Below are 54,933 nucleotides of genomic sequence, written 5' to 3'. Positions count from 1 at the left end.
CGCCGTCGCTGTCGCGTTTCGTGATGTCGGCCAGCAGCGTGGCCGGCAGGCTTTCGGGCTCGCTGACGTCCTTGCCGCGTTTCTTGATGATGCCTTCGTCCGCCAACTCGCGCAGCAATTGCTTCAGCGCGACGCGGTCGGCGTTTTTGAGACCGAACTCGCGAGCGATTTCGCGAGTCCCGATCTTGCCGGGATAGGCGCGGACGAAGGCGACGATGGCCTCGGTTGACGGAAAGCCGCTGTCGCGTTGCCGGGTCACTCTATCCGTTTGCCTTATCCGCTTGCCTTGCCCGCACTCTTCTTGGCGGCGGGTTTGGCAGCCTTTGAAGCCGAGGTCTTTGAAACCGAAGTCTTGGCCGTCACCGGCGCGCGCGCCTTGGAGGTCGCTTCCGATTTTGGCTTGGCGGTGGTTTTCTTCGCGGCGGCCTTTTTCGCGGGCTTGGCTGTGGCCGTATCCGCCCCAGACTTTTCAGCCTCAGGCTTCTCGACCTTGGGCTTTGCAGTCTTCTCTGGCTTCGCTGCTTTGGCCGGCTTAGCCGCTTTCCTGGCGCCGCGCTTGGAGCCGCCGCCTTTGGCTGCGCGCTCGTCGATCAGCGCGATCGCTTCAGGGAGCGTGATGGTGTCCACTGTCTTGTCGCTCGGGATGGTCGCATTGATGCCGCCGGCCGTGACATAGGCGCCGTAGCGGCCGTTCTTCACCGCGACTGCGCCGAGCGAAGGGTGATCGCCCAACGGCTTGCCGGGATCGGCGCCGAACCTTCGACCGCTCGGACCTTTGGCTACCTTCTCGGCGATCAGCGTCACGGCGCGGTTGAGCCCAACGTCGAACACCTCGTCGCCGGCCTCGAGGCTGGCATAGGTCTTCTCGTGTTTCACGAACGGCCCGAAGCGGCCGAGGCCTGCCGTAATCGGCTGGCCGCTCTCCGGATGCAAGCCGATCTCGCGCGGCAGCGACAACAGTTTGAGCGCCAGGTCGAGCTCGATGTCGGACGGCGAGATGTTCTTCGGAATTCCGGCGCGTTTGGGCTTTTCGCCTTCCGCATAGTCTTTCTGTTCGCCGAGCTGAATGTAGGGACCGAAGCGCCCAGCCTTCACGATCACGTCGCGGCCGGTCTCAGGATCCTGACCGAGCACGCGATCGGCGCTGGCTTCGCTGTCGGCGGCGAGCGGCCTTGTGTAACGGCACTCCGGATAGTTGGTGCAGCCGACAAAGGCGCCGAATTTTCCGGCCTTGAGGTTGAGTTTGCCGGTGCCGCAGGTCGGGCACTGCCGCGGGTCGCCGCCATCGGCGCGCGGCGCGTAGATGTGCGGGCCCAGCATGTCGTCGAGCGCATCGAGCACCTCGGCGACGCGCAGGTCTTTGATGTCGTTGACCGCGCCGATGAAGCCGCGCCAGAAATCGTGCAGCACCTGCTGCCAGGAAATCTCATTGTTAGAGACACGGTCGAGCTGTTCTTCCAGCGCCGCCGTGAAATCATATTCGACATAGCGGGCGAAGAAGTTTTCCAGGAACGCGACCACGACGCGGCCCTTGTCCTCGCCATGCAGGCGCTTCTTCTCCAGCCGCACATAGCCGCGGTCCTTGAGCACCTGAAGGATCGAGGCATAGGTCGAGGGACGGCCGATGCCGAGTTCTTCCATACGCTTGACAAGCGAAGCTTCCGAAAAGCGCGGCGGCGGCTCGGTGAAATGCTGGGTGACGGCGAGATCGTTCTTCTTCAGCCCTTCGCCCTCGCTCATCGCGGGCAGGCGGCGGCTGTCCTCGTCGTCGCCATCATCGTCGCGGCCTTCCTGATAGAGCGCGAGGAAGCCGTCGAATTTGATGACTTGGCCGGTGGCGCGAAGGTCGAGCGCGCGGGCACCCGCTTTGGCCGTGATATCGACCGTGGTGCGTTCGAGTTCGGCGGATTCCATCTGGCTTGCGATGGTACGGGTCCAGATCAACTCATATAGCTTGGCCTGTTCCGGATCGAGCCGGCGGCGCATGTCGGCCGGCCGCCGCGACAGGTCGGTGGGGCGGATCGCTTCGTGGGCTTCCTGCGCGTTCTTGGCCTTGGCCTGATACTGGCGCGGCGCTTCCGGTACATAAGCGTTGCCGTAATCCTCGCCGATCACCTTGCGGGCTTGCGTGATGGCGGAGCCATCGATCTGCACGCCGTCGGTTCGCATATAAGTAATGAGACCGGTGGTTTCGCCGCCGATATCGATGCCTTCATAAAGCCGCTGTGCGATCCGCATCGTGTGCGCGGGCGCAAAGCCGAGCTTGCGGCTGGCTTCCTGTTGCAGCGTCGAGGTGGTGAAGGGCGCTTGCGGATTGCGTCGCGCCGGCTTGGCTTCGACCGACGTCACCGTGAAGGTTGCGGCTTCAAGCGACTTCTTGAAAGCTTCGGCTTCCGCGCCGGTGCCGATATCGAGGCGCTGGATCTTCTTGCCGTCGGCGCCGACGAGACGCGCCTCGAACGTGTCGCCGCGCGCGGTCGCAAGCGTCGCCACCAGCGACCAGTATTCACGGGCAACGAACTTCTCGATCTCGAGCTCGCGGTCGCAGACCAGCCGCAGCGCCACGGACTGCACGCGGCCGGCCGAGCGGGCGCCCGGCAGCTTGCGCCACAGCACGGGCGAGAGCGTGAAGCCGACGAGATAGTCCAGCGCCCGGCGCGCCATATAGGCGTCGACCAGCGCGCCATCGATTTGGCGCGGATTCTTCATCGCCTCCGAGACCGCCTGCTTGGTGATGGCGTTGAACACCACGCGCTCGATCGTATGATCTTTTATCGCGCGCTTTTCCTTCATCACCTCCAGGACGTGCCAGGAGATCGCTTCACCCTCGCGATCAGGGTCGGTCGCGAGAATGAGCTTGTCGGCGCCCTTCAGCGCCTTGGCGATATCGTTCAGCCGGCCAGCCGCCTTGGGATCGACTTCCCAGATCATCTGGAAGTTGGCGTCCGGATCGACTGATCCGTTCTTGGCGGGGAGGTCGCGGACATGGCCGAAAGACGCCAGCACCTCGTAGGAGGAGCCCAGATACTTGTTGATCGTCTTGGCCTTGGCCGGAGACTCCACAATGACGATATTCATGTCATTCCAATAGCTTACGGGGAAAATAAAGGCCGGTTCCGCGGGACTCGCGCCAGCCGTTTCGTCCCGAACATGGGTGGTGAGGGCGTCCCTGTCAAATCGACAGGAGTTGAGGGTACCGCCTTAGGTACCCCAGAAACGCCCTGAAAATTGTAAAATACTATCCAAAAGTTGTGTTATTTAGGCGCGAAGGCCGCCCGCTCGGACCTGTATTGGTCGCCGCAAGACGTGGTGCGTTCACGCCGTCGCTCGCCGCGCGCGTTTAGCGGCGGGCCGTGGCTTCAAGGTGACGTCGCCGAGTCCAAGCGACCGGCCGTCGCGGGCGTGCAGCTCGAACTTTTTGACCGGCCGGCCGCTCTCGCGATCGACCAGGATGGTCGCGATCTCCTCCGGCGTCTCGTCGAACTCCTCGCTCCATTGCCGGAGTGCGACGATGATCGGGAAAATCCCGCGTCCCTTCGGCGTCAGTACATATTCCTGGTAGGCGCTGCCGTCAGAAGCAGGCGCCAGTTCGAGGATGCCGCGCTCGACCAGCGCGCGCAGCCGCACCGTCAGGATGTTCTTGGCAAGCCCCAGGCTTTTCTGAAACTCGCCGAAGCGGCGGTAGCCCTGAATCGCATCGCGAATGATCAGAAGCGACCACCAGTCGCCGATTGCGTCAAGCGAACGGGCGATCGGACAGTCTGAGTGGGCGAGGTTTGTGCGTTTCACCATGGCTCTGATCTTTGGACCGCAACCCGCCGGCAAAGAGGCGGTCACAGCCTTTTGTAGTTGCAATATTAAACCAGGCGCCCTAGCTAGGCAACATAGTTTAATAATGCAACCAGATTAGGAGATGGCCATGGCTAACAGACTCGCAAACAAGACGGCGTTAATCACCGGCGGCAACAGCGGCATCGGGCTTGCGACGGCGAAGCTGTTCGTGGCCGAGGGCGCCCGCGTCATTATTACCGGCCGCAACAAGGAGACGCTCGAGGCCGCCGCCAAAGAACTGGGGCCGAATGCGTTTGCGGTCGTCGCCGACGCCACGGATGTCGCGGCGACGGAAGCGGCGATCAAGAAGGGTGTCGAGAAGTTCGGCAAGCTCGACATTGTCTTTGCCAATGCCGGGATTCCCGGCGGCACGCCGATCGGCGGCACCACCTTGGCTGCTTTCGAAAACGTCATCCGGACCAATCTCACCGCCGTGTTTTTTACGGTGCAGGCGGCGGTTGCGCAGATAAATGACGGCGGCTCGATCATCCTCAACGGTTCGGTGATCTCGGTGCTCGGAAATCCTGGCTGGTCCGCCTATGCCGCGACCAAGGCCGGCGTCACCGCGATGGCGCGGGTCATGGTGTCGGAACTGTCGCCGCGGGGGATTCGCGTGAACGTGGTGGCGCCGGGCGCTGTACGGACGCCGATCTGGAATGGCCTGGCGCCGACCGCCGACGCCTTTGCTGCACTCGAAAAACGCCTCGCGGGTACAACCCCGTTGGGGCGGATCGCCGAGCCCGATCATATCGCCAAGACGGTGCTGTTTCTGGCGTCTGATGATGCTGCCCATGTCCAGGGCCAGGAAATCTTCGTCGACGGCGGCGCGACCAGTTCGCCGGCAGGCGCGCCGGTCTTCCGCGCCTAATTCATCGAGATGGCTTCTTGGAAAGAGCCCGCTGGCACGATGGCAGCGGGCTCTTTCGTATTCTCAAGCCGCGTGCAGGCTGGTCACGGCCTGGAGCGCACTGCTGAGTGCCTTTTCGCGATGCTCGTGACCGGCCTGGATGCCGTCCGCGAAAATGAATTCGAGCTTGGTCACGCCGATAAAGCCGAAGATGCCGCGCAAGTAGGATTCAAGGTGCTCGAGCGCGGCAGCCGGCGTGCCCGGGCCATAAAACCCGCCGCGCGAGATCGCCACGACCACGCGCTTGTCGCCGGCCAATCCCTTTGGTCCCTGCGCATCGTATTTAAACGTCTTGCCGGCCACGACGATGCGGTCGATCCAGGCCTTGAGCTGGCTGGGAAGCGTGAAGTTGTACATCGGCGCGCCCAACACCACGGTGTCGGCCGCCAGGAACTCGTCCATGACGGATTGGCCGGCGGCGAGTTCCTGCGCCAGCGCCGCATCCGGACTGGCAGCGCCTTGCGCGGCCGCGAGATCCGCACCGGAAAGATGGGTAAGCGGTGTCGCGCTCAGATCACGGTAGGTGATCTGGATGTCGGGCGTCGTCTGACACAGCCGGTCGACAATCGCCGCCGACAATTGCCGGCTGACGGAATGGGGGCCGAGGACGCTGGAATCGATGTGGAGCAGTTTTTTCATAGGGGTCACCTTGGTATTGGTTTGTAACTGACGCTATATGAGTGACCGTCTGCCAAGCCCACAAGAACGCACTTTTTTGAGCCCAAAGCACATCTTTGAAACCGAAGGCACATTCTTGAAACCAGAGCACACGAGAGTTCCTGCCCTTCCGCCCCTCCCGCTGTCGCCGGACGCGCACGCCGACTGCCGCGGCGTCGCCTCGGTGCTGGCGCGGGTCGGCGACAAATGGAGCGTCTTCGTCATTATGATGCTGTTCGACGGGCCCAAGCGCTTCAACGAGATCAAGCGCCTGGTCGCGGGTATCTCGCAACGCATGCTGACGCTGACCTTGCGCGGGCTGGAGCGCGACGGGCTGGTCACGCGCACGGTTTTCCCGACCATTCCTCCGCGGGTCGATTACGAACTCACCGATCTCGGACGGGGTTTAAGCGAACCCGTCATCGCACTCGGCGAATGGGCCAAGTCGCATCAGGTGGAGATCGAAGCCGCGCGGTCGCGTTTCGATGGGCGCAGCGAAGCTGCAGAATAAAGGCTAAACGCGTAAAGGCTAGATCAGCGAAATCAATCCGCCGCCGTGACGCTCTAAGCGTCCGGCGAGTTCGAGTTCGAGCAGCACGGTCCGCACCACCGCCGGTGAAGCGCCGGACAGGCGGATCAGGTCGTCGAGCAGGATCGGCGTCGGTCCCAACAGGTCGACGATGCGTTCGCGCTCGGGTGCGCCGGGATCGGGCGCCAGCGGCTCGCTGTCGTCTTCGCGCAAGGCAAGCGGCCGGCCCATGATCGGCTCGACAGCCTGGATCACGTCGGAGGCTTCCGTAATCAAGGTCGCGCCCTGCTTGATCAAGCCATTGGTGCTGGCGGCGCGCGGATCGAGCGGCGACCCCGGCACGGCGAATACTTCGCGGCCCTGTTCGTTGGCCAACCGCGCGGTGATCAGCGAACCCGACCGCACCGCCGCCTCGATCACGACCACGCCGAGCGAGGCGCCGGAGACGAGGCGATTGCGCCGGGGAAAATCATGGGCGCGCGCCACATGGCCGAGCGGCATTTCGGAAATCGCGGCGCCATGGTCAAGGAGAGCAGAAAGCAAATCCGTATGTTCGGGCGGATAGATCCTGTCGTGGCCGCCGGCGAGCACAGCCACCGTGCCGCCTTCGATCGAGGCGCGATGCGCCGCCTGGTCGATGCCGCGCGCCAATCCGGAAGCGATGACAAAGCCGGCGTCAGCGAGATCGCGCGCCAGCATTGCTGCGAATTTCAGCCCGGCAGCCGACGCATTGCGCGAGCCGACGATCGCGATCATTGGCCTCATCAGGACATCGCGGATGCCACGCACGCCAAGCAGCGGCGGCGCATCGTCAAGTTCGGAGAGCCGCGGTGGATAGCCGTCTTCATCCAGCGCGATCAGGCGGACGCCGAGTTTTTCGGATGCGGTGAGTTCGGCGCGGGCGTCTTGCTCGCTGCAAATCCGTTGTGGCCTGGACGCGCCGCCGCGCCGGGCAAGAGCGGGCAACTGCTCAAGGGCTGCCCGCGCGCTGCCGAAATGACGGAGCAGCGAACGAAGTCGGAACGGATCAGCCGCAAGCGCTCGATGCGCTCGGCGTCGGTGAGGCTGACGTTTTGGTTGATGTCGTCCACGCGGGCTCCTCAGGCAGGGGAGAATGGATCAACCTGAGCGCGTGGGGAAGGGGTAATTGGGGACGGCTTAAGCACGAGATAGCCACGAAGCTCAAACGCGGGACGACTACGGCAATATTTGCAACAGGTGGTGTTGGAGGAGATCTAGTTTAATTCGCAATTCATGCCCGAGACTTTGGTGGTGATTATCTCGTATGGCTTCCCATCATAAGGCGTTAGCTGACAAAGCCCGTCGATCATTGTGCCGGGTCTCAACGAGAGAATCCTATCGGCCCACTTTTTGCTTTCGAAGACAAAAAAGCGAGCCGCAATTCTTGCACTTTTACTACGAGATATTCTTTCTTATCTTTTTCTACAAAACGCTGCAGGCTATCAAACTTGTTGTGAATTTTAATCCATTGTCCGACGTATGCTTGAGTGCCGTCTGGTCCCTTCATGTAGTTCATCATGCTTATTTCTTCTGGGCTGAATGGGATCAAGAATTTACCCGCCCTTTTTGCAACCTGAAAATCCTCGGCACTAACCCATGGCACGGAAGGTGGGCTTGGCGCGGGCGGAGGTACAAGCGCAACGGGCAAAGTCTGCGGACAAGGTACAAATCGCCAAATAGAAATAACAAGAACGGCGTATAAAAATAAAATCCCATCGTCAAGAAATGGATTTTTAGTCGTTCCGAAGTCGGATTCTTTCGATGCTCCTTAAGAGCCGGAAGTGTGAAAATGACGAATGAGTAAAGTACGGAAAGCGCCATTGAGGCGACGATTACTCGATTGTCCGAGGCTGGATTTGCTAGCCATCGAGACAAGCTTTCGAACCCAAGCGTATGAGCCCAAGCTCCAATATTGGAAATTGCGTCGTCTGGTTTCACGGAAGCCGCTCCGATAACCAGCGGAAGCAGTAAGCCAAACGGCAATATTTTAACAATTTCGCGCATGGGAATCCCCCCGGAAGTGTACCCGAAGGGCAACAACCTTTGAATGTACCTATTTAGGTTGTACCCGGGCCACTTTTCGGACTCGGTGGGATCACGTCATATGGCCGGATGGCCCACATTGTGTGAGCGGATCAACCGCACACCCCCGCAACCCAGCCATCGTCAGGCCGCCCCTTGTCCCGGCTATTCCCCTATTGCTAGGTGTCGGACCGAACACGGGCTGTCCGGCATGACGCGGACATGACGAAGGAAAACGCCGATGATCTCGCTCGCCGACCAAATGCGCCGCATCGAACAAGGTACGCTCACGCCAGAGGCCGCCTTGGCGGAGTCGCTGGCCGCGATCGAGGCGCATGAGGGGACGATCAAGGCGTTTGTGAACCGCACCAAAAATCCGAAGGCACAGACAAAAGGCCCATTGCGCGGCATTGCGGTCGGCATCAAGGACATCATCGATACGGCGGATCTGCCGACCGAAATGGGCGCGGCCATCTACAAAGGCAACCAGCCGCGCGCCGATGCGCCGGTCGTGATGCAACTCAAGCAGGCCGGCGCCACCGTGGTCGGCAAGACCACAACCACGGCCTTTGCCGCGAACGATCCGACGCCGACGCTCAACCCGCGCAATCTCGGCCACACCCCGGGCGGATCGTCGTCCGGTTCGGCCGCGGCGGTCGCCGCCGGCATGATCCCGCTCGCGGTCGGTACGCAAACCGGCGGCTCGGTGATCCGCCCGGCGTCGTTCTGCGGCGTCGCCGCGATCAAGCCGTCCTACCGGCTGCTGCCGCCGGTCGGCGTGAAGATCTTTTCCTGGACGCTCGATACGGTCGGTCTGTTCGCCGCTGGAGTAGAGGATGTCGCGATGGCGCTTGCGGCGGTCACTGGCCGCAGCGAATTGAACGCGCCTGAGATGAAATCGCCGCGCATCGGTGTCGTCACGCAGGATTTTGCCGGTCCGCCGGAAACCGGCGGTGCCGAAGCGCAGCAACACGCCGCACGCGCCGCGGCGAAGGCGGGAGCCTCAGTGCGCGAATTGAAAATGCCTGTGATCGTCGCGGAAGCCTGGCGCATCCACATCATCGTGCAGCAGTTCGAAGCGCATCAGGCGTTTGCCTGGGAGTACGGCGAGAATTACGACGCGATGCCGCCGCTGCTCCGAAAGCGGCTCGACGACAGCCGCCATTACACGCCGGCCGATTACGACGCGGCACGCAACGTGGCGGTCAAGGCGCGCGCCGCCTTGAATGAGATTTTCAAGGACGTTGACGTGCTGCTGGCGCTATCGGCGCCGGGCATCGCGCCGAAGGGGTTGGATTCGACGGGTGACGCCCGCTACAACCAGCTCTGGACACTGATGGGGACGCCTTGCGTCAATGTGCCGGCCTATGTGGCCGACGGAAATTTGCCGGTCGGCGTGCAGACGATCGCCGATTACGGTGACGACGCCAAGGCGATTGCGGCGGCGCGCTTCATGGAGCGCGCGCTCAGATGATGGAGTTCACCTCTCCCCGAGGGGGAGAGGTCGGATCGCGTAGCGATCCGGGTGAGGGGGCGTCGGTCTCACGATAGACCGTAACCCCTCACCCCAACCCTCTCCCAATGGGAGAGGGAGCACACCTTCGCTGCGGGAATAGCCCGCTACTTCTTCCCGATCTTGCCTTCGGTTCCCGCCAGCAGGCGGTTGATATTGGCGCGATGCATGTAGAACAAGAGCACCGTGAGCAGTGCAAACAGCGCGGCAAGCGCCGGATGGCCGTACCACCACAGGAAAATCGGCGTGATGAAACTTGCGACGAGCGCCGAGAGCGAGGAGTAGCGCGAGATCACGGCGATGATGAGCCATAGCGCGCAAAACACGATCGCCGCCGGCCAGAACAGACCGACCAGGATGCCGATATAAACGGCGACGCCTTTGCCGCCTTTGAACTTCAGCCACACCGGAAACAGATGGCCGAGAAAAGCGCCGAGGCCGGCCAGCATCGCGGCTTCTGCGCCGGCGACATAGCCCGCGATGATGACGGCAACCGTGCCCTTGAGCGCATCGAGCAACAGCGTCGCGGCGGCGAGACCTTTTCGCCCCGTGCGCAACACGTTGGTGGCGCCGATATTGCCGGAGCCGATCGAGCGCAGATCTTCCGTGCCGGCAAGACGGGTCAGGACCAGGCCAAAGGGGATCGAGCCGAGAAGGTAGCCGAGCACAAAAGCCAGCGGCAGCCACGCATTTGCGGACATCACAGCCTCCCCATTACCAACCGCGCCTTCAAGTCTATCTCTTTTTGAGGCGTTTTATGCGACGTGTTCGTAGACCGTGCGCCCGTCGACGATGGTGCGCACGACGCGGCCCGAGAAGCGGGCCTCGTCGAAGGGCGTGTTCTTGCATGGCGATTTGAGATCGTCGGGATCGAGCACCCACGGCGTATCAGTATCGATCACGATCACATCCGCCGGCGACCCCGGACGCAACGATCCGCCGGGCAGGCCCAGCAACTCGGCGGGCCGGGTCGACATCGCGCGGATCAGCGTCTTGAAGTCCATCTCGCCCTGGTGGATCAGCCGCAGTGCTGCCGGCAGCATGGTCTCGAGCCCGATCGCGCCGGGCGCTGCTTCGGCAAACGGCAGCCGCTTGACCTCGACGTCCTGCGGATTGTGGTCGGACATGATCACGTCGATCAGGCCCGAGGCGACGGCGTCAACCAGCGCGCGGCGGTCTTCCTCGGTGCGCAATGGCGGCGTCAGTTTCAGGAAGGTGCGGTAGGGGCCGATGTCGTTTTCGTTCAGCGTCACGTGATTGATCGAGACCGACGCGGAGACGTCGAGGCCCGCATCGCGCGCCCGCTTCAGGATTTCGAGCGACTCCGCGCAGGAGAGCGAGCCCGCGTGATAGCGGCCGCCGGTGAGCGCGACGAGGCGCATGTCGCGTTCCAGCATCACCGCTTCGGCGGCATTGGGAATGCCGATCAGTCCGAGGCGCGTGGCGAACTCGCCTTCGTTCATGACGCCTTCGCCGACCAGATGCGGGTCTTCGGTGTGATGGACGATCAGCGCGTCGAAATCCCGCGCATAGGTCAGCGCGCGGCGCATCACCTGCGCATTGGTGACGCTCTTGTCGCCGTCGGTGAAAGCAACCGCGCCTGCGGCCTTCAACAATCCGATCTCGGTCATCTCCTGGCCGAGCAGACCCTTGGTCAGCGCCGCCATCGGATGGATGTTGACGATCGCCGTGTCGCGGGCACGCCGCAGCACGAAGTCGACGGTGGCGGAATTGTCGATCACCGGCGAGGTCGACGGCTGGCAGACGATGGTGGTGATGCCGCCGGTCGCGGCCGCCTGACTGGCAGACGCAAACGTTTCGCGGTGGCTGGCGCCGGGCTCGCCGACAAAGGCGCGCATATCGACCAGACCGGGGGCGACGATCTTGCCGGCGCAATTGACGATGTCGGTGCCTTCGGGCACGCCGGCGGCCCCAATGCCGCGTTTGGAATCTCTGATCACGCCGTCGGCGATCAGGACATCGCCGGGGCCGTCGAAATCGCGCGAGGGATCGATCACGCGGGCGTTCGCAAGCAGGATGGGACGGCGATCGGTCAACATAAGGTCACGCGTTCGGCAGGTTGCGGGCGAGTGCTTCCAGCACCGCCATGCGCACCGCCACTCCCATTTCCACCTGTTCGCGGATCAGCGATTGCGCGCCGTCGGCGACGATGGAGTCGATTTCGACACCCCGGTTCATCGGGCCGGGATGCATCACCAGCGCGTCGGGCTTGGCGTAAGCGAGCTTTTTCTGGTCGAGCCCGAAATAATGAAAGTACTCGCCGGTCGACGGTACGAAAGAGCCGTTCATCCGTTCGCGTTGCAGCCGCAGCATCATCACGATGTCGGCACCTTGAAGTCCCTCGCGCATGTCGCGGGCGACTTCGACGCCCATCCGCTCGATGCCGTGCGGCAACAGCGTGGAGGGCGCCACCACCCGAACCCGCGCGCCCATGGTGTTGAGCAGGATGATGTTGGAGCGGGCGACACGCGAATGCATGACGTCGCCGCAGATCGCGACCGTCAGCCCCTCGAGCTGGCCCTTGTTGCGGCGGATGGTCAAAGCGTCGAGCAGCGCCTGCGTTGGATGTTCATGAGCGCCGTCGCCGGCATTGATCACGGAACCGTCGACTTTGCGCGCCAGCAGTTCCACCGCGCCCGAGGCGTGATGGCGGACCACGAGAATATCCGGGTGCATGGCGTTCAGCGTGACGGCGGTGTCCATCAGCGTCTCGCCCTTGCGGATCGAAGACGAGGACACCGACATGTTCATGACATCGGCGCCCAACCGTTTGCCGGCGAGTTCGAACGAGGACTGGGTGCGGGTCGAGGCCTCGAAGAACAGGTTGACCTGGGTGCGGCCGCGCAGCGAGGTGCGTTTCTTGTCGACCTGACGGTTCAACTCGACATATTCCTCGGAGAGATCGAGGAGGCCGGTGATTTCGTCGGCGGAAAGGCCCTCTATGCCCAGCAAATGCCGGTGACCGAGGACGAAGGTCGATTTCGATGCTGTAGTCATTAAAGCGAGAGCTATAGGCGTGGGGCGGGCATCGGGCAAGGGCGAAGAGGGAACTTGTGAGTTATCCCCCGGTCTGTCCGCCTCGATAACGTTAATCCGGGCAAGGTTTTGTCCACCATGCCGGTCAAGGGGCCATATATTTAACGCGGCTCCCGCGTATGATTGCGCGAAAGCCTCTTTCAAAGAGGGGAGTTTCGATGAGCCTGACGCACGAAGTGCTCAACCAGTCGCCGCCATTCGTCGATGTCGATCTGTTCGCGCTGGATACCGCGCTCACCGAGGCCGTCGCCGCCAATGGCGGGGCGGACGCGCGGGGCGAACTCTCCGAATTCGGCCGTCATTGGGGTTCCGCCGCCATGGCCGAACGCGGGCGGCTCGCCAATGAAAATACGCCAAAACTTCGCACCTTCGATTCCAGAGGCAATCGCCGGGACGAGGTCGAGTTTCACCCGGCCTATCACGAGTTGATGGCGCACAGCGCCCATGCCGGATTGCACAATTCGACCTGGGCGAACGATGGCGGCCCCGCGGGCGCGCCGGCCGAGGTGGTACGCGCCGCGAAATTCTATATGGCAGCCGGCGTCGAGACCGGGCATCTCTGCCCGATCACCATGACGCGCGCCTCCGTGGCTGCGCTCGCCGTGCAGCCGGATATCCTGAAAAAGACCATGCCGGTCATCGGCAGCCGCGCTTACGACCCGAGCTTTGCGCCATGGCCGACCAAGCGCGGCATGACGCTCGGCATGGGCATGACCGAAAAACAGGGCGGCACTGACGTCCGCAGCAACATGACGCGCGCGGCGCGGGACGGCGAGGCCTGGCGCATCACCGGTCATAAATGGTTCATGTCGGCGCCGATGTGCGATGCTTTCCTCGTGTTGGCGCAGGCCGAGCAGGGGCTGAGTTGTTTTTTTATGCCGCGTTTTCGCCCCGACGGTTCGGTCAATGCGATCCAGTTTCAGCGGCTGAAGGACAAGCTCGGCAACCGCTCTAACGCTTCCTCCGAGGTCGAGTTTTACGACGCCTATGGCGAGCTTGTCGGCGAGGAAGGCAAGGGCATCCGCACCATCATCCAGATGGTGCAGTTGACCCGGCAGGATTGCGCCATTGCGTCCACTGGCCTGATGCGCTCGGGCTTGGCGCATGCGCTCCGTCACACGCGGCATCGCAGCGTGTTCCAGAAACATCTTGCCGATCAGCCGCTGATGCGCGCGGTTTTGTCCGACATGGCGCTGCATGTGGAGGCCTCGATCGCGCTCGTCATGCGGCTTTGTCGGGCTTTCGACCGCGCAACCGTGGATCCCAGCGAGGCCGCCTATCTACGGCTGCTGACGCCCGCGATCAAATACTGGACCTGCAAGAGCGCGCCGGGATTTCTCTATGAGGCGATGGAATGCCTTGGCGGCAACGGCTATGTCGAGGAAGGCATTCTGGCGCGGCACTACCGCGAGTCTCCCGTCAACGCGATCTGGGAAGGCTCAGGCAACGTGATGTGCCTCGACGTGTTGCGGGCGCTGTCGCGCCAAGCAGAGGCAGCCACAGCCATCCTGCAAAACCTCGCGCAGGAAACCCGGGGCTTGCCGGGAGCAGCCGAAGCGGTGGCCTCGATCGGCAAAGCGTTTCGTCGCGGCGATGCCGAGAATGTCGCGCGGCTGGCGGTGGAGGAGCTCGCGCTTTTGGCAGCCACAGCGGCGCTGAACGCGGTCTCGCCGCGCCACGCCGAGTTATTCGCAACCACCCGTCTTGCCGGGAATCACGGCGGCATGTACGGCGCTGTCGACTTGGCGCCCGACGACATCAGCCGGTTACTCGACCGCGCTCTACCTGCATAAAAAGGTTGTTTGATGGATACTCTTGATCCCGCAAGTCCCATCGCGGCCGCGATCGAAACGACGAGCGAGCCGGCTCCCCGCGTCTGGAAATTCTGGGGCACCACGTTCTGGGGTTTTGTCATTTTCGCCGCCATGTTTGTCGGACAGTTGGCGGTCGTGGGCTGGTTCTTGTTTCGGCAAGGCGGATCGATCGATCAGGAAAGCTTCAGCGAAGCGGTGACGACTGTCGTCAGCAACGGCCTGACGATCTCGCTGTCGGTGATCACGGGATTGCCGGCTGTGCTAGCAGCGCTGTGGGTTGCGATCCGGATCAAGCGTGCGCGGTTTGCCGATTACCTCGCGCTGCGTTCGTTCTCATGGAGCGATTTGGCCATCGGCGTGGTGGCGCTGTTCGTGCTGGTCATGGCGTGGGACGCGCTGTCGCGGGCGACGGGACGCGAAGTCGAACCCGGCTTCATGGGCGATGTGCTTAAAACCGCCCGCGACGATGGCGCGATCTGGCTTCTGGTGCTCGCCTTTTGCGTGGCAGCTCCAATCACCGAAGAGTTTTTCGCGCGCGGCTTTCTCTACCGTGGCTGGTCGGAGTCGTTTCTGCGGGTGCCGGGCGCGATCGTGCTGTCATCGCTGGTTTGGACCGGGCTGCATCTGCAATACAACTGGTACTTCCTCGGCGAGGTGTTCTCGATTGGCCTGCTGCTCGGTTACCTGCGCTATCGAAGCAACTCAATCTGGCTGACCATCATTCTGCATGGTCTGAATAATCTCGCCGCGGTCGTGCAGACCATCCTGCTCACGAGTTCATAGCGCTTTCGAAAGCCGGTCGAGGGCTCCTTGCAGAATGAAGATCGCCGCGTGCTCGTCGATCACCTTGGCGCGGCGGGCCCGGCTCATATCCATTCCGATCAATTCGCGCTCGACTGCGGCGGTCGAAAGCCGCTCGTCCCAGAGCGCGATGGCGAACTCCGTCAATTGCGCGAAATTTCGCGCAAAGGCGCGGGTCGACTGCGCGCGCGGCCCCTCGCTGCCGTCCATGTTGATCGGCAGCCCGAGTACAAAGCCAACAGCGGCGCGCTCCGTGGCGATTTCGAGCAGGCGTGCGACGTCGGCCTTGAAGGCCTTGCGCTGGATGGTCGTAACCCCCGTCGCCAACCGCCGGTCGGGATCGGACACCGCAACCCCGATGGTCTTGGTGCCGAGATCGAGCCCGATCAACGCACCGCGCTGGGGCCAATGTCCGGCCGCTTCGATCAGGGGTAAAATGAGGGCAGTCATGGGCTTCGCATAACAAGTTCGAGCGACAGTTCCAACATTCGGATGACGATCTTCATGCATAGCCCAAGCGGGTTACCACTGCTAATCTGGTGAAAATGCCCCGGCAAAGCTGCCGGCGGCGATTTCCGTTCCCCCGCAAGAGAGCAGACCATGTGGCCCGACCGCCGATTGATCGATCTTTTCAAAATCGAATTTCCGATCGTGCAGGCGCCGATGGCGGGCCTGCAGGACGCCGATCTCGTGATCGCGGCGGCGCAAGGCGGGGCACTGGGCTCACTGCCCTGCGCGATGTTGTCGGCCGACAAGGCCCGCGAGCAGATCCAGATTATCCGCCAGCGGGTCTCCGCGCCGGTCAACATGAATTTCTTTTGCCATACGGCAGTCCCGGCCGATCCCTCGCGCGAGGCCGCCTGGAAAGAGCGGCTGTCGCCGTATCATCAGGAGTTGGGCCTCGATCCCGCAACCCCCAACAATGCCGCCAACCGCGCGCCGTTTGACGCTGCGATGTGCGAGGTCATCGAAGAACTCAAGCCCGAAATCGTCAGCTTCCATTTCGGCTTGCCGGAACAGGCGTTGCTGGCGCGGGTCAGGGCGGCCGGCTGCAAGGTGATCTCGTCAGCGACCACGGTCAGGGAGGCGATCTGGCTCGAGGAGAACGGCGCCGATGCGATCATCGCGCAAGGAGCCGAAGCGGGCGGTCATCGCGGCATGTTCCTCACCGAAAATATCGCGGAGCAACCGGGCACCTTCGCGCTGGTACCGCAGGTGGTCGATGCGGTCCGCGTGCCGGTGATTGCTGCCGGTGGCATCGCCGACGGGCGAGGGATCGCTGCGGCCTTTGCGCTGGGGGCAGCCGGGGTGCAGATCGGGACGGCATACCTGCACTGTCCGGAATCCAAGGTCTCGGCGCCACACCGCACCGCCTTGGCCCAGGGACGCGACGATTCCACCGTGATTACCAACGTCATGACCGGGCGCCCGGCGCGGGGACTGGTGAACCGGGTGATGCGCGAGGTCGGCCCGATTTCACATCTGGCCCCGGAATTCCCCCACGCGGCGACGGGTCTCGGGCCATTGAAGGCGGCCGCCGAAAAACAGGGCAAGCTCGATTTCACCAATCTCTGGGCCGGCCAGGCCGTGCGGATGGGACGGGACATGCCGGCGGCCGGCCTGACCCGGGCTTTGGCCGGCAGTGCGCTGGCGCGGTTGAGCAAAATGGCGGGCTAGTGGGTTAGAATCGGACCACTAGAGGCCGGTTGCGGCGCAAAACCGGCCTCTGCTATACCCTAGTGCCGCCTATTTGAAGTTCCTGCACCGCAAGCGGCTAATTCGTACAGGAACTTCAAATAGAAAGCGGCACTAGAATCCAATGTTTGCTAGTGCCCATGACTTTCCGAAGTTCGCAAGAGTGGCTGCTGGGGTGGCACACGAACTTCGGAAAGTGGGCGCTAGCCTGAAATCCCCGTTTGAGGCCATATATAATGTCGGTCGATGCTGCCACCGTTCGCCGTATCGCGCATCTGGCGCGGATCGGGGTGAAGGATTCCGAGATTCCCCACCTCCAGGGCGAACTGAACGCCATGCTGGCGTTCGTCGAGCAGCTCGAGGAGGTCAATGTGGAGGGCGTCGAGCCGATGACGTCGGTAACGCCGATGACCATGAAGAAGCGGGCCGATGTGGTCAACGACGGCGAAATCGCCGACGACATCGTCAGGAACGCGCCGGAAACCCAGGACCACTTTTTCCTGGTGCCGAAAGTCGTTGAGTAAATCTTTTAGCGAGACATCCGATGTGCATGCTCTGCAACGATGAAAAAGCCTACGGCGCCTACATGGAATATCTCGACGCCATGGAACGCCAGGGCAAGGCCGCCGATCCCGACACGGCGATGGATGCTGTGCTCGATGCGCTGGAGGCTGCAAGCCAGGCACGCGGCGAGGTGAAGCGCGACGATCCCGCCAACGACAAGACGCTGTCTCCTTTCTTTTGCAGCCCCGTACCGCAAGCTGATAAATGACCGATCTGACATCGTTGACGCTCGCTGAGGCTCGAGATGGCCTCGCGAAGAAATCTTTCACCGCGCTTGAACTGACCGACGCGCACCTTGCAGCGATCGAAGCCGCGCGCGCGCTCAATGCCTTCGTGCTGGAGACGCCGGATCAGGCGCGTGCCATGGCGCAACAGGCCGACGCCAGCATCGCCAAGGGCGAGGCCGGACCGCTTGCCGGCATTCCGCTTGGCATCAAGGATCTCTTTGCGACCAAGGATGTCAGAACCACCGCGTGCTCGAAGATCCTCAGCAATTTCGTGCCGACCTATGAGTCGACCATCACCGCGCAGCTCTGGCGCGACGGCGCGGTTCTGCTCGGCAAGCTCAACAACGATGAATTCGCGATGGGCTCGTCCAACGAGACCTCGTGCTTCGGTCCGGTCGTCAATCCGTGGCGGCGCGAAGGCGCCAATACCACGCTGGTGCCCGGCGGATCGTCGGGCGGTTCGGCGTCGGCGGTGGCAGCGCTGTTGTGCATGGGCGCGACCGCAACCGACACGGGGGGGTCGATCCGCCAGCCGGCGGCGTTTACCGCAACCGTCGGCATCAAGCCGACCTACGGGCGCTGCTCGCGTTGGGGCATCGTCGCCTTTGCCTCGTCGCTCGATCAGGCAGGCCCTATCGGCCGCACCGTGCGCGACACCGCGATCCTGATGCGATCGATGGCGGGCCATGATCCCAAGGACACCACCTCCGTCGATCGCGAGGTGCCGAATTATGAGACCGCAGTCGGCAAGTCCGTAAAGGGAATGAAGATCGGCATCCCCAAGGAATATCGCCTCGACGGCATGCCGGCGGAAATCGAAAAGCTCTGGAGCGAGGGCGCGGCGTGGCTGAAGGCCGCCGGCGCCGAATTGGTCGAAGTGTCGCTGCCGCACACCAAATATGCGCTGCCGGCTTACTATATTGTGGCGCCGGCGGAAGCGTCCTCCAACCTCGCGCGTTATGACGGTGTTCGCTATGGCCTGCGCGTGCCGGGCCGCGCGATCTCTGACATGTATGAGAGCACCCGCGCCGAAGGTTTTGGCGGCGAGGTCCGCCGCCGCGTCATGATCGGTACCTATGTGCTCTCGGCAGGTTACTACGATGCGTATTATCTCCGGGCCCAGAAAGTGCGCACGCTGATCAAAAGGGATTTTGAGGATTGTTTCGCCAAGGGCGTGAACGCGATCTTGACGCCGGCAACGCCGTCGGCGGCGTTCGGCATCGGCGAAAAAGGTGGCGCCGATCCGGTCGAGATGTATCTCAACGACATCTTCACGGTGACGGTGAACATGGCGGGCCTGCCGGGCATCGCGGTGCCCGCGGGCAAAGACTCCCAAGGCCTGCCGCTCGGCCTGCAATTGATCGGGCGACCGTTTGACGAGGAGACGCTGTTCTCGCTCGGCGAGGTGGTCGAGCAGGCGGCCGGCCGCTTCACGCCGCCGAAATGGTGGTGAGCATGGCCGATCTTAAAATGGCCGGTCTCAAATCAACGCTGCCGAACGCCGCGCCGGAAAGCGGCCTCGCGCCGCCGCTCGCGGCATTGTGGTGGGCCGCCAAAGGGAATTGGGACGCCGCGCACAAGATCGTCCAGGACGAGAGCGACGCGAATTCAGCCTGGGTGCACGCCTATCTGCACCGCGTCGAGGGAGATCTTTCCAATGCCGGCTACTGGTATCGCCAGGCCGGCCAGCCGGTGGCGAAGGATGGGCTTGAAGCGGAGTGGGAGCGGATCGCTTCGGCGCTTGAGGGTAGCAAGGCATGACGGCAACGAGCGGTAAACTGATCAAGCGCGCAACCGGCGACTGGGAAGTCGTGATCGGCATGGAGGTCCATGCCCAGGTGACCTCGAACGCGAAATTGTTTTCCGGCGCCTCGACCGAATTCGGTGGCGCGCCCAATTCCCATGTCTCGCTGGTCGACGCGGCGATGCCGGGCTCGCTGCCGGTCATCAACGAGCAATGCGTCAAGCAGGCGGTGCGCACGGGGCTCGGGCTGAACGCGAAGATCAATCTGCGCTCGGTGTTCGACCGCAAGAACTATTTCTATCCCGACCTGCCTCAAGGCTATCAGATCAGCCAATACAAGTCGCCGATCGTGGGCGAGGGCGAGGTCACGGTCGAACTCGAAGGCGGCAAGACCGCAACCATCGGCATCGAGCGGCTGCATCTTGAACAGGACGCCGGCAAGTTGCTGCACGATCAGTCGCCGACCATGTCGTTCGTCGATCTGAATCGTTCCGGCGTCGCGCTGATGGAGATTGTCTCAAAACCGGACATCCGCGATGCCGAGCAGGCCAAGGCCTATGTGACCAAGGTGCGCTCGATCCTGCGCTACCTCGGCACCTGCGATGGCGACATGGAGAAGGGGTCCTTGCGCGCCGACGTCAACGTGTCGGTCCGCAAGCCAGGCGGGCCGCTCGGCACCCGCTGCGAGATCAAGAACATGAACTCGATCACCTTCATCGGGCAAGCGATCGAATACGAGGCGCGCCGTCAGATCGAAATCATCGAAGAGGGTGGCTCGATCGATCAGGAAACCCGGCTGTTCGATCCCAACAAGGGCGAAACCCGCTCGATGCGCTCCAAGGAAGAGGCGCACGACTACCGTTACTTCCCGGATCCCGACCTGCTGCCGCTGGAATTCACCGACGCCTATGTCGCCGAGATCAAGGCGAGCCTTCCCGAACTGCCGGACCAGAAGAAGGCGCGCTTCATCGCCGAACTGGGCTTGTCGCCCTATGACGCAGGCGTGCTGGTGGCGGAGCGCGAGAGCGCGGACTTCTTCGAGACGGTGCTGGCCAAACTCGCCGATCGTGGTCGCGACGGCAAGTTGGCCGCCAACTGGGTGATCAACGAACTGTACGGACGGTTGAACAAGGAAGGTTTTGCCATCGGCGCCTCGCCGGTATCGGCCGTGCAACTCGGCGGCATCGTCGATCTGATCGGCGAGGGCACGATCTCCGGCAAGATCGCCAAGGATCTGTTCGAGATCGTCTGGCGGGAGGGCGGCGACCCTCGCGCGGTGGTCGAAGCGCGCTGCATGAAGCAGGTGACGGACCTCTCGGCGATCGAAAAGGTGGTCGATGAGATCATCGCTGCCAATCCGGACAAGGTCGAACAAGCCAAGGCCAAGCCACAGGCGCTCGGTTGGTTCGTCGGTCAGGTGATGAAATCTTCCGGCGGCAAGGCGAATCCGCAAGCCGTCAACGATCTCCTGAAGTCCAAACTCGGCGTTTGAGTTGACGCATCGACGTCGCGTGCGGCGATCGATGAAGGTCACGCACGCTTACCGATCGTTCACGATGTTTGGCGATGTGCGGCGTCGGCCGTTCATGCGGCCCCGAATCAGCCGTATTCGATTCGAGCGGAATTGGCGTCTGGCGAGCGCCGATGAGACGCCGGGGCGCCAAACACGAAAAATTTTTTTGTTGCAAAAATTTCGATTCGGAGTCCGTGCGACTCGCCTCTGAGCGGACTTTCGAATGCTTCGGCGTGTCGATCGTGCAGCCACGTCAGTATCGCGAATAACAAAAAACACTACAGTACAGCCGCTTTTTTATTTTTTTCGGAATTTAAATCGATGTTTCGCACCAAACTTTTGCATCGACACGCGAGCTTCTCGCCTTTGCTGTGATCGTCGCGCGTCGCGCGCGCCGGTCTTGAGGCGTCAATACTTCCTTAAGCGGGAAGATGTTTTTTTCGCTGTGTTGGTGTATTCGGGATGTGTGTGCATCTCGATTCCCGAGTGCACGCAGCGATTAAGCCAACTCACTACATTAGGAGGGCACTATGGCTAAGAAAGCTAAGAAGGCGAAGAAGGCGAAGAGCGCAGTGAAGAAGACTGCGAAGAAGACCCGCAAGGTTGCGAAGAAGAAGAAGTAACTATCGCCTTGAAGAAGATGCCGGCGGTTTGATGCCGGCACGTCACAGGAGCCTTCCGACGGTTGCTTCCCTCGGGAAGAAAATCTGAAGAGCGGCTCATGTCGACGAAAGAGGGTGTCGGCGAGACATCAGGTCAAACGGCTGGATCGTTATTTGGGGGAGTTCTCTCCCGCCAAAGGCCGGTCCGGCAGAAGAAACAGGTTTTCTTCGTTCGGTGCGAATCCCAACAGCGGTTCGCAATTTCTTAGGTCCAACGGTCCAATTGCCCGATGGCCTGTGAAATCTGGTCCTGACGTGTTCGCCGACGCCCTCGTTCCAAGCCGGTAGCGCCTTGCCCGGCGACTTTTCCCGATCCCCAGACATTCCGTTCGACCTATCCTGCTTGCCCAACGCGCGAGCGGTAACGGCGGCTGGCCGCGGCGACGTTCCTGTCGGTACTGCCGGTTGCGGCAATGGTTATCGGTTCGCCAAACGCCAGGGTAAACCGTTTTCACAAATATCCGGGAAACCCCGCAAAATGGGCATTTCCCGCATGTCGCGCGTCGCGCGGCCTTTGAGACGTTTACGCACCGTTCATCCCGATATTTAAACCGTCCTTCAAATTTGAACGGTCATGATGATCCCACCAGCCGATCAACGGCGGCGCATTTAGCGCAGCGGGGTAACGGGACGTTTTGACAGACTGACGGGGGGTACGCGCGGACAACAGCGCGGACCAACGAACAACGGGGAGACTAACATGTTTCAGGGTTCTATCGATCTGGATGCGGCCATGCCGGTCACGGCGACCGCCATTCCGGATGTGCTGTTCGAGCGTGGGCTTTATTGGTCGAGCGGCCGTTCCGGCGTCGTCAATCTGGTCGCCGCGCATAAATGGTTCAACCTCGCCGCTCTGAAGGGGCGCAGCGACGCCATCCAGATGCGCCGCGAGGTTGCCGAACTGATGTCGGAAGCGGAAGTCGCTGCCGCACAGCGCGAAGCCCGCGATTGGATGAGCACGCACTGATCGGTTTCGGTAGCCTGAGACCGGATCAGACCGTCGTTGGCTTCGGCGCAGCCGTCGGCTCGCCGATCAGCGCGCGGATCCTGTCGATATCGGCCGCCGTGGTGGGATTATAGACCACCATGCTGAGATCTGGCCGACCGTCGACGGCGAAGGCCGAATATTCGAATTCGAGCCGGCCGAGAACGGGATGCCGGATGTGTTTGACGCGCTCGCCATGATGCTGGATGTCGTTGTCGCGCCACATCGCCGCGAAATCGGGGCTTAACCGGCAGAGTTCATCGACGAGAGGTTCGGCCTCTGCGGCCGCGCCTGCGCGTGCCGCGTCGATCTTGAACGCCCCCAAAACGAACCGCGCCACGCTTTCCCAATCATATTGTAAAGCGCGGGCGCGCGGATCGAGGAAGATAGAACGCAGGATATTGCGCTGTTCGGGCGGCAGTGCGCCGTAATCGGTGAGCATCACCGTCACGGCGCGATTCCAGGCGACGACGTCCCATGTGGCGGTTCTGATCAACGCAGGGCTCGGGTCCAGAGCATCGAGTACGCGCTGCAGCCGCGGCGTGACGCCTTCGTCTTTTTTGTAATGCGCCTCGGGAGGATGACCGAGGCCGAGCAGGAAGAGATGCTCGCGTTCGAGATCGGTGAGCATCAACGCGCGAGCGATCCGGTCGAGCACATCGGCCGACGGCGATCCGCCGCGCCCTTGTTCAAGCCAAGTGTACCAGGTCGGACTGATATTGGCGCGTTGCGCCACTTCCTCACGGCGAAGCCCAGCGGTGCGGCGGCGCTCCGACGAAAAGCCGAAGGCCTCGGGATCGAGCCTGGTCCGGCGTTCCCTGAGATAAGTCCCGAGCAGGTTCTCGTTGGTGAAAGGTTCGCTCATCCTGTTATGTATTATACCACGATAATCTCACTACTTTACTAGGATACATCGAAGGCCGACATCTGTCTCCACTAAACAAGGAGACTTGCTCATGCGCGTGTTTGTTACCGGCGCGACCGGATTCATCGGCTCTGCTGTCGTCAAAGATCTGATTGCCGCCGGCCATCAGGTGTCGGGATTGTCGCGTTCGAAAGAGAAGGGCGCGGCTTTGGCTGCGACGGGCGCCGAAGTGATCGACGGATCGCTCGAAGACCTCGACGGGGTGAAACGTGCCGCTGCGAAATCAGATGGCGTCATCCACCTGGCCTTCAATCATGACTTCTCGAAATTCGTGGCGAATTGCGAAGACGATCGGCGCGTCGTCGCCGCGCTCGGCTCGGTGCTCGAAGGCTCCGACCGGCCACTGATCGTCACCTCCGGCACATTGATCGCGCATAACGCCTCAGGCGGTCCCGCGACGGAAGAGGATGCCGCGCTCGGCTCCGAGGCGCACCCGCGCGCTGCGTCGGAAGAGGCGGCAGCTACTGTCGCCGCCAACGGCGTCAACGTGTCGGTGGTTCGCCTTCCGCAGGTGCACGATACGGCCCGGCAGGGCCTCATCACCTATGCGATCGCGATAGCGGTTGAAAAAGGCCTGTGTCCCTATGTGGGCGACGGTCAAAATCGCTGGCCTTCGTCCCATGTGCTCGATACGGCACGTCTCTATCGGCTTGCGCTAGAGAAGGCCGAGCGCGGTGCCAAGTACCACGCGGTCGCAGAGGAGGGCGTTTCATTTCGCGATATCGTAGAAGTCCTTGGCAAACGCTTGAAGCTGCCGGTCAGGTCAATCGGTCCAGACGAGGCCAAGGCCCACTTTGGCTGGCTTGCACCGTTTGCCGGTCTTGATGCTCCGGCTTCCAGCGCGCAGACGCGGCAACGTTTGCAGTGGCAACCGAAAGAACGCGGGTTGCTGGCGGATCTTGAAGAGCTGCAGGGCTTCTGAAGCAGGGCTTCGACGCCTAGCGGGCCTGTCACTGTCGCCGAGACGCTGCGCTGAATTTCCGGCGGGCGTCTCGCCGCTTTCCGACAAAAACTCCGGGCGCTGAAGAGACGCCAATGTCGTCATGATCCAAATATCTCAAGTTCGCCTTAGACCGCACGACGCTCCGGCGCTATCACATGTGAGTAGTGAGGAACGTCCACAGCGGTCAGCGCACACGTCTTGAGAGCTTCAGGATTTCTCTCGCCTTTTGCGGCACATGCGAGAATGGTCGACGCCATCTCGGCCTGAATAGCCGAGGTACGCTTCGGCTCTGGAAGCGAGGCCGTCGCATCATCCAGAACTGATTTCATCAGCTCGATTAATTCAGGCTGGAACACCGCACCCTTGGGATCCACGTTTGCACCCTCCGAAAAAAGCAAACCCCGCCCCTCGATTATTTAAGTCCGTGGCTTCCGCGGAAGCAATTGCCGTCCAAGGGTGCGTGAAACATTTTTCCCAGCTCCGGTTTCGGTTGCGACGTGATGGCGGTCAATGGAACAAAAGTTCCCCTTGGCCGCCGGTTGATTTGTTCTCATGGTTGCCCAGTTCCTCCAGCGGGCGACAAATATGGCTGCATCGAAAAAAGACCGCCCGGTTTCGCCGGGCGGCTCTTGAATTTGAAAATCACTTTCGTGAGGCTGTTGTTCTTAATGGCCGGCCGGGGCGGCTTCCTCCGCATCCGGGGCCGAACGTTCCGGGAGCATTCGGTCGCTCCTCATGCCGCGATTGATCTGGCCGGCCGTACCCATCGCGCTGCCGGTGGTCATGCCGCGCTCACGGTTGACTTCCCTGTGCCGGGCGGTGGCGGCATCCTGGCCAACGGTTGCAGCCGGCGCATCTCCGACCGCGGGCGTTTGCGCCATTGCGACGGTGTCTAGGCTAAAAAGCGCGCCGGCCGCCAAAGCGATGACAAAAGTTTTTTTCATGGTCGTTTCCTCTTCTTGTTTTGCCGCAAACCAACGAGTTGGCCGAGGAGGCGTTCCCAGGACGACGTAAGGTCAAAACCGCGAGGAACCGAACCCGGGGATAGCCATTAGCTCAGCAGGGTTTCATGGAAGGAGCGCGAGTATGGACAAGGATCGAATTTCAGGATCGGCGAAGGATTTCGCGAGCAAGGTCGAAGGTACCGTGGGCAATATGGCCGGCGACGCGCAGACAGAGGCCGAAGGCCGTCTCCGCGAAGCGGCGGGCAAGGCGCAGAACTTTTACGGTCAGGCCAAGGACGCCGCGCGCGACGCCAAGGATGCTGCGCTTGGTTATGCCAAGGACACCTATGACAACAGCGGCGAGACCTTCAGGGATGGCTCGCAAGCCCTGTCTAAGAGCGTGCAGGACAACCCGCTTGGGTCGCTGTTGATTGCCGGCGGCATCGGCTTTGCGCTGGCGCTATTGATGACGCGCCCGCCGCGTCGCCCGCTGCGTCGTCAATATTGGCGATGAGATGAACTGTTGGTTGGGAGACAAATCGTGAGCGATGAAAGCCCGCCCTTGGTCTACGAAGGCCTGGATCCGATTCCGGAGCCGAAATCCGCCATGTCGGAAATTTCCGACGCTCTTCAAGCGGCAGCCGGTCGCGTCAGCCGGACGATCGAAGCCGGTCGGCGTCCTGGCATGCCGCTGAGCGTGTTGAGCAACATAGCTCGCGAAGCGCCTCTTGCGTCTTTGCTGACGGCCTTCCTCTTGGGCGTAGCGGTGGCTCGCCGTTCGAATAATACGCGGAGGTTTCCCGATCACCGCGAATAGAGCCGGTGACGGCCTCTGGACGGCATGATTTAGGATTTTCTAACGCTGTTTTGTCAGAATGCCTCCGAACGAGGGGAGACATGGCAATGCAGGACTCGCCCATGCAGGATTTGGAACAGGCTATCCGTGAACGCGCCTACCACCTCTGGATCGAAAGCGGTCACGAGGACGGAAACGCAGACGCTCACTGGCTCGTCGCCCAGCGCGAGATTTTGAGCGCGTCATTTGGCGAAATGGCCCGCGTTACCGTTGGCGAGACCGTCAAACCGGCCAAGCCGAAGAAGGCGAGGGCGCCTCGAAAGCGGCGCGCGGCGTAAGTAACGTACACGGGGAGACGGCGGAACCGGAAACCTCGCCGGAAATCCACCTGTGGATATTTTACGGTTGAAAACGGCCGTCTGACAATGGTCGGTGCGAAGGGAACGCCGCTGGGGGATCCGATCGGGCTCCAAGCGGGACACGATTCGTGGCCGATTTGCAAAATTTGAAAAGTTGCGCCGGTGAGACACCTGCAAAAGCGATTATTCGCTAACGGATCGTCGGGCGCCGTAGCGCCTCCCTTACCTCATCGTTCTCAAGTAGATCAAGAAAGTGACGTTCGCGTTAGTCGGACGCGTCCGATTTTGCGGTTTTGTGGTCGTACGCGCAATTGTCGCGCTAGTGGTTTCGGTATCGGCGGTATTTCTCTCTTTGCTTGTCATAAAACGCCTCCGTCGTACGGGCGCGCGGCGTGAAAAGTTTGCCGCAAAGGCGCCCGGATGTTTTGACGGAGATCAAGATCACTATTCAGGGGAGGCCGCGTCGTCATTCCAGGGTTTTCAAAAACGCGATGAAGTCGCCGATCTGGTCGCCATCGAAGCGAAATTCCGGCATGGTCGGATGTCCGGTTACGATGCCTTCCGCCAGCGATTCCTCGAGCATCCCGACGGGATAGCGTTCGTGCAGGGTGCGGAACGGCGGCGCGATCTTCAGCGGGCTCGGGCTTACCTTGTCGATGGCGTGGCATTTCGCGCAATAGGTGAGGGCGAGGCGCTTGCCCTGTTCGGCGTTGGAGGCAAGGGCAGGAAGACCGCTGGAAGCGGCAATAAGGACGTCAACAATACCGGCAACCAGGATTGGCCGGCGGAGCATCATCCGCCCGTCAAGAAATCCCGCCTTGCTCATGGCCGTGTCCGACCCGAAGGCGTCATTTCAAGACAGGTTTCGAGCTCGACATAGCTGGGCGTGCCGTCGATTTTGGTTTCTTGAACACAAAGCTTTTTGTCGGCTTGCGAGAATACGCTCCATCGCGGAATGAGTTCGTCCCGGGCGCGTTCTTCGTCGGCCTTGCAGGAAACCATGGTTTCGCCAATCGATGAACCGCCGGAAAGTTCTGACCGGCAGTTACGTTCAATGTCGAACTTTGGAACGGCGTCGGCGGCAGCGGACAGCTGCGATGTGCTTGCGAGAACGCTGATGAATACGGCAGTGGCTAACGATGAATGTGACATGGCAACCTCCATGGCCACCATTAAGAACCGGACATAGGCGCTGTGATTGATCGAGGTCAAAGAAGCGCCACGCGAGCCAAGAATTTCAGAGCGGGCAGCGCTCGTCAGTGCGACATCAGGGTCGGCACCGTCATGGATCGGAACATGTCGCGGGTGACCCCACCCATTACGACTTCCTGCAGACGGGAATGCCCATAGCCGCCCATGATGAGCAGGTCGATTCCTTCGTCGGCCGCCGCGGACAATATCGTCGGTTGAATTTCGGAATGGTCGGCCTCTAGCGAGACGATTTTTGCGGGCAGACCGAGGGTTGCGAGGCGCGCCTGAAGACGGCTGGAAGAAGCTTCCGCGGAAACCGGCTCGTTGACGGTCAGAACCGTTAGCGCGTTGGCCTTGGAAATCAGAGGCATTGCGTCCCGCAGGGCACGCGCCGCCAACCGGCTGCCGTCCCATAAAATCCCGATGCGGCCAATTCTCAACGCCCCACGAAACGTGTAGGGGAGGACCAGAACCGGGCCGCCGGACCGAAAAAGTACCTCCTGTGGCATCATATTATCGAATGCCGTGTCCCCAGGTTCGGGCTGCGAGACGATCGTAAGATCAGAGAGCCTGGCGCTTGCGCCGAGGATATCGGCGGCCTCGGCGAATGACCCGCCAACCGCACGGCTCCGATGGGTTATCTTGGCCGTTTTCGCCTCAAACTCAAAAACGGCCAGGGCCGCCTGTGCGCGCTCCAATGCGCTTTGGTGCTGGGCCTCAAACAGCGGCGCCATGGCGACGCCGCCTTCGGCAACAAAAGGAATGTCGTTGACGGACTCATAGCCGACGGCGATGGCCTCCAGAGCAGCGCCAGTGGTCATCGCCAGCGAAATCGACCCATCAGTCGCCGGCCGCGGCGAGCGTTCGGTCGGGATATGCACCAGCAGGTTCCTGTACATGACGGCTTCCGTGGGTTTGTGAGTGGCAATTGGCCTATCGAAGCATTCACTGCACTTTCCTGGTTTGATGCACGTCAAAGTCCCTCACGGATGCGCCGGTTATCGTGACTTTCATGGGATTGGCTGACCGGTAGCTCGGCTGAACACAGATGAGGATAAAAATGACCCAACCAGCGCAAGCAGACCAACTTCATCGCCACGCCGTCATCTGGATCGACCATCTGAAAGCGAAAATATTCACGATGGGATTGACTGGCGTCAGCTCCAGCACGGTGCATGCGCATCTCGCGTCATCCCATCTTCATCACCGTGCCAACACCATCGGTTCGGGCCATGTGAAGGAGGATCCTGCTTTCCTTGCTGCGATCGCCCGATCGGTCGCGGCGTGCGACGAGGTGCTGATCCTCGGACCCGGCACCGAGAAAGCGGTCCTCATGCAGCATCTGCAATCGGTGCGGCCAAAGCTGCTGCTGCGAGCAGAATCGAGCGATCACCCGACGGATGACGAAATAGTGGCTGTCGGCCGAAAGCATTTCGGTCTGTCTGAACCGCGGGCGTGAAGCGCTCGATTTTGGCTTGAAAGGAAACCGTTCATGTCCCCTTTAGTATCGGCCGTCCGTCTAGCCAATTCGCAGGGGCATGCCGATGCGCTGCCTCCCGAGGAGGTTGGGGCATTGCCGTCAAAGGTCTCCGCGGCTGCCGAATCGACGGATCGGGCTTTTCACGCTGGTCTTGCGCGGTTAACGGGCGGGCTTTCTCCCGCGGCAGTCGCGCTGGCGTTCGCCGACTGGCAGCTCCATTTGCTTACCTCCCCCGGCGAATGCGCAATGCTCGCAGGCGAAGCGCTTCAACATGGCATGCAATTCATCAACGCGATGGTGCCCCGGCACGCGACATTCCAACCGTGGTCGGTGATCAAGCCGCCGGCGGCCGATCGCCGCTTTGCCGGCCGCGACTGGGAGTTGCCGCCTTTCAATTTGCTGGCGCAGTCCTTTTTGCTGACCGAGGATTGGTGGCATTCGACCACGTCCGACGTCCGGGGCCTGGCGCATTCCAACGCGGCGATTGCCGATTTCGTCACACGTCAGTGTCTCGATACGATGGCTCCGACGAACTTTGCCGGCAGCAATCCGAAAGTGCTGCGCAAGATCATGGAGACCGGCGGCGGTAACTTCGTCTATGGCCTGCACAACTGGATGGAGGACTGGCAAACCCTGCTCAAGGGCGGTGCCGCACATGATCAGCAATTCGTCGTCGGCAAGGATGTTGCGGTGACGCCAGGCAAGGTCGTCTATCGCAACGATCTGATTGAGCTCATTCAATATTCGCCGACCACCCCGACGGTGCGGCCGGAAACAATACTGATCGTGCCGGCCTGGATCATGAAATATTATATTCTCGATCTGTCTCCACACAATTCGCTGGTGCGGTTCCTGGTCGAAAACGGTTTCACCGTTTTCATGATCTCGTGGAAAAATCCGACCTCCGTCGACCGCAACCTCAGCCTCGAGGATTACCGGGAGCAGGGCGTCGACGCGGCGGTTGCTGCCATCAACGAGTTCATGCCGGAGCGGGCCATCCATGCCGCGGGCTATTGCCTCGGCGGCACGTTGCTGTCGATCGCCGCGGCGCGGCTGCAACGCGATCGACCGGACTGTCTGAAGACGGTGACCATGCTTGCAGCGCAAACCGATTTTACGGAAGCGGGCGAACTGACGCTGTTCGTCAACGAAAGCCAGGTCAGTTTTCTTGAAGACATGATGTGGCAGCCGGGCGTGCTCGGTTCGATGCAGATGGCTGGAGCTTTCCAGATGCTGCGTTCCAACGATCTGCTCTGGTCGCGGATGGTGCACGACTATCTGATCGGCGAGCGGGCACCGCCGAGCGATCTGATGTCGTGGAATGCCGATGCCACGCGCATGCCATATCAGATGCACTCGGACTATTTGCGTCATCTTTTTCTCAACAATGATCTGGCCGAAGGCCGCTACCAGACTGGAGGCAAGCCGATCGCGCTGTCTGACCTCCGCAAGCCGATGTTCGTTGTCGGCACTCTGCGCGACCACGTCGCGCCGTGGAAGTCGGTGCACAAGATCCATTTCCTAGCTGACGCCGACATCACCTATGTGTTGACAAACGGCGGACATAATGCCGGGATTGTAGCTGCGCCTGACGAGGCAGAACACAGCTATCAGGTGCTGACAAAAAAGGCCGCCGATCCATATGTCGGCCCGGAAGAGTGGATCAAGCTCGCGCCGGCTCATGAAGGATCGTGGTGGGGCGAGTGGGTGCGGTTTCTTGCAGCGCACTCCGGTTCGCCCGTTGCGCCGCCTTCATTTGAAACGGAAGGTTCGGTGCAGGATGCACCCGGGTCCTACGTGCTACAGCGTTGACGGCGGATCGTTTCGGCCTATCGCGGCACCAGAGCAGGTTTGCTTCGTTCCAGCGTCTGTTCGGGCGAGCCTGAGGCGTCAATAATGGGCCAGTCGATTCGGCCGATTTCGTAATCCTCCTGGGCTGTGGCGATTTCTGCTGTGGCGTCGGATGCGTCGCGCTTGCGGCCTCCGATACGATCCAGGCGCACTCCGAGATCGGCCGTGAGGAAAACTGCATGAAACGCTGCGTCCGGCTTCTGCGCGGCCGTCAACAGTTCACCTCGCTCGGATTCCTTCAGGAGGGCAGCATCGACGACAACGGAGAAGCCCTGATCGAGGATCTGCCGGCTGCGTTCAAGAAGCGTCCGATAGACTTGCGCGGTGACTTCCGGGGTGTAAGCGTCCTCCGGCAGCGCGGTGAGCGGATCGACGCCGAACAGTTCTTTCCGGATAACGTCCGAGCGCAGCAGGATCGCGCCGGGCAGCGGCGCCAGCAGGGGCGCTGCCTCGCGCGCCAACACGCTTTTGCCTGTTCCTGATTTGCCGCCGATCGCGATCAGCGATGGCCGAGCAGGCTCGATGTGGCGCAGCGCGAGGTCGAAATAGGCCCGCGCGTCGGCTGCGTCGTGATCCTCATCCGGCGACAGGCGGCATTTGGTGAAGAGTACATTGGAGCGGATTGCCGCACGCATCGAAAGGAACAACGGCAGCAGCCGAAGCGCCTGTGCGTTTTCCAGCCAGGCCGGCTGCAAATAGGCGTTGAATAGCCGGTTGGCGCAGGCCCTCAGGCCGAAACGGCAAAAGTCCATGATCGGGAAAGCCAGATCGTAAAGGATGTCGGTGGTCGCGATCACGGGATCAAATTCGATGGCGTCAAACAGGAGAGGATTTCCGTCGATCAGGGTGATGTTGCCGAGGTGGGCGTCGCCATGGCAGCGCCGCACCAGACCTTCAGATGCACGCGCATGCAAAAGCGATCGGCAATCGGCGAGTCTTTGCCTGCTGGCGGCGTCCAGCCGGTCGACCATTTGGCGTGGAAGCTGCGGCTCGTTGCGGAAAACTTGAGTATTGCGATCGATGATCCCCTCAATGGAGGCGAGCCAACTCGACCCATCGGAGATCTCCGCTCGCTGGTGTGTCCTGCGAATGGTTACGGCAAGCGTCTCGGCGAGTTCCGGCGTGAGGTCGCCTGCTCGCGCCAAATGGTCGAAGGTCTTGTTCTCGTCAAACCGCGTCATTTCAACGGCCCATTCGCGCACCGGGCCGTCGCCGCCGATCTCGAGGCCGCCATGCCCCTGGGTAATCGGAACGATGCGCCGATAAAGGTCCGTAGCGAAACGACAGTTGACGCTCAGCTCTTCTTCGCAAGCGTGCTTGCGTTTCTCGAGCGTTGAAAAATCCAGGAACGGAAGCTGCACTGCCCGCTTGACCTTCAGGACCCGATCTTTGCCAAGAAAGACGATGGAGATGTGAGTATCGACGCGTTTGCAGTTGGGATCGTGGCCGGCCAGGAAGGCGAGCACCGTTTCCTGACTCTGCCCTGCGGGCCCTTGCTTCGTCGCGCTCATGGGCGCAGCACTGCGGCGCCCACCAGCCTGCCGTCGCGCAGCCGCGATAGCGCTTCGTTGGCTTGATCGAGCGGGAACACGGTGATGTGCGTCTGGATATGGGCGTTGGCGATCGCCTTGAAAAAATCAGCGCCGTCCTTGCGGGTCAGGTTGGCGACGGAAACCACCTGCCGCTCGCCCCAGAGGATGCTGTAGGGAAAGGTTGGGATATCCGACATGTGTATGCCGGCGCAGACGACCCGCCCACCTTTACGCACGGCACGAAGGGCCAGCGGCACCAAAGGCCCGACCGGTGCATAGATGATTGCTGCATCGAGTTCGGTGGGCGGAAGATCGTCCGAGGCGCCGGCCCAGCTGGCGCCGAGCGAAATTGCCAACTGCTGGGCGTCGTTGTCGTTGCGCCGGGTGAAGGCATAGATCGTGCGCCCCTGGGCGCGGGCAACTTGCGCCACGATGTGGCCGGCTGCTCCGAAGCCGTAGATACCGATCGCGTTGCCTTCACCGGCCATCACCAACGACCGCCAACCAATCAGACCGGCGCAAAGCAATGGCGCGAGCGCAACATCGTCGCCATCTTCACCAAGAGGAAAACAATGTCGGGCGTCGGCGACCAGATGGCTGGCGAAGCCGCCATCCCGCGTATAGCCGGTAAACTGAGGGTGGTCGCACAGGTTTTCCTTGTCGGCGCGGCAGTAAAAGCATTCGCCGCAGGTGAAACCGAGCCAAGGCACGCCGACACGCATGCCCATCATCGATCCGGTAACGCCGCTGCCCAGTGCTTCAACCCTGCCAACGACTTCATGTCCGGGAATGATGGGGTATGGGATATCCGGCAGTTCGCCGTCCACGACATGCAGATCGGTCCGGCACACGCCGCACGCACCTACCTTGATGCGGACCTGGCCCGGTCCAGGGATCGGGTCAGGCCGCTCCAGCGGCGTCAGCCGCGCGCCGCGCGCCGAGAGAACCATCGCATGCATATCGTTCAAATCCTGTCACAATCAGTACTTTAGCGTATCACGGCACCCGCCGCTTTTGATCTCGGTCAAAGCGGAGTCGCGACGAATGGCCTAGAGTTGATGTAGTGGTCGCTTCCCAAGAAAGGGATAAGACGCGCGAGATGATCGTTCCGATCGGTAACTCGGTGGCTTGATCGCGCCGCCGCTCCGCGGCGATACGCCTTTGTTTCAAGGAGAACGGAAATGTATGAATTTCTCGAGGAGACCGTCGGCAACAACATGACTCCCGCGGTCCGAAGTGTCACTCCGGAAGCCTCCGTCGGGGAACTGTACCGGCTTTTTGCCGCCGACGACTTTGATGCCTATCCCGTTGTGCAGGACGAGAAGTTGGTTGGCATCGTTTCGAAGCTGGATGCCTTGAAGCCGTTCGCCTTTACCGAGCGTCAGCTCATACCTCATTACAAGGATGGGATGGAGGCCACGGTCGACGACATCATGTCCACTAATGTCGTCGCCGTTGATCCCGAAACCAGATTGCAGCGGGTGCTCGAGTTGATGATCAAGCATCGCGTCAAGAGCCTGCCGGTTGTCGACCAATGGCAAAGCCTCATAGGCATCATCGCGCGCGAGGATGTGATGCGAGCCATGGACCGGTCGGTGTCGACCCAGTATCCGCCGGTTATCCCCTTCGCGGCGGCGTAATGTCTACTTTCGGTCTGGAGAAAGCCTTCGCACCGAAGCGCGTCGCCGTCGTCGGCGGAAGTCCGCGTCCCGGCTCGATCGGGTTGATCGTCCTTCAGAATCTTGTAAAGGGCGGATTTGCCGGCGAGATCGCGGTCGTCAATTCCCGGCATGACAGCATTGGGGAGCGAAAGGCCTACCCAAATCTTAAGGCGTTACCCTTTGTGCCGGACCTGATTGTTATCACGACGCCGGCGCCATCGATTCCAGAGATCATCCTTCAGGCCGGCGAGCTTGGCGTGGCAGGCGCGGTCATTATTTCGTCGGGTCTTGGACACGGTCCCGGATCAATCGCGGAGGCGGTCGAGCAAACCGCCCGTGCTCATAAGCTGCGGATCGTCGGTCCGAATTGTCTCGGCATCATGCTTCCGGGGATTGGGTTGAACGCGAGCTTCGCGGCACGCCATCCGACGCAGGGTTCACTCGCGCTGATTTCTCAGTCGGGCGCGATCGCGGCTGCGATGGTTGATTGGGGTGCGGAGAAATCGGTTGGCTTTTCCGGCATTGTCTCGATCGGCGATCAGCTCGATGTCGATGTTGCCGATCTGCTCGACTATTTTGCGCTCGACAACAAAACCCGGGCGATCCTTTTGTACGTAGAGGCCGTCACCGACGCACGCAAATTCATGTCGGCCGCCCGTGCTGCGGCGCGCCTCAAGCCCGTCGTCGTCGTCAAGTCTGGCCGGATGGCGCAGGGCGCCAAGGCTGCGGCCACGCACACCGGTGCGCTCGCGGGCTCCGATGCCGTCTACGATGCCGCCTTCCGCCGCGCCGGGTTACTGCGCGTCCTCGACTTGCGCGAACTGTTCGATTGTGCCGAATTGCTCGGCCGCCACGTGCGCGCGCCGGACGGCAAGAGGCTGGCGGTTCTGACCAACGGCGGCGGTCTTGGAATCCTCGCCGTCGATCGTTTGGTCGAACTCGGCGGTGTGATTGCTCCGCTCACAAGTGCCACGACGGCGAAATTGGACGCGGCGTTGCCAGCGACCTGGTCGAGGGCGGATCCGATCGACATCGCAGGCGATGCCGATGCGGCCCGTTATCTCGCCGCGCTTGACATCCTTCTTGCCGATAACACCAGCGATGCCGTGCTCGTGATGAACGTGGAGACGGCGGTCGCGTCAGCCTTCAGTATCGCGGAAGCTGTTGCCGAGCGTGTCAAGGCCGCTCGCGCGCAGAAATATTCGACGCCCAAGCCGGTTCTGGCCGCATGGGTCGGGACTGACCAGTCGGTGGCGCCCATTTTCGACAAGGCCGGAATTCCGCACTTTCAGACCGAAGATGACGCGGTGCGCGCCTTCATGCATCTCGTCAAGCATCGCGAGGCGACGGAAGCGCTACTGGCGACGCCACCGGATGTGTCATCGCTGTTCGCGCCTGACGTCGACGCTGCCAGGAAGATCGTTGGCAATGCCTTGAGGGATGGCCGCGCATGGCTTGATCCAATCGAAATCGCAGGCCTGTTCAAGGCCTACGCCATTCCGATGGTGCCGACCGTCGCCGCGGAAAGCCCAGACGAGGCGGTTACAAAGGCGGAACCCTTCCTGGCGCAGAATCTTGCGGTGGCGATCAAGATCCTGTCGCGCGATATCACGCACAAATCGGATGTCGGCGGGGTCGTCCTCGGTCTGACGACAAGGGATGACGTCCGCGGCGCTGCAGCCAGCGTCATGGCCAATGCGAAACGTGCGCGGCCCGAGGCTCGCATCGAAGGCGTGATGATCCAGCCGATGATCGTGCGTCACGGAGCGCGTGAACTGATTCTCGGCATCGCCGAAGATCCGACTTTCGGGCCCGTCATCGCGTTTGGCCGGGGTGGGACGGCTGTCGAGGTCATCAACGACAAGGCCTTGGCGCTGCCGCCCCTCGACATGAATCTGGCATGCGATCTGGTTGGCCGGACCAGGGTTTCGCGGCTGCTGGCGGCCTATCGTGACGTTTCTGCGGTCCCACCAGATGCTGTGCCGCTGACGCTGGTGAAACTATCGCAGATGGCGGCCGACCTGCCGGAAATACATGAACTCGATATCAATCCGCTGCTGGCGGACCAGAATGGGGTTCTGGCACTCGATGCACGAGTCGGCATCCGCGCGCCGGCAACGCCGTCTGCCGGGCGGACGCGGTTCGCGGTTCGGCCATATCCGACCGAATGGGAACGCCAATTGCAATTGAAGAACGGTTGGAAGGTTTGCGTGCGTCCGATGCGGCCGGACGACGAGCCGGCCATCGTGCGGCTCTTGCAAAACGTGTCGCCCGAAGATTTGCGGCTGCGGTTCTTTCACTCGGTCAAGGAATTTTCGCACCAATTTGTCGGCCGCCTGACCCAATTGGATTATGCGCGGGCCATGGCTTTCGTTGCCCTGGACCCGATGAGCAAGGAAATTATCGGCGTTGTCAGGTTGCACTCAGATTCGCGTCACGAGACCGCCGAGTACGCGATCCTGCTTCGTTCGGAATTAAAGGGAAAAGGCTTGGGCTGGGCCTTGATGCAGCTCTTGATCGAGTACGCGGAAGCGGAGGGCTTGAAATCGTTGTACGGTGAGGTTCTCAACGAAAACACCACCATGCTCGAAATGTGTCGCGACCTTGGGTTCAAGGTTACCGGCGATCCCGAGGAGCGGCGTCTGTCCGCCGTGTCGTTCGATCTCAAGGCGGCTGCCAACAACGTTTCCGGCCGGCGCGCACGCTGACCGCATTTGTTCAAATCGACACTTGATCCGGCACGGTTCCGAATCGCCTGAGTAAGGTTGTCTCGGTTTCCGGATAGCCGGTGCGCATTAAAGCGACAGCACCGGCATGGCCCCAAGGACTTGCCAAAAGCCCTTGGCGCGCGCGATGGCTGAGGCAGGTGTCGCGCATTTGAAAGGTTGGCCCGCCACGATGCCATTGTCAGCCAGGTCGAAAGGTATGGCGATAAACTGAGTAATCTCGGCCATCACGTCTCCTGATCCGGTTAGACGACGCGTCGGACGCTGGCGGTTGTGGCAGCCTTGTGGTGCTTTTCCGGTGTCAGGCAGCGTCCTTTGTGGTCGTTTCGGCCAGGCGCTTGCGCACGCGTTCGATCACCAGTGGGATGAGGGGGGACCAGCGCTGGAATGACGGCGCTTTCGATCGCGGCGCGTATCGAGGCGTGACCGTCCGACTCTTGCAGCTCGGCCTCGAAAGCCGCGATCGCTTGGTGATGGACGTCGTGAGCAAGGGCCAATTCACGGGCAACAGGCCTGCGGAGCGCAAGCACGCCGATTAGGCCGGCCAGAACCACGTCAACGAGTCCAAGCGCGACGGCGGACACGATCGCATCCCATCGCTGCACCAGTGCGAAATAGGCGGCAAGCTCGACCAAAAGCAGGGCGCAGGCCGCGATCAGCACGGCGAACGCCTGCAGGCCGAGATTGGTCAGGACGCGTCTCATCCGAAGTTCGGCGACCATCCGTTCCGTTCGCCAAAGCGCGCGCAGATGAGCGACGAGGTGGCTCGTTGTCATGGCAATTTCCTTTCGCCTTGATGCTAGGGCGAAGCGCGGTTGCCCGGCTTTGATGTGCATCAAAATGGGGCAAGGAGGGATTCTTGCGCTGTATCAAAGTAGCGCTTGCAGAACTCGGCTAGGTTCTTCCGACAATTGGAGAAGCCTGCTTGACCAACCAGCCAGATTTGACCGTCGTCGATGACACGCTTCGCCCGAGCGGAGAGTGGACGCTTGCGAATGTCGAGGCTCTTGAAGGACTGTGCGAAGGCCAGCTTCCGGCAGAGGTCGCAACAATCGATATCAGCCGGGTGACTGCGCTCGACACGGTCGGCGCGTGGCTGTTCGAAAAGCTGGTCCGGCGCTTTTCTTCGACTTCGATGTCAACGTCGCTGGTTGGCGTGTCCGATTCCTATGCCGCCCTGATGAAGGAAATGCATGGCATCAATCGCGAGCGGCCAGCGGCCGCTCGGCGCGGGAGTGTCATTCTGGCGCTTCTGGAAGACCTCGGCCGCGGGTTCATCGCGGAGAGCGCGAGCTTCCTGCAGATGCTCGGCGCGGTCGGAATGGCACTGGTTGGCGTCGTGCGCCGGCCACGTTCGCTGAGGCTGACGTCGACCGTCTATCAGCTCTACAAGGTCGGCTGGCTCGCCATCCCGATCATGGTGCTGATCACCTTCCTGATCGGCGCGATTATCGCGCAGCAGGGCTTTTTTCACTTCCGCAAGTTCGGCGCCGAATCCTACACCGTCGATATGGTCGGAATCCTGGTGTTGCGCGAGATCGGCGTGCTGATCGTCGCGATCATGGTCGCCGGCCGCTCCGGGAGCGCCTATACCGCCGAGCTCGGTTCGATGAAGATGCGCGAAGAGATCGACGCCCTGAGCACGATGGGTCTCGATCCGGTCGCGGTGCTGATCCTGCCGCGCGTCGTCGCATTGATCATTGCGCTGCCGATCCTGACATTCATCGGATCGCTGGCGGGCCTTTACGGTGGCGGCGTGGTCGCCCAGTTCTACGGTGACATGGCGCCCGCCATTTATATCGAGCGACTGCATGAGGCGATTTCGATCACCTCTTTCAAGGTCGGCATCCTTAAGGCGCCGTTCATGGCGTTGGTGATCGGAATTGTGGCCTGCAACGAAGGCCTCCGGGTTCAGGGCAGCGCGGAGTCGCTCGGCAAGCAAACCACCACTTCCGTCGTAAAGTCGATCTTCCTCGTGATCGTGCTCGATGGATTGTTCGCGGTATTTTTTGCATCGATCGGGATGTAGCCATGACCGACGCGGCAATCGCTATTAGCGTCCGTGACCTCGTGGTCGGATTCGGCAAGAATACGGTAATCGATCATCTTTCACTCGACGTGCGTGCCGGAGAAATCATCGGCCTGGTTGGCGCATCCGGCGGCGGCAAATCGGTCCTGATGCGGACGTTGATCGGGCTGCTGCCGAAGCGAGGCGGCGAGATCGCGTTCAGGGACAGCGGCGGAGCAGGGCGCCGCGGTGTGTTGTTTCAGCAGGGAGCACTGTTCTCGGCTCTGAGTGCGCGGCAGAATATTCAGTTTCCACTTCGCGAATCTGCTCATCTTTCGCCCGGGCTGCTGGACGAGATCGCCAACGCCAAGCTCGAAATGGTAGGCCTGAAGGCCGAAGACGGCGACAAATTTCCTTCCGAGCTCTCGGGCGGCATGACCAAGCGCGTCGCACTTGCACGGGCGCTCGCGCTCGATCCGGCGCTGCTGTTCCTCGACGAGCCGACTTCGGGGCTCGATCCGATCGCCGCCGGAGAGTTCGACGCCCTCATCAAAACGCTGCAGCAAACTCTGCGTTTCACGGTCTTTATGATCACTCACGATCTCAATTCGCTCGCCGCCGTCTGCAACCGCGTTGCGGCGCTGGCCGACGGCAAGATCGTGGCCCTTGGTTCGCTGTCGGCGGTACTGGCCTCGGATCACCCCTGGGTCAGGGCTTACTTTCATGGCGCACGCGCGCAGATGCTTCACCTCGGATGAATTGAAAAATCATGGAAACACGTGCTCCCTACATCATCGTTGGCGCCTTTGTCCTGGCGGCGATCGCTGCCGTGTTCGGTTTCGCCTACTGGCTGAACAATGTCGCCGGCATCGGCAAGCGTGACAGCTATCAACTCACCTTCAACGGTCCGGTCCCCGGCCTCCTGGTCGGCGCCGGTGTCCTGTTCAATGGCATTCGCGTCGGCGAGGTCACGGCGCTCGAACTCGTCACAGGCCATCCTCACGAAGTGCACGTAACCATCGCGGTCGCGGAACGTACGCCGGTTCGTGCCGACACCAGGGTCAACCTCGATTTTCAGGGGCTGACCGGCGTGCCCGTGGTCGCACTGGAGGGAGGCGAAAATCCTTCGGCGTCGCCGGTGCAGGGATCGCTGGTCGCCGAACCCGGCGCCGGTCAAAGCATGACCCAGGCTGCGCGGGACGCGTTGCGCAAGGTCGACAGTGTGTTGTCGGACAATGCGGCGCCGCTGCACGACGCGATCGCGAACCTGAGCACGTTCACCGAAGGGCTGGCGCGCAACACACCGAAGCTGGACGGCATCGTCGCCGGACTGGAGAAAATGACCGGCGCTTCCGCGCCTCCGCGCAAGATCGTCTATGATCTGCGTGCGGTCGATACATTCCAGGCACCAAAAGTCTCGTTGGCAGCGGGGCTGGCCATTGCCGAACCCACGGCAACGGCTCGCCTGCAAACCCAGCGCTTTCTGTTCGCCTCCGATGAAGAGCCGCACGATGAATTCGAGAATGCACAGTGGAGCGATAGCCTTCCGGCCTTGATCCAGGCCAAGCTGATGCAGAGCTTCGAGAATTATGACATTGCCCACGCGCCCGTGCGGGCCGATCCCGTCAGTGCCGGCGGCATACGGCTGATAACCGATCTACGCCAATTCGACATCTCGATCGGTCCCGATAAGGCGACGATTGCCCTTTCGGCCAAAGTGATCGACGGAACAGGGCAGATCAAAGCGGCCCGTATTTTCGAAACGTCGGCTGCGATGGACGGTGTCACACCCGCGAAGGCTGCCGGAGCCTTCAACCGCGCGTTCGACGATCTTAGCCACAGTCTGATTGTCTGGACTGCGTCGGTACATTGACCCGTTATACCTGAGTGCAGATTTTTCGCTGCCTGTACGGTGTCGTTCGGACAAGGTTCGCGTCATGGCGAAAGGCAAAGGGCCGCGACGTGATTGGCGCAGCCCTTCAAGAAATGTTGTCGATAGATGCCGACGAATTCAGAAGCCGAATAACTCTTGTCGCAGCGCGTCTTCGTATTTTTTCTTTGCGGCCTTGACGTTATTTCGGATTTCGTCCTCTTTGAAGTGCGCTTTCTCCCACTTGTCCACTTCGGCAATGGTGTGATTGACCGAAGCCAGTGCTTCCTCCTGCTTGATTGCAGCGATCCATTGCTCGACCGCTGCAATGTAAGATGTTTGCATTTGATCCAGTTGTGCGTGATTTTGAGACATCTTCAAACCCTTCCGTATAGTTTTGGGGATCCGGCCAGAGCGCCGCCGTAGGCGAGCTAACTCTGAAATGATCGTGGCTCGGGGCCTGCGAAACCTTCTTGATTTCCCGCAAATCGGCTGGTGAATATTGAGCTGTCGGCCCCACTCTCTGTCACATAGCTGTCGCACTCAGCGCCGAACGGAAGCGCAGAAGCGACAGCACCAGAAACAGCGGCGCGATGCCCGCGACCGCCGCAAATTGCGGCCACACGATGTCCAGGCCCGCGCCCCGATACAGGATGGCCTGGGCGAACGACACAAAATGCTCGAGGGAAAGGCTTGCATGGCCATCGCCAGCCACGGCGGCATGCTTTCGAGCGGCGTCGCATTTCCCGACAGGACGTTCATCGGGACAGCGACCAGCATATAGAGCAGGCCAAGCTGAGGCATGGATCGCGCCACCGTGCCGAGGAACAGCCCCACGGCGCCGAAGCCAAAAACGATCATCAAAAGCGTGGTGCCGAACAGCGCAAAGCTCAGCCGGATCGGATCGCGAAGCAGCTCCAGACTCTCTCGGATCGTGTAGGCAAACAGCCGCTGAAAGCTGAAAGAAGGAACGCGTCGCCTGACGCCTTTTGTACTGGCGGCTGGCTCGGCCGAACCGGCCGGCTCGATCACGAGCGGCGAAGCGACAACCGGCCGCTCCTGCTCCAGGTAACTGATGAAGGCGTCTTCGAGATTGGCTGCTTTCCTTGCTTTGACCAGTTCGGCCGGTGTCCCGGTCGCAAGCACGCGTCCTTCATGCATCAGGGAGAGTCGGTCACACCGCGCCGCCTCATTCATGAAATGCGTGGATACGAAGATGGTGACGCCCTGATTTCGGGACAGGTCGATCAGGAGCTCCCAGAACTGGTCACGGGCGATGGGGTCGACGCCGGAGGTCGGCTCGTCGAGAATAAGAAGCTCCGGCTTGTGAACCGCCGCGACGGCAAGTGACAGCCGCTGCCTGATGCCAAGCGGAAGCTCGGACGCCAGCTGGTCCATATCGTCCGCGAGGCCGCATTTATCGACCAGTTCGGCGATCCGTTTTTTGGCAAAGGCCCGGGGCAACTGAAACAGCCGCGCATGCAAAGTGAGGTTTTGACGAACGGTGAGTTCGCCGTAGAGCGAGAAAGATTGCGACATGTAGCCGACGCGGCGGCGGGCTTCGAGGTCGTTGGTCTGCATCGTTTGGCCAAAAATCAGTGCCTCACCTTCGGAAGGCGGCAACAGTCCCGTCAGCATCTTCATGGTCGTGGTCTTGCCCGATCCGTTCGAGCCGACAAATCCGAAGATCTCTCCGCGACGGATGGAGAAGCTCGCGCGATCGACTGCCGTGAAATCGCCGAACCGGCAAGTCAGTTCTCGGGCGACGATCACGGGTTCGGCGCTGGACTCCGGCAGTGGAGCGATCCTCGCGAGGCCGGCAACACGCGGGTGATGGGGAAGGAGAGCCACGAAAGCCTCTTCGATCTACCGCGTTCCGGTGTCTGCCTTCAGATCCGCGGGCGAGCCGGCCGCCAGAATGCGCTGTTAATCGCGATCAGCCAATCGAACCGTTCGGCTTCCTCCATATAGGCGGTCGCAACGATCACGCTCATTCCAGACCTTCGGGCGCGCAAGCGATCGATGAGGTCCCAGAATTGCCGGCGGGACAGAGGATCCACGCCTGTCGTGGGCTCGCCGAGGATCAAAAGGTCGGGGTCATGAATCAGCGAACAGCAGAGCCCGAGTTTTTGCCGCATGCCGCCGGAAAGTTTTTTTGCCGGCCGGTCGGCGAATGGTGCAAGCCCGGTGCTTTCCAGGAGTTCCCGGATGCGAAGGGCACGTTCTTCGCGCGATTGGGCAAATAGCCGGGAAAAGAACTCGATGTTCTCCGTCACGCTCAGGTCAGGATAAAGGTTCTTGCCGAGCCCCTGCGGCATATAGGCGATCCGCGGGCACACCGACGTGCGCGCAGCGGCGCTCGAGATGTCCGCGCCCAGAACCCGCACCTCACCCTGCTGGATTTCCCGTGCGCCCGCGAGAATTGCAAGCAGCGATGATTTACCGACGCCGTCGGGCCCGATCAGCCCGACCAGCCGGCCTGAGGGGAACGAAATCGACACCCGGTCGAGCGCCGCTACCGATCCGTAGAAATGGGATAGATCAGTAACGACGGCAACCGCGTCGTTGCTGTCGTTCATGGCGAAGCCTGCAGGCTCTTGGGCCATTCGAGCGCCGCATCCCAACGGACATAGGCGAGGCCAGGCAGCCCGCTTCGGATCGCGTCGGCATGCGCGAGCAGGCGCTCCTGATCGATCCGCAATCGGATGCGAAACATCAGCTTGTCACGCTCGGTTTGTGTTTCGACGGTCTTCGGCGTGAACTGTGCCTGGCTTGCGACAAACGAGACCTTCGCGGGAATCGGATGGTCGGGATAGGCGTCGAGAACGATCCGCGCATCCGCGCCGATCTTAACCTTGCCCGCTTCGAGCGTCGGCAGATAGATGTCTATGTAGACGTAGGACAGGTCCAGCATGGTGAAGACTTTGCCGCCGGCCGGAAGAACCTCACCGATATTGGCCAGGCGATATTGGATCCGTCCCGTTTTCGGCGCGACCAGCGTATTGTCCGCGATCTCAACCTTGTAGAAGCCCGCATCGTGTTCGGCTGCTTCCAGCACATGCCTGGAAACCAGAACCCTGGCGTTCGCCGCGTTGAATCCGGCAATCGCTCCGTCGAGCTGTTGCTGACGTTGATCCGCGACTTCCTGCGTGGTCCAGCCGTTCTTCAAAAGCGTGCGGGTGCGGTCCATTTCCTGTTCCGCGAGCTTCTTCTGTGTTTCCTGCTGGATCAGGTTGGCTTGAGCTTCGTCGACGGAACGCTGGGCCTGTTGAATTTGCGCTTCTGATTTTGACAGCGACTGTTGCAGGTCGCTGGTATCCATTCGCGCCAAAACCTGCGCGGGTTCGACGGTGTCGCCGATATCGACCAAGAGCTGCGCGACCCGCCCGGCGAACTTGGTATCGATGTCGATTTCGTCCGCTTCGATGCGGCCGTTGCCAAAGCTGATTCCGACCGGAAGCGGGGGGTGGGCTAGCTTCCAGACATAATATCCCGCGCCACCACCGGCGCCTGACAGAAAGACAAGGGCGATCCAGATCCAGCGGAATCGACGTACGGGTCGTTTGGTTTGAACGACAGGGAGATGCTGGGGCTCGAGCGGTACGAGCGAAGGCGATGTTGCTTCCGTCGGGATTTTTCCTTTCAACTCGTCGGAACTTTGCATTTTTTTGGCCTTGATTTGCGTGATCAAGGCCAGTCTCTCATCTTTAGATGCGTTCGTATTTGACGTGGCTCAATCGCGGTGATTCCGGCTTTTCTGATCGCGCTTAGCCGCGGCCGCGCTCACCGGTGCATTTTCGACGGCGGTTCTCCGGAAAACACCCTGCCAACAAGCGCGCGGGGCCGCTCTCGCCACGGCGGGACAACCGATTCAAAACAGAAATGATGGGAGGCCGCGAGCTTGGCGGGCCTTTTGTTATGGAAAGGACAACCGCTGATCTAGATCAATTCCGCTGATCCCCTTTCGATCTATGAAAATGAAACACTTGAAGGGTGAGGGAAATGACAGACAAAGCTCCGGATCTGCAATCGGAAGTCGATCGACACCACGGTCACGCCAAAACCAAGAAGGAATTGGACCACGATAAATTGTTGAACGACGCCATCGAAAAAGAGGAAGTCCAGGAAAACCTCGAATACATCCGTAAGCACGCATGCGTTCAAGCCGCTGAGCAAAACTAAAGGTAACCAGTTTCAGAAAAAACGGGTGCCTCTTCATAACTGAAGACGAGGCGTGCCTCTGGCCCACGCGGATGTCGTCAACGGGCAAGCGGATGCCGTAGTCCGGCCGCCACAGTCGCGCTTCGGCGCGACCGCCACCATCAACAACAAGAACGGCAGAGCGGTTGAGAGAGGGGTCGATACCGCAATTGAGGCGGCGGGTGTACCGGCCAGTTTTCATGACCTGCGAAGATATCGTGGCGCCTTGCGGGGTGATCGCCAATGTCGGCGTCTTAAGGTCCGGATCGAATTTTGATCCTATCGAAGGCCTGTGCTGCCTTTTGGTTGCAGGTTTCAATAACGGTGGTCGCGATGATGTTGGGCAGAAGCTAGGGCAGCACATCCCAGAGGTAAAATTATATCAATTCGATATGGGAGAAGGTTGGCGGAGCCGGAGGGATTCGAACCCTCGATAGGCCTTTACAAGCCTATAACGGTTTAGCAAACCGCCGCCTTCAGCCACTCGGCCACAGCTCCATGGGAGCGGATATGCCCGACACCGGGCTGAGCCGCAAGCAGATTGCGGCCCGTCGCATTCGATGCGGAAAAGGCCACGTACCTGTTGGCCACACCCATTAAGGTGTGCGTGCCATTTGTGCAACATCTTCCGGAAACATCGCCCAGAAGGCTCCGCAACTGCCGTCTTTTGATTGCGTGTGCAGGAAGCTTCAGTAATTCTCCAAGCGCGACGGAGGGGGGCTCCCGAGGTCGTCCGTTCTCGGTGGTTCGCAGGAATTCCCGCTTACGTGCGGGAGAGGCGAGGGCGCTAAGAAGCTGAGCAGTGTTCCCGGGGGACATATCCTGGGGGTATGGGGGAACCTGCTCAGCTCTTTCGGCCGATTGTCGGCCATCATATCCCAGACGTCACCTCATTCAGCCTCGTCATATCATTCGGGCCTCTTCATAGAGGCCTCTCATACAGAGGCACCATCATATCATCATATAAAGCCGTCGGCGCCGGCAGCCGCCGCATGCGGCCTCACTTCAGCGGGATCAACTCGGCCAGCGCGGCCGTCGACTCGATAAAGCTTGGCGGACACTGGTCGGCGGCCAGCTTGAGCAGACGTTGCGCCTCCTTCTTGTTCTTCGTCAGAAGCGCCAACTCGCCGCTATAAAAATTGGCCTCGCAGGTCTGCGCTGTCTTCGTTGTCGGATCGGTATCGAAGGCGGCGCCATAGGTTTGTTCGATATTGAGTTCGCCGAGGAAATGGCGGATCACCGGCGCCGGCCAGACCGTCATGTCGAGTTGCTTGGCGGCCTCCGCCAGATGGCTCGGCGAATTGTTGCGCCGCTCGGCGAGCTCGCGCCACAGTGCGGCATAGGCATCCTTGGGGTCGAGTTCACTGGCTTTCTTGAAATCGGCAATCGCGTCCGCGTTGCGGCCTCCGGTGACGTAATAGGCAACGCCCCGGTTGAAAAAGGACGTCGCCTCGTTGTCATTGAGCTTGATGGCTTTGCCGAAGTCTTCGAGCGCTGCCGGACTGTTGCCGAGCATGTAGGACAGCCGGCCGCGGACGAAATAGGCCGGCGCGTAATTGGGATCGAGCCGGATCGTATCGTTCATGTCAGTCATTGCGTTGGCGACGTCGCCCTTGCTCTTGTACAAGTCGCCGCGCGAGAAATGAGCCAGGGCGTAGCCTGGATCGAGCTTGATCGCTTCATTGAGGTCGATAAGTGCGTGATCGAAATCTCCCCGGCTTTTGTAGAGATTACCGCGCTCGGCGTAACCCCAGGCGTTCTTCGGATCGAGCCGAAGCGCCTGGTTGAAGTCGGCGAGGGCATGTTCGAAATCGGATTTGCTCAAGTAGACGTTGCCGCGATTGAGATAAGCGGCAGTCAAGTTGCGATCGATGCCGATCGCCTGGTTGCAATCCGTCAGAGCCCGGTCGGAATCTTTCTTTGCCCACCACCATCCGCAGCGGCTGCTCAGGGCGTTGGCGCGATCTTGCGTGGAAATTTTCGTGTCGCCGACGACGCGATCGCAGGCTGAGATTCCGTCATCGGCCTTGTTGAGCTCTCCGACGAACTTGCAACGATCGAGATCGGCTTGATCTGCTGCGAAAGCAGGACTGCACAGCATCAAGAACGTCGCCAACGCTGGCGCGCGCACTAAAGAACGCATCTTTTTTCCTCCCAACATTCTTGCCGCGGCAGCCGCGTGATTGTTGGCGACTACCTACGTTGGCAAACGGCCGTCCCGCAAGTTTCTTGAGGGAGTACGCTTAAGCTGCGTACTCCCTGAGCTTGCGTTGCCGCCCATGAAGGCGGCTTCGAATCTGACGTTGCAGCGCTATAGGGAGCACAACGTTACGGCGAGAATTTCGTCTCAAGGAATTTTGAACGGCACGGCCCGCGTCGGTAAATCGACAAAATTTTCTCATAAAAACAAATACTTGCAGATTTACTTGTCGATGCCTTGTGTGTGCACATTTTGCAACACCATTCCGAAAAAGGGTTGTGACAAAGAGTCATAAGCCAAGTTTAAATTGCCTTTTGCCCCCCGAGCGGCAACTCTCAGAACAAGAAATAGGCACGTCGGATTCGTCGCGTTCGGGTACTTCCGTTGACGAAGCGATAAGTAAAAAAACGACGGCCTGGGGTGGTTTTGCGTTCATACGATGAGGGGACACATGAAATCGAACATCAAAACTCTTTTGGCGGCAGCGGGTTTGGCCGCTTTCGCGTTTTCGCCGGCCGACGCCTACGAAGGCGGCGTGCAATGGCAATCGAAGCCGGGTGTCTTCATCGGCGCCTCGGCAGGCGTTCCGCCGCCGGGCATCTACATGTTCGACCAGGTCTTCACCTATCAGACGAACGTGGCGGGACCGGTCACCGGCGCGATTGGCACGCATAACGGCGTGCAGGCCGCGGTCGATGTGCAGGGCTTCCTGTTCGTTCCCGGCTGGACCTTCCTCGGCGCCACCTACGACGCCGTTATCGTCCAGCCCTTCGGCATGGTGAGCGTCGGTCAGCCCTTGTCCCTGACACCGGGACAAGTGGACATGTTCTCGGGCGTTCACAACACCTACTTCGTACCGGTCGAATTGAGCTGGAAGCTCGGAACCAGCGGTTTCGTCGTCAAGACTGGTCTTGGCATTTATGCTCCGGATGGCACCGTTCAGGGTGTGACCGGCGCGTGTCCAAGCTGCAACGGCTTCGGAAACTTCGGCAACAAGTACTGGACCTTCCAGCCTGAGTTGATCGTGTCGTATCTCGCGGGTGGCTATAACCTGAGTGCTGCGATCTACGAAGAATTCAACACCGCCAATCAGCAGGACAATTACACCCAGGGTGACATTTTCCACGCTGACTTCACCGCGACCAAGACCTTCGGGAAGTGGACGCTCGGTCCTGTTGCCTACTACGTCGCGCAGGTTTCCGACGACAAATGCCCGATTGGCATCTGTACCGCAATTCACCCGCTCGGCACCGTTGGCAATACCCAGCGCTTCCAACTGTTCGCAGTCGGTGGTCTCGTCGAATACAACTTCGGCCCGGCGAGCTTGTCGGTGTGGGCAACGCAGGAAGTGTTCTCCAAGGCGTCGGGCGCTGTTCTCCCGGCGGCACTCGGTGGGACCGACCTCTCGGCCACGACGAAGGGCATGACGGTGTTCGCAACCCTCAGCTATCGCCTCTGGGCTCCGGAAGAGCCGGCCAAGGCCCCGATGCTCCACAAGTAACGGACGTTCCAACAACGTCTTGATCTAAAGAATCCCCCTTTCGGCGCCTGCCGGAAGGGGGATTTTTCTTGCGCCGAATTATCCAAATCCAGACGGCTTGAATCGAGACCGACGGGCCGGCTTTTTCAAGATTTTCGTGAGGGCGGAAGAGCCGGACGGGTGGCGCGCCGCTATTCGACGTTGCCGCGGTGCAGATCGGCCTCGATTTGCAGCCGCGTCCCGCCCCCGAAACGGGTACGATAGACCTGCAAGTTCTCCATGATCCGCTGCACATAGTTGCGCGTCTCGGAGAAGGGGATGAGTTCGACCCAGTCGACGGCGTCGACCTTGGGATCGCGGGGATCGCCGTACCGGTCGATCCATTTTTTGACGCTGCCACGGCCGGCATTGTAGGCGGCAAACGTCATGATGTAGGAGCCTCGGTAGTCGTCGATCAGGCCGCCGAGCTCGGCCGCGCCGAGGGCTGCGTTATAGACCGGATCGTTCTTGAGGCGGGCAAGATCGAAATTGGCGCCATATTTCTTGCAAACGTATTTGCCGGCATCCGGCGTCACCTGCATCAGCCCGTAAGCTTGCGCCGGGGAAACAACGGCCGGATTGAAAGCGCTTTCCTGCCGCGCGATGGCGTAGATGATGCTTGGCTCGACGTCGGGGCCGATCGATTTGAACGGCGGAATGCCCGTCACCGGATAGGCGTAGAAATCGAACGGCAGCCCGCGATTGAGCGCGGCCTTGCCCATCAACAGCATGCCGCGGGCATCGCCCTGGCGGGCAGCCAGTTCGCCGAGCCCCACCAGCGCATCGGCGTCACCGTTTTCACCCATATCGGCCAAAATCGGCACCGCGATTTCACCTTCGCCGAGTTCGTACAGCAACTGTACCGCGCGCACGATCTCCAGCCGCTCGACGCCGCGGCCGCGTGCGCTCGGCACCCCGTTCAGCTCGATCTGGGGCAGGCCGAGCTTGGCGCGCGCCAGTTGACCGTAATAGCTGGTCGACTGTTCTGCGGCGGCCGCAAAAGCCGAGCGCGCCTCCTGCGAGCGTCCGGCGGCTTCCGCCGCGCGGCCCTGCCAATAGCCGGCGCGTGCCAGCGTCGTGGGATTGGCGCTGCCGACGCCGATCCGTGCAAAATGCTGGGCTGCGGTGGCAGGGTCGTCGAGAAAACGCAGCGCGATCCAGCCCGCGGTGAATTCCTGCTCGGTCTTGTAGATGTCGCGCGAGGGCAGGGCCGCATCGCGTGCGATCAGGTAGGCGGTGCGGTGTTCGCCGATGTCGATCATCTTGCGCGCCAGGAGCCGCCGTTCGATCCACCATTCATCCAGATTGTAGAGCCGGCCGGGATCCTTCGGCGCGCTCATCATCAACTGGGCGGCTTCGGCGAATTTCTCTTCACGGCGCAACAGCTGGATCCGGCTGAACAGGTAACCGGGATCGCTGTGCAGTTCGTTGGGCACCGTTTCCAGGAGCGCACGGGTATTGGCCGCCTTGTGGTAGCCGGCGATACGGGCTTTCGCCAGTGCCGCTTCGCCGCCGCCGAGCCTTTTCGCAGCGCGTAACGCGATCTCATGCTCGCTGCCGTAGAGAAAGAAGTCCATCCTGGCCTTGTGATCGCCGGGCGTGATCAGCGCCCCGAACAGATCGAGCGCCGTGCTCTCGGTATCGTCCGACATCACGTCGTTGCGCCAGGCATCGCGCACCAGCCGCTCGGCATTGGCCCTGTCGCCGCGCCCGATCATGACGCGCGCCAGCGAAAATTTTCCCTTGGCCGAGATCGGCGATTCGTTCTCGAACCATGACCAGACGGTCGCGTCGTCGCGGTGATCGTCCCACAATGCCGCCTCGAGCCGTCGCCGCAGGAAGGTTTGCGAGGGCCAGCTCGGGTTGGCAGTGATGAAGGCGCGGTAGCGTTCGACCGAAGCACCGTTGTCGTCGCTGCGCAGAACGATCCATTCCGCGAGCTTTCTGGCCAGCGGATCTGTGATCGCCGCTTCAGCCTGGGTTGCATCGGCCGGCTTGTGCTTGCGCACGAGGTCAATGACGTTCTCCAGCGCTTCCTTGTCGTCGCTGGAGGTCGACGATGTCGTGGCTATCGCCGCCGGCACCGTCGGTTTGCGGGCGGCCGCAGGCGGCAGGGCGGCGTGCTGGCGCGTAGCGGGCGCCATCGCGGCACCAGATGCCGCGGAAGCCGGTGGAGCCGCGAGAGTCGTCGGTTTTGACGCCGTCTTGCCTGCCGTTTTATCCGCGGTCTTCTCTCGCGTCTTTTCCTTCGTCTTGTCCGCTGTTTTGGGCACGACGTTACGGGCGATAGGGCGCGCCTTCGGCAGCGGAACTTTCGACTTGGCCGCGGGCTCCTTTGCCCAGGCGTACGATCCGACGATCAGCGCAAACGTCGTCGCCAAAGCAGTCGAACGCAATGCGGCTAGACGGGCGGATCGGGTCACGGCATTCCTCTTTCGGCGAATCACGAAAGACCAATGTCCCTCAGATCTAGTCGATCGAATATGTGGAAAAAACACCCGATACGCGGGGAAGGGTATTCTTTGCGTCATCACCGCGGCAAAATCGCGGCCCCTAGCGGAGGAAGCTGCTTTTTGCAGTCCAGCCAGTAGGTTCGCGGCGTTTTACAGCCTTTCGCCAAAGCGTCATACCCGATATGAATGACTGAATTGACTGCTGAAAAGGAGCGGCCCAGCCGCTCCGCGTTAGGGAGAAGTCCATGGCAGCGAAGACGAAATTCCGCGGGTCCTTCACCGCCCTGGTCACGCCCTTCAAAAACGGCTCGCTGGACGAAGCGGCCTTTCGCGGACTCGTGAACTGGCAGATATCGGAGGGAACCCACGGTCTCGTGCCGGTGGGAACGACGGGGGAAAGTCCGACCGTCAGCCATGATGAACACAAGCGCGTCGTCGAATGGTGCATCGAAGAGGCGGACGGCCGCGTTCCCGTGATCGCCGGCGCAGGCTCGAATTCGACCCGGGAGGCGATTGAGCTCGCCGAGCACGCCGAAAAGGCCGGCGCCGATGCGGTTCTGGTGGTGACGCCCTACTACAACAAGCCGACCCAGGAGGGCATGTACCAGCACTTCAAGGCGATCAACGATGCGATTGGGATTCCAATCATCATCTACAATATTCCGCCGCGTTCGGTGGTCGACATGAGCGTGGACACCATGGCGCGGCTGTTCGAGCTTAGGAACATCGCGGGCGTCAAGGATGCCACCGCGAGCATGGTGCGGGTCTCGCAACAACGTGCGCAACTTGGCGAGGATTTCAACCAGTTGTCGGGCGAGGATGCGACTGTGATCGGCTATATGGCCCACGGTGGCCACGGCTGCATTTCGGTGACCTCGAACGTGGCGCCGCGGCTGTGTTCGGAGTTTCATCAGGCCTGGCAGAAGGGCGACCACGCCACGGCGCTCAGGCTGCACGACAAGCTGATGCCGCTGCACACCAATCTCTTCATCGAGTCCAACCCGGCGCCGATCAAATACGCGCTGTCGCTGCTCGGCAAGATGGAGGAGACGCTGCGTTTGCCGATGGTGCCGGTGTCTGAGCCGACGCGCGTCGCGGTTCGCAGCGCGATGGTGCATGCGGGTTTGATCAACTGATTTTTCGACAGGGCCAACGCGTTTTCCTGTTCACGTCATTGAAGAGGGGCCGGCAAGATGCTTAAGGAATTTCGCGACTTTGCGATGAAGGGTAACGTGGTCGACCTTGCGGTCGGCGTCATCATCGGTGCGGCTTTCGGCAGCATCGTCGGCTCGCTGGTCGGCGACATCATCATGCCCCTTATCGGCGCGATCACAGGCTTGATCACGGGCGGCGGCGGTCTCGACTTCTCCAACTATTTTACGGGTCTGTCGAAGGCGGTGAACGCGACGAACCTTGCCGACGCCAAGAAGCAGGGCGCGGTGCTGGCGTGGGGCAGCTTCCTGACGCTTACGCTGAATTTTATCATCGTCGCGTTTGTGCTCTTCCTGGTCATTCGCGTCATGAATAAGTTCAAGCGCAAGGAAGAAGCAGCACCACCTGCGCCGCCGAAGCCGACGCGCGAGGAAGAACTGCTCACGGAGATCCGCGATCTCCTAAAGAAGGGCTAGATCGGAATTTCACGTGGCTGAGAAGAAAGAGCGCCCCATCAAGGTGATTGCGGAGAACCGCAAGGCCCGGTTCAACTATGCCGTCGACGACACCGTCGAAGCCGGGATTGCGCTGACCGGCACCGAGGTCAAGTCGTTGCGCAACGGCAAGTCCACGATCGCGGAATCCTATGCCGATTCCAAGAACGGCGAGATCTGGCTGATCAACGCCAATATCCCCGAATATTTGCAGGCCAATCGCTTCAATCATGAGCCGAAGCGGCCGCGCAAACTGCTGCTCCACCGCAAGCAAATCAATCGCCTGATGGGGGCGGTCGATCGCGACGGCATGACGCTGATCCCGCTCAAACTCTATTTCAACGAGCGCGGCCGCGCCAAGTTGCTGCTGGCGGTGGCGAAGGGCAAGAAACTGCACGACAAACGCGAGAGCGAAAAGAAGCGCGACTGGGGCCGGGAAAAGGGCCGCCTGCTGCGTGCCCGCGGGTAGGGCTTGTTAATTCCACTGCTTGGGAAAGACGATGAATCAAAAAAACCTGCTTGAAGTCGACTGGAGCCAGATTCCGGCACCGACAGATGATGGGGCGGCCGATCATTTGGTGGGCATGACGATCCCGCCGGTTAGCCTGGTGGCCACGGATGATACGTCGGTCACGCTATCGGCGCTGCCGGGCCGCAGCGTCGTGTTCGCCTATCCGCGAACCGGCGAGCCCGGCAAGATATCGCTCGTCGACGATTGGGACATGATCCCGGGGGCACGGGGCTGCACGCCGCAAACCTGCGCGTTCCGCGATTTATTCGCAGAACTGAAGGCCGCCGGCGCACAGCACGTGTTCGGCCTCTCCACGCAAAGCAACGCCTACCAGACCGAAATGGCGTCGCGGTTGCATTTGCCATTCCCGGTGCTGTCGGATGAGAAGCTGGCACTGGCGCGGGCCTTGAATTTGCCGACCATGGAGGTCGCGGATCTGATTCTGATCAAGCGGCTGGCGTTGATCGTCGACGACGGGCGCATCACCCAGGTTTTCTATCCGGTTTTTCCACCGGACCGGAACGCCGGCGACGTGCTGGAATGGCTGAAGGAAAACCGGCGCTAGCTTAGGCTAGGCTAGGCCAGATCGGCCCGCACTCTCGCAAAGACGCTGTGAAACATCTTGGGCGTGAGCACGCCCGTGTTCGTGTTGTAGCGCGAGCAGTGATAGCTGTCGTAAAGCCGGAACCGGCCGGCCTGGTGAACGGCGCCATGTCCGAAGGGCACGGTCGAGGCGCGAAGGCCCAGCGTTTTGACAGTGGATTCGTGGGCGATGCGGCCGAGCACAACGATAGCGCTAAGCCGTGGCATGCTCTCGATCGCGGCCAGAAGAAAAGGCCGGCACTTGGCGATTTCGACTGGGAGAGGTTTGTTCTGGGGTGGGACGCAGCTCACCGCGTTGACAATGCGGCAATCGACCAGCTTCATGCCGTCGTCAGGCCGGGCCTGATAGGTGCCGGTGGCAAAGCCATATTCGATCAAGGTGGCGTAGAGCAGGTCACCGGCGTAATCGCCGGTGAACGGGCGTCCGGTGCGATTGGCCCCCTGCAATCCCGGCGCGAGGCCAACGATCGCGAGCCTTCCGTTTCGGTCGCCGAAAGCGGGGACCGGCGCGTTGAACCATTGCGGTTTTTGGGAGCGGTTGGTCTCGCGAAAAGCAACCAGCCTTGGACAGTGGGGGCAGTCACGGTCGGGCACGGTTTTGGACGGGGGAAGGGCCGGCTTTGATGGGCTGCTCTTAGTCGTCGAAGTCGTCGCCATCGCCCCTCGAAGCTAACGTGGTCGCCCGCTGCAGGAATTGCGGGGCATGATGGCGCGGTTCACGGGGAGCCGGGCGTTCCGACGGATCGCGTCCGAGCTTGGATTGCAGTTCGACCAGATCGGTGAAAACGTCCGCCTGGCGGCGCAGTTCGTCGGCGATCATCGGTGGCTGGCTGGAAATCGTCGAGATCACGGTCACCCGCACGCCCCGCCGCTGCACGGCTTCGACCAGCGAGCGGAAGTCGCCGTCGCCCGAGAACAGCACGATTTGATCGACGTGCTCGGCAAGCTCCATCGCGTCGACCGCAAGCTCGAT

56 protein-coding genes, 1 tRNA gene and 2 pseudogenes (1 of these 59 only partly in view) are annotated in these 54,933 nt (G+C 61.1%); 29 read left to right on the top strand and 30 right to left on the bottom strand.

Going from position 1 to position 54,933, the window contains the following annotated elements:
* The 3 genes from rnr to ABSE61_RS11515 form a co-directional block, all read right to left on the bottom strand.
* On the bottom strand, positions 1–259 hold the 5' portion of the coding sequence (rnr, locus tag ABSE61_RS11525; protein ID WP_423871229.1) for a ribonuclease R. It extends 2,099 nt beyond the left edge of the window; only the first 259 of its 2,358 coding nucleotides appear in the window; its start codon is at positions 257–259; its stop codon lies off the left edge, out of view.
* A gap of 14 nt (positions 260–273) precedes the next feature.
* Positions 274–3,078, bottom strand: coding sequence for a type I DNA topoisomerase (gene topA / locus ABSE61_RS11520; protein WP_423871228.1), 2,805 nt, complete (start codon positions 3,076–3,078; stop codon positions 274–276).
* 237 nt (positions 3,079–3,315) lie between these two features.
* Entirely contained in the window at positions 3,316–3,792 is a 477-nt protein-coding gene (locus ABSE61_RS11515) for a winged helix-turn-helix transcriptional regulator (protein WP_423871227.1), read from the bottom strand.
* A gap of 127 nt (positions 3,793–3,919) precedes the next feature.
* On the opposite strand from ABSE61_RS11515, the gene ABSE61_RS11510 reads away from it, so the two are divergent.
* Positions 3,920–4,699, top strand: coding sequence for an SDR family oxidoreductase (locus ABSE61_RS11510; protein WP_490338369.1), 780 nt, complete (start codon positions 3,920–3,922; stop codon positions 4,697–4,699).
* A 63-nt stretch (positions 4,700–4,762) separates the two neighbouring features.
* Here ABSE61_RS11510 and ABSE61_RS11505 read toward each other — a convergent pair whose 3' ends face one another.
* Entirely contained in the window at positions 4,763–5,377 is a 615-nt protein-coding gene (locus tag ABSE61_RS11505) for an FMN-dependent NADH-azoreductase (protein WP_423871225.1), read from the bottom strand.
* Positions 5,378–5,492: 115 nt separating this feature from the next.
* On the opposite strand from ABSE61_RS11505, the gene ABSE61_RS11500 reads away from it, so the two are divergent.
* Positions 5,493–5,906, top strand: a complete 414-nt coding sequence (locus ABSE61_RS11500) for a winged helix-turn-helix transcriptional regulator (protein ID WP_423871224.1) — start codon at positions 5,493–5,495, stop codon at positions 5,904–5,906.
* A gap of 18 nt (positions 5,907–5,924) precedes the next feature.
* On the opposite strand, the pseudogene dprA reads toward ABSE61_RS11500, so the two are convergent.
* From dprA to ABSE61_RS11485, 3 genes and pseudogenes are all read right to left on the bottom strand, one after another.
* Positions 5,925–7,015: pseudogene (dprA, locus tag ABSE61_RS11495) on the bottom strand (DNA-processing protein DprA).
* Positions 7,016–7,266: 251 nt separating this feature from the next.
* Entirely contained in the window at positions 7,267–7,464 is a 198-nt protein-coding gene (locus ABSE61_RS11490) for a hypothetical protein (protein ID WP_423871223.1), read from the bottom strand.
* Between the two features lie 26 nt (positions 7,465–7,490).
* Positions 7,491–7,949 carry a hypothetical protein gene (locus tag ABSE61_RS11485; RefSeq protein ID WP_423871222.1) on the bottom strand — a complete coding sequence of 153 codons (459 nt, stop codon included), beginning with the start codon at positions 7,947–7,949 and terminating at the stop codon, positions 7,491–7,493.
* 259 nt (positions 7,950–8,208) lie between these two features.
* Between ABSE61_RS11485 and ABSE61_RS11480 the strand changes: the two genes are divergently transcribed.
* Positions 8,209–9,441: an amidase gene (locus tag ABSE61_RS11480; protein ID WP_423871221.1), complete on the top strand. Its 1,233-nt coding sequence runs from the start codon at positions 8,209–8,211 to the stop codon at positions 9,439–9,441.
* A gap of 146 nt (positions 9,442–9,587) precedes the next feature.
* Here the strand turns inward: ABSE61_RS11480 and plsY are convergent, their stop codons facing one another.
* Genes plsY through ABSE61_RS11465 form a run of 3 tightly spaced genes read right to left on the bottom strand, consistent with a single transcriptional unit; the run spans position 9,588 to position 12,498 of the window.
* Positions 9,588–10,181 (bottom strand): glycerol-3-phosphate 1-O-acyltransferase PlsY, encoded by a 594-nt coding sequence (gene plsY, locus ABSE61_RS11475; RefSeq protein ID WP_423871220.1) that lies wholly within the window; start codon positions 10,179–10,181, stop codon positions 9,588–9,590.
* Positions 10,182–10,235: 54 nt separating this feature from the next.
* The gene (locus ABSE61_RS11470) at positions 10,236–11,540 is read right to left on the bottom strand and encodes a dihydroorotase (RefSeq protein WP_423871219.1); all 1,305 of its coding nucleotides are present in this window, start codon (positions 11,538–11,540) and stop codon (positions 10,236–10,238) included.
* 4 nt (positions 11,541–11,544) lie between these two features.
* The gene (locus tag ABSE61_RS11465) at positions 11,545–12,498 is read right to left on the bottom strand and encodes an aspartate carbamoyltransferase catalytic subunit (RefSeq protein WP_423871218.1); all 954 of its coding nucleotides are present in this window, start codon (positions 12,496–12,498) and stop codon (positions 11,545–11,547) included.
* A 197-nt stretch (positions 12,499–12,695) separates the two neighbouring features.
* Here ABSE61_RS11465 and ABSE61_RS11460 point away from each other — a divergent pair, with 197 nt between their 5' ends.
* The gene (locus tag ABSE61_RS11460; protein ID WP_423871217.1) at positions 12,696–14,330 is read left to right on the top strand and encodes an acyl-CoA dehydrogenase family protein; all 1,635 of its coding nucleotides are present in this window, start codon (positions 12,696–12,698) and stop codon (positions 14,328–14,330) included.
* 12 nt (positions 14,331–14,342) lie between these two features.
* A complete protein-coding gene (locus tag ABSE61_RS11455; RefSeq protein ID WP_423871216.1) occupies positions 14,343–15,134 on the top strand; it encodes a CPBP family intramembrane glutamic endopeptidase in 792 nt (263 codons plus the stop codon).
* Here the strand turns inward: ABSE61_RS11455 and ruvX are convergent.
* Positions 15,129–15,602 carry a Holliday junction resolvase RuvX gene (ruvX, locus tag ABSE61_RS11450; protein ID WP_423871215.1) on the bottom strand — a complete coding sequence of 158 codons (474 nt, stop codon included), beginning with the start codon at positions 15,600–15,602 and terminating at the stop codon, positions 15,129–15,131. The two genes, ABSE61_RS11455 and ruvX, sit on opposite strands and share 6 nt — an antisense overlap.
* Positions 15,603–15,752: 150 nt before the next feature.
* On the opposite strand from ruvX, the gene ABSE61_RS11445 reads away from it, so the two are divergent.
* From ABSE61_RS11445 to ABSE61_RS11415, 7 genes are all read left to right on the top strand, one after another.
* Positions 15,753–16,829: an NAD(P)H-dependent flavin oxidoreductase gene (locus ABSE61_RS11445; RefSeq protein ID WP_423871214.1), complete on the top strand. Its 1,077-nt coding sequence runs from the start codon at positions 15,753–15,755 to the stop codon at positions 16,827–16,829.
* A 254-nt stretch (positions 16,830–17,083) separates the two neighbouring features.
* On the top strand, positions 17,084–17,371 hold the full coding sequence (gene gatC, locus ABSE61_RS11440) for an Asp-tRNA(Asn)/Glu-tRNA(Gln) amidotransferase subunit GatC (protein ID WP_423871213.1): 288 nt from the start codon (positions 17,084–17,086) through the stop codon (positions 17,369–17,371).
* A 20-nt stretch (positions 17,372–17,391) separates the two neighbouring features.
* The gene (locus ABSE61_RS11435; RefSeq protein WP_423871212.1) at positions 17,392–17,619 is read left to right on the top strand and encodes a hypothetical protein; all 228 of its coding nucleotides are present in this window, start codon (positions 17,392–17,394) and stop codon (positions 17,617–17,619) included.
* Entirely contained in the window at positions 17,616–19,091 is a 1,476-nt protein-coding gene (gene gatA, locus ABSE61_RS11430) for an Asp-tRNA(Asn)/Glu-tRNA(Gln) amidotransferase subunit GatA (protein ID WP_423871211.1), read from the top strand. Before ABSE61_RS11435 ends, gatA begins: the two co-directional genes overlap by 4 nt.
* 17 nt (positions 19,092–19,108) lie before the next feature.
* A complete protein-coding gene (locus ABSE61_RS11425; RefSeq protein ID WP_423871304.1) occupies positions 19,109–19,399 on the top strand; it encodes a hypothetical protein in 291 nt (96 codons plus the stop codon).
* Complete coding sequence (gatB, locus tag ABSE61_RS11420; RefSeq protein ID WP_423871210.1) at positions 19,396–20,874, top strand: Asp-tRNA(Asn)/Glu-tRNA(Gln) amidotransferase subunit GatB; 1,479 nt, start codon at positions 19,396–19,398, stop codon at positions 20,872–20,874. The genes ABSE61_RS11425 and gatB overlap by 4 nt, the downstream gene beginning before the upstream one ends.
* 1,383 nt (positions 20,875–22,257) lie before the next feature.
* Positions 22,258–22,524, top strand: a complete 267-nt coding sequence (locus ABSE61_RS11415) for a hypothetical protein (protein WP_423871209.1) — start codon at positions 22,258–22,260, stop codon at positions 22,522–22,524.
* A 25-nt stretch (positions 22,525–22,549) separates the two neighbouring features.
* Here ABSE61_RS11415 and ABSE61_RS11410 read toward each other — a convergent pair whose 3' ends face one another.
* Positions 22,550–23,407 carry a helix-turn-helix transcriptional regulator gene (locus ABSE61_RS11410; protein ID WP_423871208.1) on the bottom strand — a complete coding sequence of 286 codons (858 nt, stop codon included), beginning with the start codon at positions 23,405–23,407 and terminating at the stop codon, positions 22,550–22,552.
* A 91-nt stretch (positions 23,408–23,498) separates the two neighbouring features.
* On the opposite strand from ABSE61_RS11410, the gene ABSE61_RS11405 reads away from it, so the two are divergent.
* Entirely contained in the window at positions 23,499–24,389 is an 891-nt protein-coding gene (locus ABSE61_RS11405) for an SDR family oxidoreductase (protein ID WP_423871207.1), read from the top strand.
* A gap of 146 nt (positions 24,390–24,535) precedes the next feature.
* Here ABSE61_RS11405 and ABSE61_RS11400 read toward each other — a convergent pair whose 3' ends face one another.
* Both ABSE61_RS11400 and ABSE61_RS11395 read right to left on the bottom strand, forming a co-directional pair.
* Positions 24,536–24,784: a hypothetical protein gene (locus ABSE61_RS11400; RefSeq protein ID WP_423871206.1), complete on the bottom strand. Its 249-nt coding sequence runs from the start codon at positions 24,782–24,784 to the stop codon at positions 24,536–24,538.
* A gap of 291 nt (positions 24,785–25,075) precedes the next feature.
* A complete protein-coding gene (locus ABSE61_RS11395) occupies positions 25,076–25,354 on the bottom strand; it encodes a hypothetical protein (protein WP_423871205.1) in 279 nt (92 codons plus the stop codon).
* A 142-nt stretch (positions 25,355–25,496) separates the two neighbouring features.
* Between ABSE61_RS11395 and ABSE61_RS11390 the strand changes: the two genes are divergently transcribed.
* From ABSE61_RS11390 to ABSE61_RS11380, 3 genes are all read left to right on the top strand, one after another.
* Positions 25,497–25,868 carry a CsbD family protein gene (locus ABSE61_RS11390; protein WP_423871204.1) on the top strand — a complete coding sequence of 124 codons (372 nt, stop codon included), beginning with the start codon at positions 25,497–25,499 and terminating at the stop codon, positions 25,866–25,868.
* A 27-nt stretch (positions 25,869–25,895) separates the two neighbouring features.
* The gene (locus ABSE61_RS11385) at positions 25,896–26,171 is read left to right on the top strand and encodes a hypothetical protein (protein WP_423871203.1); all 276 of its coding nucleotides are present in this window, start codon (positions 25,896–25,898) and stop codon (positions 26,169–26,171) included.
* Between the two features lie 86 nt (positions 26,172–26,257).
* On the top strand, positions 26,258–26,488 hold the full coding sequence (locus ABSE61_RS11380; RefSeq protein ID WP_423871202.1) for a DUF2934 domain-containing protein: 231 nt from the start codon (positions 26,258–26,260) through the stop codon (positions 26,486–26,488).
* A 487-nt stretch (positions 26,489–26,975) separates the two neighbouring features.
* Here ABSE61_RS11380 and ABSE61_RS11375 read toward each other — a convergent pair whose 3' ends face one another.
* The 3 genes from ABSE61_RS11375 to ABSE61_RS11365 are packed head-to-tail and all read right to left on the bottom strand — an operon-like array spanning position 26,976 to position 28,599.
* Positions 26,976–27,335: a c-type cytochrome gene (locus tag ABSE61_RS11375; protein ID WP_423871201.1), complete on the bottom strand. Its 360-nt coding sequence runs from the start codon at positions 27,333–27,335 to the stop codon at positions 26,976–26,978.
* Positions 27,332–27,721 (bottom strand): hypothetical protein, encoded by a 390-nt coding sequence (locus ABSE61_RS11370; RefSeq protein ID WP_423871200.1) that lies wholly within the window; start codon positions 27,719–27,721, stop codon positions 27,332–27,334. The genes ABSE61_RS11375 and ABSE61_RS11370 overlap by 4 nt, the downstream gene beginning before the upstream one ends.
* 44 nt (positions 27,722–27,765) lie before the next feature.
* A complete protein-coding gene (locus ABSE61_RS11365) occupies positions 27,766–28,599 on the bottom strand; it encodes a universal stress protein (protein WP_423871199.1) in 834 nt (277 codons plus the stop codon).
* 161 nt (positions 28,600–28,760) lie between these two features.
* On the opposite strand from ABSE61_RS11365, the gene ABSE61_RS11360 reads away from it, so the two are divergent.
* The gene (locus ABSE61_RS11360; protein ID WP_423871198.1) at positions 28,761–29,159 is read left to right on the top strand and encodes a hypothetical protein; all 399 of its coding nucleotides are present in this window, start codon (positions 28,761–28,763) and stop codon (positions 29,157–29,159) included.
* Positions 29,160–29,192: 33 nt separating this feature from the next.
* Positions 29,193–30,992, top strand: a complete 1,800-nt coding sequence (locus ABSE61_RS11355) for a PHA/PHB synthase family protein (RefSeq protein WP_423871197.1) — start codon at positions 29,193–29,195, stop codon at positions 30,990–30,992.
* A gap of 17 nt (positions 30,993–31,009) precedes the next feature.
* Here the strand turns inward: ABSE61_RS11355 and ABSE61_RS11350 are convergent, their stop codons facing one another.
* Positions 31,010–32,542 (bottom strand): bifunctional aminoglycoside phosphotransferase/ATP-binding protein, encoded by a 1,533-nt coding sequence (locus ABSE61_RS11350; protein WP_423871196.1) that lies wholly within the window; start codon positions 32,540–32,542, stop codon positions 31,010–31,012.
* A complete protein-coding gene (locus tag ABSE61_RS11345; protein WP_423871195.1) occupies positions 32,539–33,522 on the bottom strand; it encodes a zinc-dependent alcohol dehydrogenase family protein in 984 nt (327 codons plus the stop codon). Before ABSE61_RS11345 ends, ABSE61_RS11350 begins: the two co-directional genes overlap by 4 nt.
* A gap of 222 nt (positions 33,523–33,744) precedes the next feature.
* Here ABSE61_RS11345 and ABSE61_RS11340 point away from each other — a divergent pair, with 222 nt between their 5' ends.
* Both ABSE61_RS11340 and ABSE61_RS11335 read left to right on the top strand, forming a co-directional pair.
* On the top strand, positions 33,745–34,203 hold the full coding sequence (locus tag ABSE61_RS11340) for a CBS domain-containing protein (protein ID WP_423871194.1): 459 nt from the start codon (positions 33,745–33,747) through the stop codon (positions 34,201–34,203).
* Positions 34,203–36,932 (top strand): bifunctional acetate--CoA ligase family protein/GNAT family N-acetyltransferase, encoded by a 2,730-nt coding sequence (locus ABSE61_RS11335; RefSeq protein ID WP_423871193.1) that lies wholly within the window; start codon positions 34,203–34,205, stop codon positions 36,930–36,932. Before ABSE61_RS11340 ends, ABSE61_RS11335 begins: the two co-directional genes overlap by 1 nt.
* Before the next feature lie 87 nt (positions 36,933–37,019).
* Here ABSE61_RS11335 and ABSE61_RS11330 read toward each other — a convergent pair whose 3' ends face one another.
* Both ABSE61_RS11330 and ABSE61_RS11325 read right to left on the bottom strand, forming a co-directional pair.
* Entirely contained in the window at positions 37,020–37,178 is a 159-nt protein-coding gene (locus tag ABSE61_RS11330) for a hypothetical protein (RefSeq protein WP_423871192.1), read from the bottom strand.
* Between the two features lie 17 nt (positions 37,179–37,195).
* Positions 37,196–37,726, bottom strand: a complete 531-nt coding sequence (locus ABSE61_RS11325; RefSeq protein WP_423871191.1) for a phage holin family protein — start codon at positions 37,724–37,726, stop codon at positions 37,196–37,198.
* 149 nt (positions 37,727–37,875) lie between these two features.
* On the opposite strand from ABSE61_RS11325, the gene ABSE61_RS11320 reads away from it, so the two are divergent.
* The 3 genes from ABSE61_RS11320 to ABSE61_RS11310 are packed head-to-tail and all read left to right on the top strand — an operon-like array spanning position 37,876 to position 40,831.
* Positions 37,876–38,979, top strand: a complete 1,104-nt coding sequence (locus ABSE61_RS11320; protein WP_423871190.1) for an ABC transporter permease — start codon at positions 37,876–37,878, stop codon at positions 38,977–38,979.
* Positions 38,980–38,981: 2 nt separating this feature from the next.
* A complete protein-coding gene (locus ABSE61_RS11315; protein WP_423871189.1) occupies positions 38,982–39,716 on the top strand; it encodes an ABC transporter ATP-binding protein in 735 nt (244 codons plus the stop codon).
* 11 nt (positions 39,717–39,727) lie between these two features.
* Positions 39,728–40,831, top strand: a complete 1,104-nt coding sequence (locus ABSE61_RS11310) for an ABC-type transport auxiliary lipoprotein family protein (RefSeq protein ID WP_423871188.1) — start codon at positions 39,728–39,730, stop codon at positions 40,829–40,831.
* A 138-nt stretch (positions 40,832–40,969) separates the two neighbouring features.
* Here ABSE61_RS11310 and ABSE61_RS11305 read toward each other — a convergent pair whose 3' ends face one another.
* The 4 genes and pseudogenes from ABSE61_RS11305 to ABSE61_RS11290 form a co-directional block, all read right to left on the bottom strand.
* Positions 40,970–41,203, bottom strand: coding sequence for a hypothetical protein (locus ABSE61_RS11305; RefSeq protein WP_423871187.1), 234 nt, complete (start codon positions 41,201–41,203; stop codon positions 40,970–40,972).
* 168 nt (positions 41,204–41,371) lie between these two features.
* Positions 41,372–41,689, bottom strand: a complete 318-nt coding sequence (locus tag ABSE61_RS11300) for an ABC transporter permease (RefSeq protein ID WP_423871303.1) — start codon at positions 41,687–41,689, stop codon at positions 41,372–41,374.
* Positions 41,669–43,407: pseudogene (locus ABSE61_RS11295) on the bottom strand (ATP-binding cassette domain-containing protein); the annotation flags it as partial. The pseudogene ABSE61_RS11295 and the gene ABSE61_RS11300, both read right to left, overlap by 21 nt.
* Entirely contained in the window at positions 43,404–44,492 is a 1,089-nt protein-coding gene (locus ABSE61_RS11290; RefSeq protein WP_423871186.1) for an HlyD family secretion protein, read from the bottom strand. The pseudogene ABSE61_RS11295 and the gene ABSE61_RS11290, both read right to left, overlap by 4 nt.
* Before the next feature lie 338 nt (positions 44,493–44,830).
* Between ABSE61_RS11290 and ABSE61_RS11285 the strand changes: the two genes are divergently transcribed.
* A complete protein-coding gene (locus ABSE61_RS11285; RefSeq protein ID WP_423871185.1) occupies positions 44,831–45,010 on the top strand; it encodes a hypothetical protein in 180 nt (59 codons plus the stop codon).
* A 422-nt stretch (positions 45,011–45,432) separates the two neighbouring features.
* Here the strand turns inward: ABSE61_RS11285 and ABSE61_RS11280 are convergent.
* Positions 45,433–45,526 (bottom strand) — tRNA-Ser (locus tag ABSE61_RS11280).
* 502 nt (positions 45,527–46,028) lie between these two features.
* Entirely contained in the window at positions 46,029–47,171 is a 1,143-nt protein-coding gene (locus tag ABSE61_RS11275; protein WP_423871183.1) for a tetratricopeptide repeat protein, read from the bottom strand.
* Between the two features lie 508 nt (positions 47,172–47,679).
* On the opposite strand from ABSE61_RS11275, the gene ABSE61_RS11270 reads away from it, so the two are divergent.
* Positions 47,680–48,729: a SphA family protein gene (locus tag ABSE61_RS11270; protein ID WP_423871182.1), complete on the top strand. Its 1,050-nt coding sequence runs from the start codon at positions 47,680–47,682 to the stop codon at positions 48,727–48,729.
* A 170-nt stretch (positions 48,730–48,899) separates the two neighbouring features.
* Here ABSE61_RS11270 and ABSE61_RS11265 read toward each other — a convergent pair whose 3' ends face one another.
* Complete coding sequence (locus tag ABSE61_RS11265) at positions 48,900–51,110, bottom strand: lytic transglycosylase domain-containing protein (protein WP_423871302.1); 2,211 nt, start codon at positions 51,108–51,110, stop codon at positions 48,900–48,902.
* 335 nt (positions 51,111–51,445) lie between these two features.
* Between ABSE61_RS11265 and dapA the strand changes: the two genes are divergently transcribed.
* The 4 genes from dapA to ABSE61_RS11245 are packed head-to-tail and all read left to right on the top strand — an operon-like array spanning position 51,446 to position 53,922.
* The gene (dapA, locus tag ABSE61_RS11260) at positions 51,446–52,336 is read left to right on the top strand and encodes a 4-hydroxy-tetrahydrodipicolinate synthase (RefSeq protein ID WP_423871181.1); all 891 of its coding nucleotides are present in this window, start codon (positions 51,446–51,448) and stop codon (positions 52,334–52,336) included.
* Between the two features lie 57 nt (positions 52,337–52,393).
* Positions 52,394–52,828: a large conductance mechanosensitive channel protein MscL gene (gene mscL, locus ABSE61_RS11255; RefSeq protein ID WP_423871180.1), complete on the top strand. Its 435-nt coding sequence runs from the start codon at positions 52,394–52,396 to the stop codon at positions 52,826–52,828.
* 13 nt (positions 52,829–52,841) lie between these two features.
* Positions 52,842–53,315, top strand: coding sequence for an SsrA-binding protein SmpB (smpB, locus tag ABSE61_RS11250; RefSeq protein ID WP_423871179.1), 474 nt, complete (start codon positions 52,842–52,844; stop codon positions 53,313–53,315).
* A 31-nt stretch (positions 53,316–53,346) separates the two neighbouring features.
* Entirely contained in the window at positions 53,347–53,922 is a 576-nt protein-coding gene (locus ABSE61_RS11245) for a peroxiredoxin (protein ID WP_423871178.1), read from the top strand.
* A gap of 11 nt (positions 53,923–53,933) precedes the next feature.
* On the opposite strand, the gene ABSE61_RS11240 is transcribed toward ABSE61_RS11245, so the two are convergent.
* Both ABSE61_RS11240 and ABSE61_RS11235 read right to left on the bottom strand, forming a co-directional pair.
* The gene (locus ABSE61_RS11240; protein ID WP_423871177.1) at positions 53,934–54,617 is read right to left on the bottom strand and encodes a uracil-DNA glycosylase; all 684 of its coding nucleotides are present in this window, start codon (positions 54,615–54,617) and stop codon (positions 53,934–53,936) included.
* A partial coding sequence (locus ABSE61_RS11235) for an NYN domain-containing protein (protein WP_423871176.1) occupies positions 54,595–54,933 on the bottom strand: 339 nt, incomplete at its 5' end. The genes ABSE61_RS11240 and ABSE61_RS11235, both read right to left, overlap by 23 nt.

The sequence above is a fragment of the Bradyrhizobium sp. genome (assembly GCF_049519115.1).
Classification (GTDB): Bacteria; Pseudomonadota; Alphaproteobacteria; order Rhizobiales; family Xanthobacteraceae; genus Bradyrhizobium.
The sequence above is the reverse complement of the archived record's forward strand: the minus strand, read 5'-3'. Positions and strand labels throughout refer to the sequence as shown.

Bases quoted from the DNA above. Each gene is read 5' to 3' on its own strand.
- ABSE61_RS11365 (WP_423871199.1), bottom strand. From the start codon at position 28,599: ATGTACAGGAACCTGCTGGTGCATATCCCGACCGAACGCTCGCCGCGG.
- ABSE61_RS11355 (WP_423871197.1), top strand. From the start codon at position 29,193: ATGTCCCCTTTAGTATCGGCCGTCCGTCTAGCCAATTCGCAGGGGCAT.
- gatB (WP_423871210.1), top strand. From the start codon at position 19,396: ATGACGGCAACGAGCGGTAAACTGATCAAGCGCGCAACCGGCGACTGG.
- ABSE61_RS11510 (WP_490338369.1), top strand. From the start codon at position 3,920: ATGGCTAACAGACTCGCAAACAAGACGGCGTTAATCACCGGCGGCAAC.
- dapA (WP_423871181.1), top strand. From the start codon at position 51,446: ATGGCAGCGAAGACGAAATTCCGCGGGTCCTTCACCGCCCTGGTCACG.
- ABSE61_RS11375 (WP_423871201.1), bottom strand. From the start codon at position 27,335: ATGAGCAAGGCGGGATTTCTTGACGGGCGGATGATGCTCCGCCGGCCA.
- ABSE61_RS11315 (WP_423871189.1), top strand. From the start codon at position 38,982: ATGACCGACGCGGCAATCGCTATTAGCGTCCGTGACCTCGTGGTCGGA.
- ABSE61_RS11300 (WP_423871303.1), bottom strand. From the start codon at position 41,689: ATGATCGTTTTTGGCTTCGGCGCCGTGGGGCTGTTCCTCGGCACGGTG.
- ABSE61_RS11395 (WP_423871205.1), bottom strand. From the start codon at position 25,354: ATGAAAAAAACTTTTGTCATCGCTTTGGCGGCCGGCGCGCTTTTTAGC.
- ABSE61_RS11445 (WP_423871214.1), top strand. From the start codon at position 15,753: ATGTGGCCCGACCGCCGATTGATCGATCTTTTCAAAATCGAATTTCCG.
- ABSE61_RS11310 (WP_423871188.1), top strand. From the start codon at position 39,728: ATGGAAACACGTGCTCCCTACATCATCGTTGGCGCCTTTGTCCTGGCG.
- ABSE61_RS11460 (WP_423871217.1), top strand. From the start codon at position 12,696: ATGAGCCTGACGCACGAAGTGCTCAACCAGTCGCCGCCATTCGTCGAT.
- ABSE61_RS11340 (WP_423871194.1), top strand. From the start codon at position 33,745: ATGTATGAATTTCTCGAGGAGACCGTCGGCAACAACATGACTCCCGCG.
- ABSE61_RS11435 (WP_423871212.1), top strand. From the start codon at position 17,392: ATGTGCATGCTCTGCAACGATGAAAAAGCCTACGGCGCCTACATGGAA.
- ABSE61_RS11325 (WP_423871191.1), bottom strand. From the start codon at position 37,726: ATGACAACGAGCCACCTCGTCGCTCATCTGCGCGCGCTTTGGCGAACG.
- ABSE61_RS11415 (WP_423871209.1), top strand. From the start codon at position 22,258: ATGTTTCAGGGTTCTATCGATCTGGATGCGGCCATGCCGGTCACGGCG.
- ABSE61_RS11405 (WP_423871207.1), top strand. From the start codon at position 23,499: ATGCGCGTGTTTGTTACCGGCGCGACCGGATTCATCGGCTCTGCTGTC.
- ABSE61_RS11285 (WP_423871185.1), top strand. From the start codon at position 44,831: ATGACAGACAAAGCTCCGGATCTGCAATCGGAAGTCGATCGACACCAC.
- ABSE61_RS11275 (WP_423871183.1), bottom strand. From the start codon at position 47,171: ATGCGTTCTTTAGTGCGCGCGCCAGCGTTGGCGACGTTCTTGATGCTG.
- ABSE61_RS11425 (WP_423871304.1), top strand. From the start codon at position 19,109: ATGGCCGGTCTCAAATCAACGCTGCCGAACGCCGCGCCGGAAAGCGGC.
- ABSE61_RS11345 (WP_423871195.1), bottom strand. From the start codon at position 33,522: ATGCATGCGATGGTTCTCTCGGCGCGCGGCGCGCGGCTGACGCCGCTG.
- ABSE61_RS11245 (WP_423871178.1), top strand. From the start codon at position 53,347: ATGAATCAAAAAAACCTGCTTGAAGTCGACTGGAGCCAGATTCCGGCA.
- ABSE61_RS11390 (WP_423871204.1), top strand. From the start codon at position 25,497: ATGGACAAGGATCGAATTTCAGGATCGGCGAAGGATTTCGCGAGCAAG.
- ABSE61_RS11380 (WP_423871202.1), top strand. From the start codon at position 26,258: ATGCAGGACTCGCCCATGCAGGATTTGGAACAGGCTATCCGTGAACGC.
- ABSE61_RS11515 (WP_423871227.1), bottom strand. From the start codon at position 3,792: ATGGTGAAACGCACAAACCTCGCCCACTCAGACTGTCCGATCGCCCGT.
- ABSE61_RS11270 (WP_423871182.1), top strand. From the start codon at position 47,680: ATGAAATCGAACATCAAAACTCTTTTGGCGGCAGCGGGTTTGGCCGCT.
- topA (WP_423871228.1), bottom strand. From the start codon at position 3,078: ATGAATATCGTCATTGTGGAGTCTCCGGCCAAGGCCAAGACGATCAAC.
- ABSE61_RS11240 (WP_423871177.1), bottom strand. From the start codon at position 54,617: ATGGCGACGACTTCGACGACTAAGAGCAGCCCATCAAAGCCGGCCCTT.
- ABSE61_RS11480 (WP_423871221.1), top strand. From the start codon at position 8,209: ATGATCTCGCTCGCCGACCAAATGCGCCGCATCGAACAAGGTACGCTC.
- plsY (WP_423871220.1), bottom strand. From the start codon at position 10,181: ATGTCCGCAAATGCGTGGCTGCCGCTGGCTTTTGTGCTCGGCTACCTT.
- ABSE61_RS11290 (WP_423871186.1), bottom strand. From the start codon at position 44,492: ATGCAAAGTTCCGACGAGTTGAAAGGAAAAATCCCGACGGAAGCAACA.
- ABSE61_RS11485 (WP_423871222.1), bottom strand. From the start codon at position 7,949: ATGCGCGAAATTGTTAAAATATTGCCGTTTGGCTTACTGCTTCCGCTG.
- ruvX (WP_423871215.1), bottom strand. From the start codon at position 15,602: ATGACTGCCCTCATTTTACCCCTGATCGAAGCGGCCGGACATTGGCCC.
- ABSE61_RS11465 (WP_423871218.1), bottom strand. From the start codon at position 12,498: ATGACTACAGCATCGAAATCGACCTTCGTCCTCGGTCACCGGCATTTG.
- ABSE61_RS11410 (WP_423871208.1), bottom strand. From the start codon at position 23,407: ATGAGCGAACCTTTCACCAACGAGAACCTGCTCGGGACTTATCTCAGG.
- ABSE61_RS11360 (WP_423871198.1), top strand. From the start codon at position 28,761: ATGACCCAACCAGCGCAAGCAGACCAACTTCATCGCCACGCCGTCATC.
- gatC (WP_423871213.1), top strand. From the start codon at position 17,084: ATGTCGGTCGATGCTGCCACCGTTCGCCGTATCGCGCATCTGGCGCGG.
- ABSE61_RS11470 (WP_423871219.1), bottom strand. From the start codon at position 11,540: ATGTTGACCGATCGCCGTCCCATCCTGCTTGCGAACGCCCGCGTGATC.
- ABSE61_RS11490 (WP_423871223.1), bottom strand. From the start codon at position 7,464: ATGATGAACTACATGAAGGGACCAGACGGCACTCAAGCATACGTCGGA.
- ABSE61_RS11350 (WP_423871196.1), bottom strand. From the start codon at position 32,542: ATGAGCGCGACGAAGCAAGGGCCCGCAGGGCAGAGTCAGGAAACGGTG.
- ABSE61_RS11335 (WP_423871193.1), top strand. From the start codon at position 34,203: ATGTCTACTTTCGGTCTGGAGAAAGCCTTCGCACCGAAGCGCGTCGCC.
- ABSE61_RS11330 (WP_423871192.1), bottom strand. From the start codon at position 37,178: ATGGCCGAGATTACTCAGTTTATCGCCATACCTTTCGACCTGGCTGAC.
- gatA (WP_423871211.1), top strand. From the start codon at position 17,616: ATGACCGATCTGACATCGTTGACGCTCGCTGAGGCTCGAGATGGCCTC.
- mscL (WP_423871180.1), top strand. From the start codon at position 52,394: ATGCTTAAGGAATTTCGCGACTTTGCGATGAAGGGTAACGTGGTCGAC.
- ABSE61_RS11455 (WP_423871216.1), top strand. From the start codon at position 14,343: ATGGATACTCTTGATCCCGCAAGTCCCATCGCGGCCGCGATCGAAACG.
- ABSE61_RS11505 (WP_423871225.1), bottom strand. From the start codon at position 5,377: ATGAAAAAACTGCTCCACATCGATTCCAGCGTCCTCGGCCCCCATTCC.
- ABSE61_RS11305 (WP_423871187.1), bottom strand. From the start codon at position 41,203: ATGTCTCAAAATCACGCACAACTGGATCAAATGCAAACATCTTACATT.